This is a genomic window from Mesorhizobium sp. M8A.F.Ca.ET.181.01.1.1, from assembly GCF_004792025.1.
Lineage (GTDB): Bacteria > Pseudomonadota > Alphaproteobacteria > Rhizobiales > Rhizobiaceae > Mesorhizobium.
On the sequence record NZ_SRTV01000010.1, the window covers coordinates 57,672 to 115,342 of the forward strand.

The following is a 57,671-nucleotide window of genomic DNA, read 5'->3' on the forward strand; positions in this document are numbered from 1 at the left end:
GGCCTCCAGCACCGCCTTTGAAACGATGTTTTCCGAAGCGATCAGTTCGATCTCGTCCCGCTGCCTTTGCAGTTCACGATTCATCGCGGCGTCGACGGCCGGATCGGATTCTGCAACGCCTGTGCGAAAGAACTGGCCGAGGCTGCCAAGGTCCGGTCTTGTCGGAATATTCATTTGTGTCCTCCTTATTCAGTACAATAGCGAGCTCTGATGCTAGCCGCTCCATCCAAGGCCAGCGGATATGCAGTTGATCGACAACAGAAGCGCATTGATTGCCCGCTTAGGACTTGGCTTCGAACCATCATGCGTTCGGACCTCATGCAGTAACTTCACCTGAAGCTTGTGGATGTCGTCCATCTGCGGTCGGGTTCGGTCGAAGTGGCGCTTAAACGCAGGAAAGCGTCGCGACAGGTCGACCGGGCCGGTGATCTCCCCGATTATGCGGCGCGTCAGCTGATATTCGGCAGCAATCTTCTTATGGATGCGCTCGCCTGTCTCAGGATCAGTGACAAGCCCGGCATATAGGCGGCCAATTTCCATGTCAGCCTGGTATAGCGTCTTGTCCACCTCATCGACGATCAGGCGGAAGAAACGCGAACGCTCGAACATCTGCTTCAGCAGATTAATGCCATGATCGCCTCGCACGGAGACGAACGAATTCAATGCGCTGCCGATACCGTACCATCCCGTCAGAAGATGACGGTTCTGGCTCCAGGCAAAGACCCACGGTATGGCTCGAAGATCAGCAAGGCTGCTTGCACCAAAACGACGCGGAGGTCTCGACCCGATCTTCAGGAGGGCGAGCTCTTCGACGGGACTCGCCTGGTTGAAATAGTCGATGAATCCCGGCTCGTTGATCAGGCTGGCATAGGAGGCCTGCGACATGCCGGTCAGGGCATCGAGCGCTTCTTCGAATTCCGGATTGTCCTTAAGTTCGGCCTCGTCGGCCGACTTGACGCTGTGGGCCAATACACTCGCGGCGAGGATTTCGAGCTGATAGAGCCCTGTTCCGCGATTGGCGAATTTCGAAGACACCACCTCGCCTTGTTCAGTCACGCGCATCACGCCACCAACTGTTTGCGCGGGCTGGGCCGCGATCGCCCTTCCAGTCGGCGCACCGCCACGGCTGACCGATCCACCACGACCATGGAAGAAGCTGATCTTGATCTTGTTTTTCTGACCCGTCCGCGTGAGTCGTTTCTGGGCTTTGCTCAATTCCCAGTTAGAGGCGAGGAACCCGCCATCCTTGTTGGAGTCAGAATAGCCGAGCATGATCTCCTGACGGTTGGCGAAGTCACGTATCGATCGACGAACAATCGACGTCGCCAGCAATTGATCCATGATCTCTGGTGCTGAGCGCAGATCGCCAATCGTTTCGAACAGGGGCACGACCTTGAGCCTGATCGTGCCAGATCCATCGAGAGCGGTCGCCAGACCGCAATACTGGGCAAGGAGGTATACCGCCAGAATGTCCTCGGGAGACTGTGTCATGGACAGGATGAAGGTGCCGATCGACGTGTTACCACTTTCAAGCGCAGCGTCGCGAATGACATCAAACAGATCGAGGAGTTCACGGGCTTCCTCACCAAGATTGTCTCGTTTGATCTCGAGCCGTTCGCCGGCGTGAAGGCTTTCGCGTATGCGCGCCGACCACTGTGGGCTTCCAGGTTGACACGCCGGAACATGCGGCGAGGCTGCTGCGAACAGTTCCGCCAGGACGCGATTGACCACCGTCGAATTCTGTCGGATATCCAGCGACACGGTGCGAAAACCAAAAGTATCGAGCTGCCTCACCAGCGGATGGACGAAGCGTTTGGCAATCAGATTGCCTCCGATGGCGTCAAGCACCTTCGAAAGCGATAGCAGGTCCTTCCTGAAACCCTCTTCATTCTGATAGGCAACACCACTTCCCCTGCCATGCAGCGCATCAAGCCGACACAGCATGGCTGCAGCGAACTGCCGAAGAGGTTCATTCGAATTCCTCGTCGCGATCTGCTGTCCATCACCGCTTTTATCAAGCGCCACCGTCAGCGCAGATCCAAAGAACTCCGGCATATCGACAACATTGGAACTGGCACTCAAAACTGTGACCAGCCGCCGTACCTTTTCCCGATACCATTCGATGGCCGCGTTGCGACACTCAGACAAGGCAAATGCAGTGATCTTTGCCGTCACATAGGGGTTGCCATCGCGATCGCCCCCAATCCAGGAACCATAGCGCATGAACGACGGCGTCTTGAGATCATGCTGCGGATAGTGCCGGCGCAATGCTCCCTCCAAGGTCTCATAGAGCTGCGTCGTCGCCTCAAAAATCACCTCACGAAAAAAATGCAATCCCCAGGCAATCTCTCGCTCGACGGAAGGGCGCTCCAGCCTTAGCTCGCCGGTCATCCACAGGATTTCGATCTCACTCTTCAGATCGCGGACCAGAGTATCGCGCTCACGTGGCGCCCATCGCTGCTGCTCCAGTTCCGTCAATTTGCGGTAGATGCGCCGGTGAATCTCAAGCACCGTCACGCGCTTTGCTTCGGTAGGGTGCGCCGTCATCGTCGGTCCGACACAGAGCCCGTTCAGGACCTCCTGTACAGTCGCGGCCGAGTAGCCTTGCGCTGCGATCTGGCCAACCACATTGGAGAATGACCCGATCACCTCGTCGGCCCCGCCGGCCTGCTCAAGCTCCCGGCGTGAGCGCATTGCAGCCAGTTCTCTGGCAATGGCCAGGAGCTGAAACCAGATGCCAGCGGCCTGCAGAGCGGCGATGCGCCGTTCCTTTGGCAATGTGTCGAGATCGACTTGCCCATTCAGCACTTCGGCTATGTCTGGCTCGCGTTCGGCCACAACCGACAAGAGCAGTCGGAACAGCAAGCTGCGGGCATCTTCACGGAAATTCATTGGCCGATTTTCTTCCAAAACATCGCCCTGCTCGTCTCTTGGGCGATGGTCCTGTTCCGGGAGCATGATCATCTTCGTGACCCTTCGGCCCCTGGGGCATACTTGAGGGGTTTCTGATATTCCTGCAATGAATTTTATATTCATATCAGTGTAAAAGCAACGCTTCAAGTAGCATATTGTCGGCGGCGTAGGATATAATTAAATGTAATTTTTTCAGATGCTTACAGCCTATGTCCCGCTCAGCAGCACCAGCCATCCTCCGGATGGAGTCCCCGACAGGAGCGACACAGGGATCCAGCAGATCAGCTGCGGGTCTGACGCGGTTCGCCGCGCATTTGGCACATCGCCAAGCAGTTGTGTCGACGCGAACGACGAACTTTTCGCCGGACCATCGCCATTTCCCCTTTTTCAGATGACAGAGGTGGCAAGCCCCTTGGCTGTTTGCGAAGCTCCCGTTGAGGCCAGACAGATGCATCCCACTTGGCCAGAACGGTTCTTGTCGACTCTAGCTCAAAGGGGGGCGCGTCCATCCTGCTGGGGAAGGACGCCAACGAACTCATTCGCCATCATCAGGATCGTTTCCCGCACGCGAGTTTTCTAGCAATCCACAGGGAATACGAAGGCCTCGTCAACTGCCTGGCGGACATGATTGAGGGCTCGCGGCGGTGCCCCGCAGCCGCGCGCTTCCACTTTCAAGACCTTGAATTTAATGGCTTTCATAGTCGTCACAGGAACTACGAGGTCACTCCAACCATCTCGACGCTCTAGCCTCATTTCTGAAAGCGCATAACTGTTCCTTTAGGGCAGGCATTCTTTACGAGTTCGGCGGTAGGCTCGCAAACCGAAAAGTTGCCTTACAGTAAACTTTATTGCATATGGGTATTGCACTGCGCTCGAATTTCAGTTCAGTATGGCTTACTTGGCGCCAGCCTTAGGCAAAGCGCGGACGCGATTGGGACAGTTTCGGAGGAGGACTACTGATGACGGCATCCTGGAGATTTTCGACCCTGGCGGATCGCCACCGGGCGCTGGGTTCGAAACTCGAAGACTGGAGCGGCATGGGAACCGCCTGGACCTACGACAAGGATGCCGACGAGGAGTACATCGCCATCCGCACCAAGGCCGGACTTATGGATGTGTCGGGCCTGAAGAAGGTGCATATCACAGGGCCGCACGCCTCGCATCTCATCGATCTCGCAACCACCCGTGATGTCGAAAAGATCTATCCCGGCAAATCTGTCTATGCGTGCATGCTGAATGACCAAGGCAAATTCACCGATGATTGTGTCATCTACCGGATATCCACCAATTCCTGGATGGTCGTCCATGGCTCAGGGTCTGGTCATGAAGAACTGACCCGGGCGTCGATCGGCCGCGATGTTTCCGTTCGCTTCGACGACAATCTGCACGATTTGTCGCTGCAGGGTCCGACAGCGGTCGACTATCTGGCCAAGCATGTGCCTGGCATTCGCGATCTCAACTATTTCCATCACATGCAAACGCAGCTGTTCGGCTTGCCCGTGATGATCTCGCGCACCGGCTATACAGGCGAGCGCGGCTACGAAATCTTCTGCCGTGGTCAGGATGCCGGCACGATCTGGGACAGGATCCTGGACGAGGGCAAGAGCGCCGGCATCATTCCTTGCCGCTTCACCACGCTCGATATGCTGCGCGTCGAAAGCTACCTCTTGTTCTACCCCTACGATAATTCGCAAAAGTATCCGTTCGAGAATGAAGGCCCCGGTGACACGCTGTGGGAGCTCGGCCTCGACTTCACCGTCAGCCCAGGCAAGACTGGCTTCCGCGGCGCCGAAGAGCATTACCGCCTCAAGGGCAAGGAACGCTTCAAGATCTATGGCGTTCTGCTCGACGGCAAGGAGCCGGCCGACGAGGGCGCGCCGGTCTATCGCGACGACAAAAAGGTAGGCGTGGTGACCTGCGCCATGTATTCGCCGCTGGTCGAGAAATCGATGGGCATCGCCCGGCTCGACGTCGACTGTGCAGTCAAGGACACCAAGCTCGAAATCCGCAACAAGAGCGGCTCGATCAAGGCGACGGCGCAGCCGCTGCCCTTCGACGACCCCAAGAAGATCAAGCGCACTGCGAAGGGATGAGGCGTTGGACACCACGCCGGTAAAGACGATTCTCAGTCGGCCGGTCTTCGGAACATTGTCCCCGCAGACCGGAAGCCACCACCTTTTTGTTGCTGACGCGGAAGGAGCTCTTGCTATTTCAGATATGGCCGCAAGAGCGCCGGCCGGATTTTTCGAAGGCGCCGAAATCGTCTATATCCCGGATCCGGACGGCAAACACGTCGCCGCTCTCGAAGCGCTGAAGCCGGGGCAGTTTCATCAGGCGCCGTCCTTCGCCAGCCTGCTGCCGCGACTGAAACAGACGCTGAGCAACGCCCATATGGGCCTGCGCCTCTACCTCGCCGGCACCGAAGGGCTGATCGGCCAGGCCATGCAGGTGGCGCTCGAAGCCGGCATCGATCACACCTCGATGCAAACAGAGCATCGCGGCTCGTTGGCGCGGCGCATGCAGTGCGTGCACTGCAAGGGCATCACCGAGAATGTCACGACGCAGCCGGCGACCTGCGCACATTGCGGCTTGCTGCTTCTGGTGCGCGATCATTATTCGCGGCGTCTCGCGGCGTTCCAGGGCGTGTGCATCAATGCCGAGGATCGCTCGGAAATTCCTCCAATGGAGGAGGCCTTCCCATGAGCACCGGCACCACCAAGCTCGATGTTGTCGTCAGCGATGTCGTTCCGGTCAACGACCTCGTCACCCGCTTCCATTTTCGCCGCCGCGATGGCGAGCTATTGCCGACCTTTTCCGGCGGCGCCCATGTCGTGGTCGAGATGCGCGACGGCGACCTCACAAGGCTCAATCCTTATTCACTGATGGGCTCGCCGCTCGACACGCGCGAATACACCATCTCGGTGCGCCGCGACGATGTCGGCCGCGGCGGCTCGCTGTTCATGCACCGGTCGGTCAAGCCCGGCCTGGAGATGGTGGTCAGCTACCCCGTCAATCTGTTCTCGCTCGACCTCAGGGCGAAGAAGCATCTGATGCTGGCCGGCGGCATCGGCATCACGCCGTTCATGGCGCAGACCGCGCAGCTCGCCGGGTCCGGCGGCAATTTCGAACTGCACTACACCTGCCGCACCGTCTCGCTCGGCACCTATGCCGACGTGCTGCAGGAGCGCTATGGCAACCGCATCAGGCTCTATCACGACGATCGCGACGAGCGCATCGAGCTGGACCGGCTGTTGTCGTCGCAGCCGCTGGGCACGCATCTCTATGTCTGCGGCCCGGCCGGCATGATCAACTGGGTCCGCGCCCGCGCTGCAGAGCTGGGCTGGCCCTCGGAGACCGTACACTACGAGCATTTCGCGGCGCCCCAGCCCGGCCTGCCTTTCGACGTGACACTTGCCGTCAGCGGCAAGACCATCCGCATCGGCGAGCAGCAAAGCCTGCTTGAAGCCATCGAAGCCGCCGGTGTCGATCCGCCATATCTCTGCCGCGGCGGCGTCTGCGGCCAGTGCGAGACCAACGTCATCTCGTATGACGGCAAGTTCATCCACAACGACCATTGGCTGAGCGAGGAAGACCACCGTTCAGGCTGCAAGATCATGCCATGCGTCTCCCGCTTCGAGGGCAAATCGTTGGTGCTTGAACGCTGAGGCATATCGGCGCGTTCGTCGGTCAGGAGGAGGATGTTATGGGAATTGACTTTAGAAAAGAGACGTTCCGGGGCGACTTTACCTTCAGGAACAGCCCGGAGCAGATCAAGCGCTTCCCGTTTCCGTTCCACGAAGACAGCTACATGTATGCGGTCAATATCGAGCCGCATGTTGTTGGTCCCAAGGGCAGCGTGTTGGAAAACCTGATCGACGTCGACGAGCACTATGTCGCCGAGATGCAGGACCGCGCTTTGGTGCTGGCCGAGGACCCGCTGCGCTGCCAGTCGCTGCCGCACATGACGCTGGCCGGCTGGGACCTGCTTGAGCTTCTGATGGAACAGCAGGCGCTGGGTTACCCCGAGCATTTCACCCTGGAGCGAAACGGCGATCGCTGGCGCTGGATCAACCGGCCGCTCGGCATCGATGACACCTTCACCTTCGGCGACACCTCGACGCTGCCTTACGGGCCGATGGAATACATCACCCGCCAGAGCCAGGGCGATTTCTGCATCCTCGACCAGCGCGACGGCAATCTGTGGATGGATGCCGGCATGGTCACCACCCAGGCCGACTGGTCGCTCGATTTCGACATCGGCATGAACTTCTTCGAGTGGCACGCGCCAGTGCCGCTGGCGCACGAGAAGGGGATTTTCGTCAGGGCGCTGAAATTCCTCACCAATATCCAGCAGGGCAAACCGGCCAGGCGACTGAACTGGACGATGACCGTCAATCCGCGCCTCGACACCAGCCCGGAGAATTACCACAAATGGGGACCGGACCGCACCACGGTGACGCCCGAGAATGTCGGCGACAAGGTGCATCTGCGCGTCGAATTGCAGAGTTTTTGGCGGCTGCCGCGCTCCAACGGCATCGTCTTCCCGATCCGCTGCTACCTCATCAAGATGGACGAACTGGTGACGCAGCCGAAATGGGCGCGGCGCCTGCACCGCGTCATCCGCGACCTGCCCGAAGAACTTGCAACCTACAAGGGCCTTACACGCTACCGCCCGGCCCTGATCGATTGGCTGTCTAAACTCGACGACGGGAGCCCGACTTCGCCCGGGTTTGGGCCGAACTGACCCTACCGACGCAGTCGCAGCAAGACATCAGCCGGAAAGGTATCGAACTCTTGTCGATGCACTGGGTCCTGTCGGAACTTGCTTTGGAATAACGCCAAACGGACGGTTTTGATCATCTGATTTGTCTCCCCAGCTGGGGCCGCTCCAACAAAGAGTGGCCCATTTTTTACGGATTCGATCTTGCCACGATCTGACCTAGACCATTTTGTGAACACAAACACGGGCCGCAGCGGGATGATTGGCCAGAGCTAAGGTGGGATCGCAAAGCGTCATGCCAGCCCGGATGGGCGCTAACTAGGTCTTCGTCGAGGAGGTGACGGCGGCATCGGTCATCCGCTGTTTAGCGCGCCCTGTTTCTTGTTAGTCTCGAAAACCTCGGTCCCGATTGCCGGGCGCGAGATATTCTCTCACCATCAGCTCATTTGGCACAAAGCGCACTCGCATAGCGGCACGCAAGTCGAGTGGCATCTTCGCCCGCCACGCCCGGAGCCGCCGCGCATGCTCGAATTCGACACCTCCGACGCACTCGCCGCCAGAGTGGCGACCGGCGTCTGTGTCGCCATTACGCCCCCTCTCTGCCTGCACCAGGGCGCTGCCCGTATCGAGAGCGTCGAGTTGATGCCGCTGCTGGGACCCGGGTTCTCGCGCGAGCTGACCTTTCACCCGCCGCGAGAGCGGGTTACCACGGCTTCTGAAGCTTGCTGCCTAGCTCGAGCACAAGGTGGAATGCATAATGTTGAACCCTGTAGGCGAAGGTTGATTCGAAACATCGCCCGAGGCAGTGCTCCAGTTTATGAACAAGACCTCCGCCCTATTCACGAGTTGCCGGCATGGCTCCTGCCTTTAAGGCGATGGCGAAGCTCCGCATTCAAGCCATTCAAGCCAACCGCCACGTGCAGCGCGAGACGTCCCTGGGAGATAGCTCGTTGTGCGCGCAGGGAAGCCGTTACCTACAACGATGTTCTATCATGAAATGTTATTCGCTCACATGTCTTGACTTCTGCGGTCTGGATGTTAGCGTGACGGTGGACAGCGAGGAGCATATACCGCCCCGCCATTGGATTGGCTGCATTTAACGGTCGTCTAAGCGTCGTCCCCAATCTTCGTTGAGCGATCTCCTGAAGCAACCGCGGTTCAAGCAACGTTTAAGATGGACCGCGACTTTGCACCTGCTCAGGCGATGCACCCCTTGATATGTTTTGCAGTTCGTCGAGGATAGGTTGGTTGATTTTTGGAGGTAGCATTTGACCGGATCGTCGAAACGCCTGATTGTGGGAATTAGCGGAGCTTCGGGCATTATCTACGGGATACGGGCGCTTGAGATCGCACGCCGTCTGAATCTTGAAACTCACCTTGTTATGAGTAAATCAGCGAAGCTGACGGCCACGCATGAGGTCTCACTCAAGATCAAAGAGATTGAGGAACTAGCTAGCGTTGTTCATCGCAACGAAAATGTTGCCGCTTCGATTTCAAGTGGCTCATTCGAAACAATTGGCATGATTGTGGCGCCCTGCTCCATCAGGAGCCTCTCGGAGATAGCGCATGGCACTACTTCGAGCTTATTGACGCGCGCGGCAGACGTCGTCCTGAAGGAACGGCGACGGCTGGTCCTGTTGGTGAGAGAGACCCCGCTTCATCTTGGGCATCTTAAAAGCATGGTGCAGGTGACTGAAGCTGGTGCTATCGTTATGCCACCGGTTCCCGCCTTCTATATTCGCCCTCAGACGATTGATGACATTGTTGATCATACCGTGGGCAGGGCGCTCGATCTCTTTGGAATGAGGCCTCCGGATCTCGTCAGGTGGTCCGGAGCATAGGTTCCAGCACTATACGCACCCCTCGCGCACAAATGACAGCGTGAACAGTCCTGCCCGCGGCTTGCCCACTGCTGGTTTAACTCGCACCCGATCGAACTTGGGAGGACGAAATGCCCCACGTCGCAGAGAAGGACTTGTGGAGTTTTTCTCTAGAACTCTACGCCCGCCCAGGAGTGAAGGAGCGTTGTATCAATCTGCAGGATGCGCTTGGGCTTGATGTAAATATCGCATTTTTCTGCCTCTGGTGGTCCGATCCTTCAGCAACCTACCTCGACCAAAATGCGTTCGACGCAATAATTGCTCCGGCTGTGCGGTGGCACCGCACGGTGGTTCTCCCAACGCGCGCGGCCCGCAAGGCGTCAAAAGGCGGCATGGCAAACCTGCCGGCTGGACAAACAGGCGACCTCTACCGTGCACTTCTGAAGGTCGAGATTGACACCGAGCATGCCGAGCAAACGATTCTAGTTGGAGGTGCCGTCGAACATACTGGCACCCTACCGTCTGGGCTCCGGGTTTCCGCGTCAAGGGCTGCCTTGAACATCGCGCTCTACAGCTCGCATCTTGGCCGCAAGATGGATGTTCAGGACTTTGACGACATGGCCGCAATTATCGCCCTCTGTTGCGGCGTGCCGCCACTGACCGCTCTTTCACACTTGTCCGCTTCGGTATCCTCGATCGGATGATTTTATGCCTCACCGGCCACTACAACGATGGCTTACCGATAGCAGTGGCCGCTGTGAGGCTCCAGTGGGCGACCCAAGCGCGTTAGCGCCAAAGCTCTAGGTTCGGGCGGAATACCATCTAGAACGCCTCGATCGCGATGACATAGTGCGAACGAGCTGCTTCAACAAATTCGCGATTCCACGCACCGATCGGCACTGCAAATTCTTTGCCCAGCCCTGGTACTGTGCTGTGATGCCGAATCTCGCGATCGAAAAATTAATTGCACGTCGAGGCCGATCTGGAACTAGCGATTTATCGCTTTTACAGCTCGTGCCAAAATCTGGTTTCGACCGATGAGCTACAAAAGTTTGACCGTCGATGGCCAGGATGAAGTAGTCGCATCCCGTCGAGTCGTCGTGCACCTGGATGAGACCTTTGCCAAACATCTAATAGGCACCGCTAGTTATACAACCACAGACCTTTCGATAAATGTATATGATGTAGCTATCTAGCGCAAGATCGAAGTGCGGGAAGGGTGCCGTAGCCCGCTGTGCAAGGCACCTGTCATTTCGTTGAGCGGCTTCGGTTTCGACGGAAAGGTGTGGATGGCAATGAGCAGGCATTCAGTTGGACCGAGGAGAAGCGACGAGACAATGAACGCTATTTTAAAGGCGGCTGAAAGCCTGGTGTTGGAGGCTGGTCACGCAGGCTTTTCCTTTGAGGCGGTGGCACGACGAGCACATGCGGGCAAGCCAACGATCTATCGATGGTGGCCAAACAAGTTTGCTTTGCTAAAAGATATCTACGAGAGGAGAAATCATGGCGCCGCCCCAATTTTTAAAGATTCCTTTGAAGAGGACATAGCCGCCTGCCTGACGCAGGTATTTAACAGCTGGTCTCGTGGATCAGGCCAGATATTGCAGTGTATGTTCGCAGAGGCTGTGTCAGCCCCTTTAGTGAAATCGTCGCTTCGACAGGTGGTCTTTCAAACTTTTCGCCAAATGGAGACTGCCTTCACAGCAGCGATTTCCCGAGGTGAGGTGCACAGCGCTATCGATGTGCAGCATGCTATCGAAATAATAGCATCCTATTCAGTGGCGCATCTGCTCGTAGCCGATGCGGTCAGGCCAAATCTCAATCAGGTCGCATCATGGTTCGCCCACGGCATGACCGCTGGCGGCGTCGACTTGATTCAAAAACAGGTTCGCTAGCTCCTTCAGACATGTCGGGATATCGCGGGCGCGGGAAGCGGTTCTTACGCGCCAGGCCACGGCGTTCGGGTTGCCCTCATGGCTGGCATCGACAGGTGCCTTCAAGCGCATCGTTCGATCGCGGTAAATGGTGGTGCTGGACGTCAGCGTCACCAACAACAAGAGGTGAACGCAAATTCGGCTAGATGCGGCAATGTCGAATGCTGGAATTATCAGGTCGACTGGTTGGGAATTTTGAAACGCTTGCAGGCTCAAATGTGCTGAGGGCGCACTGGCGCTGTATCCCCCTTACCGGCCCATGCCCCACCTACTATCACCTTCAGCGCTCTCACGCTCGGCCACTCTAAGCTCGGCTATGGCGAACTCGCTGTTGCGCGACAGACGGTTGAAAACGCCCTCCGCGCGCTCCAGATCCTCTGCGGACACACCTTCAAACAAGACGTCGTTTACGCGGCGGACGAAGTGGTTGACAGTTACGACCGTCTCCTCGCCAACCGCAGTCAAACTGACAAGCACACTTCTGCGGTCATCGTCAGCAGCGAATTTTTGCAGGAGGCCCATACGGATAAGCCGGCCGACCTCCGTCGTTACGTGCGTCGGCGCGAGATGAATGTATTGAGCTAAACGCTTTATCGTGACGCCCTGCTCACCTTGGCGGTATGCAACGCCGGCGAGGACGGCGAACTGCGAACCGGTCAGACCGATCGAGCGACCAAACGCATCTCGGCAGACCGAAAAGCGTCCCAGCACCTCAACGAAAAGGTAAATCACCTGTCGAAAGCGGTCGTCGCTACCTTTGTACAAGAGCTCGCGGTGTGAAACGGTTAACGGGGGAGAAAAGGGCGCTGGCTGCGACTTGCGTTTTCGTACTCTCCCTTGAGCGACTTCCTTGGTCGTTGTCACTTTCGCCATCCATATACCTCTATCTGCGCAGCCGTAGGGGATAAGCGTACAATCCCAAGGAGCACTAGTTACATCACAAAGCTAACTCAATCAAAGAGGGGATTGGGGATTTCCGCAGGACACTCATATCCGCGACATTTGTGTTCCCCCTTGCGATCCTTCCGTTCTCGTTCCAAAAAAAGCTTGATAAGAAACGTACATTTTGTAGTTATAGCCTCTAGATTGAACGCTCGCCACGAGGACCCTCATGCAATCCAATATCCAGGCTGCCCTCCCCTCGCACCGCAAGCTTTATTATGGTGGCGGATGGCACGAGTCTCTGACGGGTTTGAGCGAAGAGGTTTTCGATCCTGCTACCGGAGCAAGTCTTGGCATCACCGCGATTGCAGGTAAGGCGGATGTTGACGCCGCTGTAGACGCCGCACAGGCAGGCTTCCGAGAGTGGCGACAAACAAAGTTGCAAGATCGGGTCGCACTTTTGCGCAAGGCGGCAGCAATCATCAGAGCCAATGCCGAGCGGATAACTCTGACAGATTCTGTCGATTCTGGTGGCCCATACAAGCGGATGATTAAGGACGCCGAATCCGGAGCCGCCACCTTCGAGTTCTTCGCAGGACTTGCGACGGAAGCAAAGGGAACCACTATCCCCTTCAGTGCAGATTCAATCAACTACACGGTGAGGGAGCCCCTCGGCGTGGTCGTGCGTATCAATGCGTATAACCATCCATTTCTGTTTGCCGCCCAACGCGCAGCCGCCCCGCTCGTTTCGGGTAACGCAATTATTATGAAACCGCCCGCCCAGGCGCCACTGTCCACGCTGCTGTTTGCAGAACTGGTTGGCGACCTGTTTCCACCCGGGGTATTCACGGTTTTGCCGGGAGGACTCGAATGCGGCCAAGCGCTTGTCGAGCACCCGAAAGTCGCCATGGTTGGCTTGATCGGGTCGGTCGCCACAGGAAAGGCCATCGCTCGCTCCGCGGCCGGGACGTTAAAGAAACTCAGTCTCGAACTAGGGGGCAAAAATGCTTTGATAGCCTTTCCCGATGCAGACCCCGCGAAGGTCGCAGCTGGCGCGGTCCAGGGCATGAATTTTACATGGTGTGGCCAGTCCTGCGGTTCGACGTCTCGTGTTTTCCTGCATGAGAGTATTTACGACGAGGTCATTGGGCACATCGTGGCATCCGTGTCGAAACTCACGGCCGGCATTCCATCCGACCCGGACACGGACATGGGATGCCTCGTCAGTGCAGAGCAATTGGCAAAGACAGAGCGTTACGTTGAGTACGGCAAGGAGGACGGAGCGACGCTGATCTTCGGTGGTAAGAGGCCAGAGGATCCCCGGCTTTCTGGAGGCTTCTTCTACCTTCCGACAATTTTCAAAGATGTCTCGCCGTCCATGCGAATTGCGCGCGAAGAGATTTTTGGTCCGGTAATGTCCATCATTCGCTGGTCTGACGAAGAGAGCCTGTTCCAGGCTGTAAACGAATCAGAGCTGGGGTTGACCGCCTCGATCTGGACCGAAAACCTGAGTACCGCCCACCGTGCGGCCGCAAGGGTCGAGGCTGGGTATATTTGGGTCAACGGCTCGAGCACGCATTTCCTTGGCGCGCCATTCGGTGGTTACAAGCAGTCCGGCCTCGGACGGGAGGAATCCATCGAGGAACTTCTTGCATGCACTCAGCTCAAGAATGTCAACATTGCTTTCTGATGGGTTCGGGGGCGACCCGCAATATGGATGCGGGTCTTCCTACGAACGCCGACAAATCAACGCACGTTCACTTCCACGGTGATTTGATGGTGCTCGACAATGGGTCCAAATCGCGACGACATGTCAGCGTCCTTGGTTGAATGTCCGTCGCCAGTCGACCTGGATAAGTTTCGGATACAAACTGACATTGTTGTCCGCAGCGACTCGGCCCTATTTGCTCACTCGGTCTCGCCAGGGGACGCCAGAGAGCCGCACTGTTCAAGGCGACGCCGACCGGGATCCGGTGCCTCCGGTGAGAGCGAAGGCGCCAAGATGGATGTAGGATGTAGGCACCCTAACGGCAGTGCAAATCCTCCGAGTTCAGAAGCTGGCGTACTGTGCAATTTGCCGATGCCACGGTCGACTGCTTTGCTGGTCAGCTGGAGCCGTGCAGGCGCGACCGAGGAAAATGACGAGGAATGTGAACAGTTCGCGAAGTTGGCAGTGAGCCTCCAACAGCGCCGATCACCAGCACGATGACCAATCCGCAACTACCGCTACGGAAAGGGCACGTCGGCTCAGGGTCTGTGCGAATAAATTATACCCAGACCTCACTCCGGTTATCGGCGCCGGCATTCGCATGAGATTGGAGGCCGCCCTTCTACTTGAATACCTGCGGCCACTTCTGCCGGATTCCTTGGGCCTCTTGGATGCCAAGCGCTGTGGTGGGCGCGTAGGTGCCCAGCTGCTGAAACGGAATGCAGGCATCGATGATCATTTTCGAATGTGAGGTCAAACCAATATCCCGATGCGCTGGGGGGATGCGAGGATCGAGCGAAGAGCTCCAAGCGTTCCGGATAATGTCCACATCCTCAGACGGTTCGGCTCTCGTGGTTATGGCCCACATTACGTCATTGAGACTTGTGGGATCGATATCTTCATCGACCACGACCACTAGACGCCCCATATAGCTATGCGCGGCCGCAATGAGCGCTGCGCGCTTAGCATGACCGGCGTAGCGCTGCCGGATTGCGACGACTGTCATCAGTTGCGAAACGTGCTGCCAAGCTCCTACTACGTCGGTGACACCAGCTGCTTCCAGGTTGCTCCAGATGCTGGCAGCACGGAACGACAATCCGAAATGGAAGCGTGGTGGCTTCAAAGGCGGAGAGCCGAAAAGTATTGGATCGTTGCGAAAGTAAGTGGCGTCCACCTCCATCACCGGGCCTGGTCGAGAATCGGCCGCGTAGTAGCCGGTGAACTCCCCGAACGGCCCTTCTGGAAGGCTTTCAACAGCCATCGGCAGTAATCGCCCTTCAAGGACTATCTCCGCCCGTGCGGGGATCGGAAGGCCAGTAAGCGGCCCCTTGAACACCTCTACCGGCGCTCCGCGGATGGCGCCCGCAAAGTCAAGTTCCGATGCTCCCTCCGGGAGATACTCAAAGCCAGCGATAAACAGTGATGGGTCCTGGCCATTGACGACGGCCACGGGGCAGGCCTGGCCGCGATCCCAATATTTCTTCGAAATGATCGCACCATGACGTCCGTTGTGATCGAATTGAATAGTGACGCGATTTCGACTGTGGACTTGGACGCGGTAGATCGAGCAGTTGACCCAGCCAGTATCGGGGTCTTGCGTCAGGACGACGCTGCCAGACCCGATATAGGGGCCCCCGTCCAGCTTGTGCCAGACTGGGCTTGGGAAACGAGAGAGGTCAACATCCTGGCCACGCGCTTCGTTTTCCAGAACTGGGATGTCTTTAGTCTCTACAGGCGCGATCGGCTTCAAGCTCGTGCGTCGAGTTTTCCAAAGCTTCAGTGCTTCCAGTGCTGGCAGGTTGTAATCTATGCCAAGGGCCAGCGCTGCTCTCCGCGCACTGACCGTTGCGTTGGTGAAAACGCGGTTGCCAGTCGCCTGGCCGGGAATGTCGTTGAACAAAAGGGCTGGACAGCTTGCGTCGCCGGCAGCGACTTCGGTGATAGCGCCTATCTCATGCATAAGGGATGCGCCTGAAACGCGCCGGAGATCGCCTATGTCGTCCACCAACCCAATGAATTCGCGAAGATCTCGGTAGGCAACATTCATGGCGAGCCCCTATCAGACAAATGATGCATGTGCAGTGGTTCAGATGCCCTATTTGGCAGGGTCAACCTGCAACGGCGACGCGTCGACTCCCCAAGCCGCATTGAAAGACAATGATGTGGCAGTCCCGTTGGCGGGGCACAGCAGACACCGCGTTGGCGGCTATGGTGGGCAGCGTGTCGCGTACCTACCATCCGTGCGGCCACATCGCGTTGTCTGGAATTGTTTCCGAACCCACTGGGGGCGCGAGATGCCGATAAGTACCGCCGTGGAAAAGGAGGGGATCGGTCCCGGCTTCGGAGTTGCGAGTTGCGGCAAGAACACGCCCGAGAAGGATAATATGGTCCCCTCCATCGTAGCGCGCGTAGACTTCGCATTCAAACCACATCAGCGCTCCCCCGATCAGGGGAACGTTGATCACATTAGCCTCACGGATTTCGACTCCGCTCCATTTATCCGCCATGCTCCTGGCAAACCGGCTAGAAAGCTCGGACTGCGCCCGCGCCAAGATGCTTACGCCGAACCGGTCAGTCGCGTTCCAGGCTTCCAATGCCCGAGCCGTCCGCGCAATGCTGAACGACACAAGCGGAGGGACAAGCGAAACCGAGTTGAACGAACTAACAGTCGCACCGATCATCTCGTCGCCGACGCAGGTGGTAACGATCGCAACACCCGTCGCGAACGTCGCGAAAGCATTCCGAAGTTCCCGGCCGTCCTCTAACGTGACGGGCTGGCCGCTTCGTTTGTGCGAAGGCCCTGAGGCCTGGAGTGAACTAATCGAGGGCAAGAGCTTTGTCCACCAAGTTAGTTGCGCGGCGCATGTCGTAGCTTCGCAGCATATTCTGCTTAACAATGAACGACGCGCCGCCGTAGAACTTCTCGTACTGTTGATGCCGGTTACCAAACTCAGAGCCGACGAAGTCCCACGCCAGCCGCATTAGCCGAATGCGATCGCGAGCAGACGTTATTCCGGACGCCATGTAGCGCTCAATATCGGAGGCAGTCTCCGGGCTGTCGAGATCTTTCACCGAGGAAGGCATGGTGATCATCGCTGCACCGGTCAGCTCTTTCACCACCTCTATCATGCGGGGGTTGATCTCAGATTGAAGCGCCATCACCGAATAAAGCGCCGCTGGATCAGGCCACATGAAACCGCGCTCATCATAGGTCGCTGTGGTCTCCTGCGCTTCCAGCATCTTCTCCACGATCGACACCAGGGCTGTCAGTTCTCCCATCTGTACCATCACAGGCGGAAGCCCTGAGTTACCGGTAGTTTCGTTCATTCGCTGCAGCAAGCCGACCATAAAGCGGAGCTTGGTCGCGTAGCGAGCCTGCGCCTGAAGGTTGCCATAAAGATGCGAGGGTGTCTTCCACCACTGGTCGCGACACACCTCAATGTTGCGATAGATGAACACTTCTTCCCACGGCACGAACACGTTGTCCAACACCACAAAACAATCAGATTCATCGAACCGGCTCGTAAGCGGATAGTCGAAGGTATTGGTAGCTTGCAGAGCGAAGGGACGCCGAGGATAGAGCTTCAGACCTGGAGCGTTCATGGGTATGGCGACGCCAATGGCGTAGTTCTCGTCACCCGCCTGAAGTGGGTGAATGCAGCTTAGGTAAAGGTAGTCAGAATAAACCCCGGCAGTAGCCAATTGCTGGGCGCCGGAAATCACGATCCCGCCATCCTTCTCCTTCACGACACCTGCGTAGAGAGTGGGATCACTTTGTTTGTGCGCCGGCTTAGACCGGTCGATCTGCGGCGGCACAATGGCGTAGGTCGCCCAAAGGTGATTTTCGCGCAGCTTTTCGTAGAAAGAAACCACGCGCTCGCCGTATTCCTTGCCGCCGGCTGCGAAAACTTCCGGAAGTGCCGCATAGCCGCAGAAGAAACCAGATACGTGGTCGGGTGACCTGCCGATCATCCCAAACGAGGCCTCAGACCACGTTTCAGACGCCAATCGCCGTGCCTTAAGATCCGCGTGGCTCTTAGGAATTTGATAAGCGCGCAACACGCGGTTGCCAGAGGTCGGCGACACGAAAGTCATCCGCTCCTCCATCGCAGGGTCAGAGGCGATGTCGAATAGCCGAGCAGCCGACCTTGCCCCTTCCGCGAAAGCAGGATGCGTCGTGACGTCACGAACACGTTCGCCATCAACGAAGACGGCGCGACCGTCCCGAAGCGAGTTTAGATACTCCTCACCCGTTCGCATGCTCCTTGAAGACTGAGCCTTTGCGGCGTCGATGGCATGGAGACCAGGATTCATCGAATGCACTCCTACTTGATTGATCTAATTAGATACATACATATTGTAGCTATTTTGGTCAAGCAGAATTTTTGGCGACCCGCTTTCCTATCTCTCGGTCTGCGGGGTGCCCTGATTGCAAATAGGACCCGCCTGTCAGGTTCGCCCGGAATCCCGCTCTTTGAAGACATTGAGCTTGCGATACTCAGTAAGGCACTCCACCACGACGCATTTACCATCGCGAACCATTGGGATCGCCTCACTCAGCGCTGCCAGATACTCGTCGTAGCTAGTAATGGGTCCAATACCTATTGCTCCGAAGCCTTTCGCAACAGAAACAATCTCGCATGACGGGTCCACCAGGCTCATTGCCACGCCGGCGTTCTCCGTGGGACGATTACGAAGTTCCGCCATTCGGACTTGATGATGCTCATCGCTGAGGAAACTTCTGTTGTTGTTGACCACAATCAGGCTTGGAATGCGGTATTTGGCGGCCGTCCAAATCGCCGAGGAGCCTGCAAGAAATTCTCCGTCACCTATGACTGCGACGGGGAGCTGGCCATTTTTGCTGACAACGATCGCACTGCCGATCGCTACGGGAACCATCATGCCGACGGCGCCGCCAGCTTCTCCGGACAGGTCGAGGCTCAAACCCGTCCCGAGTTTCATCACACCAGGCGCTTGGCGACGCGAATTGCCGACAGTGATACAGTACGGTTCATTCGCCAGCTGTTCCGCCAAGCCCGTCCAAAGTGATGTCTCGGTCAGCCGTTGCCCTGCACGGTTCGAGGCTATTAGCGCCGCTTGTCGTGCAGATAGCTCGGCCTTGAACGCCCTTAGTTGAGTACGCCGGCCCTCTACCCGAGCTCCCGACGACGTATCGGCTTCAATTTTGGCTTTACAGCATCGCAGGAGCTCTGGGAGGGCCGTTGCCGGAGAAGCGAGGATAGGTAGGTCTACAGCTGGCAGGGCTTGATATTCGGCGGTAAAGCCGCGATGTAGCAGCTCATCGCTCGAGATGTTGATGATCTTAACACCTGCGGGCAGGTCGGCCGTTTCGCCGGCCAAATCCGTACAATCGAGCGCAAGAACGACGTCCGCCTTCGACAAAATCGCCTTCTCGTCTCCGGTGAAATCAAGGTCGTGCGGACTAGGAAAGCTCCTCCATGCCCAGCCCTGGTCAAGGACAGGCATGGCGAGCATCTCCGCAAGATCCACCAACGCCTTGCTCGAAGTCTCGTCTCGTCCGGACCGGTCGGCAATAGCGACGGGAAATCGACTCTTGCAGAGCCAAGAGGCTGCTTGTTCAACCAGTTCAGGAGGTGGAAACGGCGATGCAGCGGGCGCGAAACGGGTCTGATCCGGCAGAACAAAATCACTTGGGACCGGTGCCTCCTGAATATCAGTGGAAACACAGACATAGACAGGGCCTGGCGGTTCCTGCCGCGCAATGCGATTTGCCCTGAGAAGAGCTTCTGTAAGAGCTGCGAACGAGGCGGGCTGATCATCCCATTTCGTGAAGTCGCGGACCAGATTGCCCTGAACGTTTGCCGTATGCATGCCGTCAATCAGCGGCCGTCGCTTCGCGGCGTCTACGGGTCCCGTGCTGCCGATGATGAGCATAGGGCTCCGGTCGATCCAACTGTCGAAAATTCCCATGGAGCCGGCCAAGAGACCGACGACATTATGCAAGATGACCCCCATGGGCTTGCCGGAGGCCCTGGCGTAACCGCGGGCGATGCCCACGGCGGAATTCTCATGAATGCACAGAAGAAGACCTGGATCCTTATTCCCTATGTGGTTGACGAACGAGTCTTGCATTCCCCGGAAGGATGCACCGGGCATTACAGCAACGTATTCGATGTCCATTCGGTGCAGCATTGCAGCGACGACATCCGACCCCCACTCCGGCCCGTCTTTCGACGGGCCGGACTTGATGACGGACTCAAGCATTATAGTTTTTTGCACGTTAAAACCTATCTACATACCTAAAAAGCAATGACTAACTAAAGCTCGAGTTTGCCAGATCAACCTGGGTTTCCAGCGACACACGAAGGTCGAATGCCGACTGAGCCACCCACAGCTTGTCGATAAAGAACGGCACGATCAGTCCGGATTCTTCGGCGACGAGGCGCAAAGCCTCCTGAAAAAGGCTTTTTTGCTTCGCTTCATCCAGCGTAGCCAGGGCCCCGGCAACCAGATCATGCAACTTGGGGCTTTTGAACCGAGATTCGTTCACATGGGAGTCCTCGCCGTAGGTGATCGGAAGCCGGTCTGCTGCGTGGCGGGTTGTCCAGTAGGTCACATACATCGCCCCATGCAGCCAGACTTGATCCCAATAAGTCGAAGGCGGGTGCTGCTTGACGGTTACTCTAATTCCAGCCGGGGCAACGATGCCCGCAAAGGCAACGGCAAGATCAACCATTCCTCCGAACGATTCCGACGTTCCCAATTCGATATCGATACCGTTGGGATATCCGGCTTCCGCGAGCAGCCTTTTCGACAGTTCAATATCCTGCGAGTGATCTACGTCTGAAGGATATAAGGGATCCGTTGGAGGCACGGGAATGTCGTTGCTGACTTCGCCATAGCCTAGATAGGAAAGGTCTAGTAGCTTCTTGCGGTCTATAGCGCGCTTGATTGCCATTTGAACACGCGGATCATTGAACGGCTTCTGAGTCGAATCCATGGCAATGCACATCATTCGATCAGCGGTGAGCCGTGCCAGCTTTACCTTGCTGTTGCCCTCAATCGTCCGAGCGAGCGAAGGTTGTATCGCATCACACGCGTCGAAATCGCCGGCAACCACTGCCTGCAACTTAGTCGCCTGCTCCGGGATTACAGAAACGCGAATACGCTCAATCTTCGACGCTCCACCATAATACTCGTCATTCCTTACAGCTTCCCAGCCCTTGCCAGGCGAATAACTGACAAGCTTAAATGGACCGCATCCGATGGCTTTGCTCAGGTCCGTTGTCCGCGTTTCGAAGCCGGTCGGAACGATCGCTGACTGCCTCGTGCCGAAAGTAAGCGGAAGGAACGCGTCGGGTCGCAACAGGCCGATCGAGATCTCGTGATCGTTTTTCACCACGATACGCTTGGGATCAATCGAGGGCGCAAGCCGCGCAAAAAGATCTGAGCCGACATTTTTATCAATCAGGCGGCGGATCGTATACTCGACATCCGCAGCGGTGAACGGGCGGCCGTCATGCCACTTGACGTCCTTTCGAAGATAGAATGTCCATTCGGTCGCGTCGCTGTTGGGCTCCCAGCGCTCCGCAAGATGTGGCGTTAGCTTATATGTCGCATCATAACGAACCAGATGATCGTAAACCACGCCGACGACGACATGTGAATTGGTTATTTCAGACAGCGCTGGATCAAGCGTTTCTTTGACCTGGGCATCGCCAATGGCGAGTTTGATCTCTGTTTTGCCGGCAGCGTGCGCCTGAGAGATTAGTGAATCTACGATGCTCAAAGGCGCTAGAGCACCTAGCGCAAGCATCATAGCGTGGCGTCGACTGATGTTCCAGCCGACAGCTTCCTGCTGCTTCTTCATGACCAGTTCCCCTGTTTTAGGACGGCCGAAACGCCGCCAATATTAATCTACCAGATTAACATATCTCTGTCATCTAAAATAGCACCTAAAATCGTACATATTCTGTCGGGAAACGCGTTGGCCGCGCGGGGGCCACAAGCGTCAGATGACAAGCTCTGTCACAACATCGACAAGAGCGGGGCGTCCGCTACGAACGATATCCATTGCTTTTCTCAAAGTGCTCTCTAGATCCTCCAGCCGTTCTATCGGGCCGAACGCCTCCAACCCGTATGATCGCGCCATAGCAGCGAAATCGATTTTCGGATCGGTGAAAACATTGCCCAGCAACGCATTTGCTTCAGCGCGGCCTCGTCGGGTCGCAACGCGCTGTCCGTGGGCCAGCGTATTTTTGTAAGCTCGGTTGTTGTCCATGATAATCAGCATGGGAAGATTTTGATTTGCGATTGTCCATAAAGCCGACGGGCAGAAAAGAAGGTCACCGTCGGAGATAACTGCAACTGGGACACTGCCGTCGCTAAGTCCAATAGCGCCGCCTATCGCGGCTCCTGGCATATAGCCACAGCCCCCTCCGCCCTCGCCGCCCAGATGCGCGCGGTGCTTGGTCATGTCGATCAGCTTTTTGTCCCACCCGTACATTGACCCAGTAACCAGGGTCCAATCGAGTTCAGAGAGGACCGTTTTCATAGTTGCGGCCAGAGTCGACAGTGAGATGCCCGTCTGTGTAGACACATCCTGGCGCCATTGCGCCCTCGCCTGATCGACTACGCCCTCGATCTGCGCGCGCCGGCGCCCGGATTGCTCGGCGACATCAGGAAAGTGAACGATCTCTTGGAGGATGGCCTTCAAGGCAGGCGCAGCCGCGGAGGTGACCTGCTCGCTGGCGCGCGGGAGCTTTAGGTAGTCCTGCGACCAAGAACGGATGCGTAAGTGCGCCGGGCTTATCCAGATCACTTCCGTCTCGGGACGGATATGGGGGAGAACGCGGCCGTCGCGATCTTCGACGTCGATCGCCAAGATCAGATCAGCTTGCGGCACTACTTTTTCTTCCAGATAGCTGAAATTGAGCCGGTGATTGGTCGGGAAGTTGAACCTCGCTCCGCAGTCGACTACCGGACACTCCAGTAACTCAGAAAGCTCACGAATCGAGTTGAAACCTTCAAGTGTCTCGCCAGCGAAATCGGTAACGATTACAGGTAGCGTAGCGCTTGCAAGACGGCTCGCAACAGATTGCGCATGCTCCCGACTGAGGGCCGGCGACGTCGGTGCGTTGTTTAGCTTGCGCCAGTGGGTAGACGCCGAACTTCCGATTGGGGCGTCCTGAACGGAAGTGTCGAAGCACACGTAGACCGGACCTTGCGGGACGGCTACCGAGGTCTGCCACGCCCGCCAAAAGCTCTCCGGCACCGACTCAACGTCGAGGGGCTGATCATCCCATTTTGTGTATTCTCTGATTTGCGCACCCTGATCATGCGCTGAATGGATCCAGTCGATCCATGGTCTACGTTCCTCCTTCGAGAGCGGGCCGGTACCACCAAGCACGATCATCGGCACTCGGTCGCACCAGGCGTCGAAGATGGCCATGGTCCCGTTCTGTAGACCGACGATGTTATGCAGAATGACGGCCATCGGCTTGCCCGTCGCTTTCGCATAAGCGTGTGCGGCAGCAACCGCGACGCCCTCCTGGGGACACATGATTGCCCTGAATTCGGACCCGAAATGGGCGAGCGAGTCGGTGATCCCTTTTACACTGAACCCGGGATTGAAGGTAATTGTATCGATGCCCGCCTCAAGAAGAAGCGACATCACCAAATCCGACCCATATTCAACAGATGTTCCCGTCAATTTATTTCCCCTTTGACCGATACACGCATTGGCGAGAACGCATTCTCATTATCTCCACACTGCAGATCAGGAATAGCCCGCAATAGCTCTCGCGAGTATTCCTGCAATGGGGAATTGAACAGCTGTTCTGTCGGCTGCTGTTCAACATCTTTTCCCAAATGCATCACCATGCACTTGTCAGCGAGAGATCTGATAACAGCCAAGTTGTGACTGACAAAAACAATGGCGGTGCCGCTTTTGTCCGAGAGATCTCTCAGAAGCTGCAAGACGTGGGCCTGAACCGATACGTCCAGGGCAGACGTGATTTCATCGCACAAGACGACCTTGGGCTTCGGTGCGAAGGCCCTAGCGATTGCAACACGTTGCTTCTGCCCACCGGAAAGCTCCGAGGGGTATCGATCCAGGATGCTAGTTGGGAGGGAGACCGATCGCATTGTCTCCACCACGATGTCATGCTGGTCAGATCGGCTGATCTTGCCTTCTCGGGCGAGGACCAGCGGACGCCGGATTAAGTCAAAAATGGTGTGCCTTGGGTTCAACGAAGTATCAGGATTCTGAAAGATGACCTGAATGCCGAACTTGGCAATCTTCGAACGCTTGCGGGCGGAGGCCGCAAGAACCTCTCCATCAAACTCGATCGAGCCGGAAAAAGGTTGAAGACCTGCGATTGCCCGCAGCAGTGTCGATTTTCCGCTCCCGCTCTCTCCAACGATGCCAATGATTTCCTTTGGCCGTAGCGTAAGCGAGACGTTGTTTACTGCTGGTTCTTTTTTGAAGAGATAATGGCACGAAATGTTACTCACCTTCAGGACCGGTGCAAGTGCGCTCAGGCCTGTTGCGCGTCCAGTATCGATCCGCGCCCTAGCCTGCTGGCCTTTCAGCGGGAACAGGCATTTAACAACGCCGCCGTCATTGCGCAAAAGATCGGGAATGTCTGTCTGTTCGCAAGCCTCGCGTTTGTAGGCGCAGCGATCAGAGAATGAGCACCGACCCAGTACAACGCTGGGGGGTGTCTGACCTGAGATCCCTTCGATCTTTGCGGGTATGCGAACGCTTGGAACTGCTCGGATCAAAGCGCTCGTATATGGGTGTTGCGGACGGTCAACGATCGCTGCAGTCGGACCATATTCAACCACACGCCCGTTGTACATTACCGCCAACTCGTCAGAGCATTCGCGCAGCAAAGCTAAATCATGGCTGACGTAGAGAGTGGCGACGTTATTCTCCGAGACCAACTCTCGGATGAGCGCCGAAATCCGAGCCTGGGTCGTAACATCCAGACCCGACGTTGGCTCATCAAGGAGCAGCAGGCGTGGTTTGCAGGCCATGGCCATCGCAATGCAGATGCGCTGGAGTTGTCCGCCGCTGAATTCATAAGAATAGCGACCAACAGCGCTCTCGGGATCTGGGATAGCAACAGATCTCAACAACTCAATGCATCGAGCGACAGCGTCGGCCTGGGAGATCGCGAAGTGCCGCCGGATCGTTTGAATGAATTGGTGACCGATGGTTGTAGCCGGGCTGAGGGCGCCATATGAGTCTTGGGAGACGTAAGCGATCTCCTTGCCCCAGATACCGCGCAGATCCTCTCGAGGCAGCACGAGAAGGTCGCGATCGCCCAGGAGTGCCTCTCCAGACGTGATTGCCACGTTGCTGCTTTTATAACCTATAGCAGCGAGTGCAGTGGTTGATTTGCCCGAACCTGATTCTCCAGCGAGACCAAGAACTTGACCCGCAAATAGCTTCAGGTCGACCTTCTCGACGACGTGGTTCAGTGTCCCCGACGATTGCCGGTAGGCAACAGACAAATTTCGGACGTCAAGGACCGCTGTCAAATCACTACTCTTCCGTTTTCGGAGGCTCCGACGACGCTCGCCAGTGCATCCGCGACAAGGTTGAACCCGACCGAGAGGATGGCGATAGCCAAACTGGGGGCCAAGGTTGCCCATGGATTGATGGAGATGAACCCTCTGGATTCGGCGACCATCAATCCCCAATCAGAGCTCGGCGGTTGAGCGCCGAGGCCCAGAAAACTCAGGGTAGCCACGAACAGAATTGAATAGGTAAGTCTGAGAGCGTACTCTGCTGAGGCAAGACCCATAACATTTGGGAAGACCTCACGAAGTAGAATCGCGAGAGTAGATTCGCCGCGCGCCTCGGCCGCCGCAACGTAGTCGTTCGTAATGATGCCCTGTGTGGCTCCGCGTATCACTCGGCCAATGCGAGGGATATAGACAATCGTCACCACAGCCACGAGGACCATTGGCGAAGTTCCCAGGGCACTAATTATAACAAGTGCTAGCAGCAGGGGCGGAACAGCGAGAAACAGATCAAATGTGCGAGTTATGAGCAGATCTGTTTTGCCCCCTTTGTAGGCGCCGTAGGTGCCGACACCGCCTCCAATGCAAAACGCCAGGGTGACGGCAACCAAAGGCACGAGCACAACTGTCCCGCCGCCGAAGAGGAGCCGGCTCAGGATATCCCGACCTAACTGATCAGTCCCAAAGAGATGAGCCAACGACGCGCGCTCAAGCGGCGCACCGACGCCGAGTTCGCTGTACGAATAGGGAGCGAACAGCGGGCCAAGCAGAATAACCAGGAAGATCAATGTGAGCGATGCTATTCCAACACGCCCCTGCACCGTGTGGAGCAGCGCGTGTTTGAAAATGGAAGACGGCTTGGCTGGTGCGTCCAGGGAACCCGTGACAGCGCCGCCCACTATAATCGTGCTCATGCACTACCCTTCCGCCTGCGCAGTTTCGGATTGAAATAGATCACCAGAAGATCGCAAACGAAGCTGATGGCGAGGAAAAGCGTGCCCATGACGACTGCTATCGCCTGCACCACGTTGGTGTCGCCGGAAGCCACAGCCTGGACGAGCAGCCGCCCAATGCCAGGAAATGCGAACACATTCTCGATGACGACTACCCCGCTAAGCAGATAGACGACATTGATGCCCACGGCGTTGACGAAGGGCACAGCCGCGCTGCGCATCGCATAGTCCCACAAGACAATGCTGCGACTCATGCCGCGCAGGATTGCGGCCTTGATAAAAGGCGCGCGTAGAGCTTCGGCAGCGGATGCGCGCGCGATACGACTCATATGCGGCACCATCACAACGACCAAGGTCAAAGTCGGCAAAACATAGGCTTGGATACGCTCCAGAACAGTCCCGTGGTCTGCGAGCGTGCTGTCGACCGGCACCAGGCCTAGGCACAGAGCAAATACGAACATCAATATAATGGCCACGACGAATTCTGGGATGCCGGCCAGGATCACTGTCAGGGAGAGAAGACCCACGTCCGTGGCAGTACCCCATTTCTTAGCCATCAAGAGCCCCAGCCAAACGGATATGGGCAGGGCGAGAGCGAGTGCGACAACTGAAAGCGCAAGGGTGTTGCTGATCCAAGGGATGACAACCTCGCTCACCGGCCGGTTGTTCACCGCGGACATTCCCCAGTCGAGGCGGACGAAGTGCCAGAGCCACGTCAGGAACCTGAATACCAATGGCTGGTCAAGCCCGTTCTGGATGATGAAATTGTTGATTGCGTCGGTGCTCGCTTCGCGGCCCAGCGCATTCATTGCCACTGCTTCAGGCGAACGAATACTGGTCGCGGCAAATGTCACGATACTGATTATAAGTAGCGCAAGCAAAGCCGAACCGACCTGCTTCAATGTTTCGCTTAATGCTCGCATCTGCATCCTCTGTCCGGTAGTCCCGATTGCCCAGAGCGGAACGTCAATGCTTTGGCGCAAGACGACTCAGAAGAGACACAAACTTAGTGGGCTTCTTCTGTGAATCGTCCGATTTCTCTTTAGCCGTCACCGCCGCCTGTACGAGCTTGCCCCCGAGATAGCGGAAAGGTTCGGGTGGAAATTTCTCAGCCGGCCGGTCTACAAGGCCGCATTCCGACCACTCGTTCTTTAGCTCCAAGGCCATCGAAGATAGGATGCGTCCGCCAATATGGGACAATGCGACTCCATAGCCGCTCCAGCCAACGCCATAGGATACATTCTTGTACTTCCCAAAGCGGCCGAAGAAGGGAAGCCCCGTCGGCGTCATGTCTATCGGCGCGGTCCAATTGTGAGAGATCTTTACGTCAGCCAACATCGGGAATATTTTTTGGAAGGCTTCCGCGGTTTCACGAGAATGTTTTGGGGACGAGTCGTAGCGGTCGCCGAACCAACCTCCGAATGCAAGTCCTCCCCCGCCGCGACCGAAGTAAATTCGGCCGTCCGGGGTAGTGCGATAAACCTGGATGCGCTGGCGCGCGTTAATAACGCCGGTGCCGTTAGTCCATCCCAACTGAGCCAACCTTTGCGGAATCGGGCTGGTAGCAAGCAGGTCAGCCGCAATAACTACGATTCTTCCCTTGACTGCGGGGTGGTTTGCTGACCAGGCATTGTTGGCCAACACAACCTGGGGTGCCGAGATCGTGCCGTTTTTCGTGACGACCACAGCCGGGTTAGCGTCTCTGATCTCGAGCATGGGCGAATTTTCATATACCCTCACTCCCAATTCGATTGCCCGTCTACGGAGTCCGCGAACCAGATAACCGGGGTGAAGAGTAGCTGCGTTCGGATCATAGACGCCAGAAAGGTGGGTATTGGTCCCGATCCGCTCCTGAATCTCTTTCGCGCCTAAGAGTGTAAACCTCTGCTTGCCGAGCTCTTCAAGCTTGCGGACCGTTGCCTCCCAACGTCCTACATGTGCTGGCGTGGACGCAGCCCACATCCAGCCATCTTTCCGCGGTTGTGCCTCCGGGCAATGCGTTTCACAGAAACTTATGACCTGCGCCACCGCATCTTCGCTCGCTATGCAAAGCTTTAACGCCTCCTCCCGACCAAGGACCTCTTCCAGCGTTAAGATCTTGAGCCACCATGGCATGGCAAACCCGGCATTGCGCCCCGAGGCGCCGGAGCCGCACGTCTTGCGCTCCACAAGCGCTACGTCGAGCGACGGTTGAAGCCGCTTCAGCTCTAAAGCTGTCCACAAGCCGACATAACCGCCGCCTACGATTACAACGTCAGCTTTATGATTGCCGCTAAGAGGGGCATTGCCAGGAAAATCGTCGCCAAAAGCTTGGTCAAGCCAAAGCGGGCGGCGCTTTCCCAGATCGATAACACTAGGGGCGCGCAGCGTCAATGGTGTTACAGCTTGACCGTTTGGACTTGCCATTTGTACTAACTTTCCAATCTTATCGAACTGACGATCACAGTAGTAGTAACTGTCGGGCGCCTATCTAACTCAACTTCATCTTTCGCCTGCAGAGGCGACATCTGGGCTCGCTCGATCCAGCCGGGAGAGGACTCAAGTCGCCCCTTCAAACATCAAGCGAAGAAGCCTTCATGGTCTCAACCTCTCCGCTCGTCGTATGCCAAGGTGCAATATCTACCTACCGTCTCGCCGCATGCTCATCCCTTCCGACGAGATAATTAACATACAATATTAATATGAATTTCGTAGCTGTCAAGCATTTACTCGCGTCAATTCACTTTGCCCCGACTGCCGCAGTCGCTTCCAATTCCAACCGGATAGCGGGGTCTGCAAGGGTGGTGATAAGGAGAGTTGACGCAAAAGCCCGGCGTTCCGGGTACTTGTCTACTTTACTCCTTAGAAAGGCCTCCCGCCGGCCCACGTAAGGTTCTCGCTCAGAGGCGTTGGTGATATATTGGTTCAGCCGAACCAGATTATCGAACGAGCTTCCAGCCCTTTCGAGTTCCGAGATTAGACGGGCGAAGGCGAGTTCCGTCTGCTCTTCGAGTCCGGGAACTGGATTGCCATCGTCGTCGACGTGCCCGACGATGCCTGAGAGAAAAACGAAGCCGCCAGATACGCACCCGCTGCTCCAAGGCATCGTATCGCGGCCTATGCGGAACGGTCCAAGCCCTTTGGGCAAAATACCAACTTCAGTCACGATCTATCCTCCGATACGAACGTTGAGCGCCTTGAGCTGCGCATAGCTAAACAGCTCCTCCAATCCATCCTCGTGTCCGATGCCGGAGTTTTTGTAGCCGCCGAACGGAACGCCTTCGAATTGCGAGGAGGAATCGTTGATCCACACGTAACCGGCCTGTAATGCGTGCGCGAGCCGATGAGCGGTCCCGATATCGCGACTCCAGACGGAACCCGTGAGCCCGAAGGTGACGGAGTTGGCGATCTGGACTGCCTCATCGAGGGTGTCGTAACCTATTATCGATAGAACTGGTCCAAAGACCTCTTCGCGCGCCAGGCGACTTTCGGGACGAACGTTGGTGAAAACGGTCGGCTTGTGATAGAGGCCAGGCCCGCAGCCCGTGTGAGGCTCACCACCGGTCACGAGTTCGGCGCCCTCGCTTTTGGCGATGTCCACGTACATCCGTGTTTTCTCGAACTGCGCCTGAGAGGCGAGCGTTCCCATCCTGGTGGTGGGCTCAAATGGATCCCCGATCACAATAGATTCAACCTCCGCCTTAACCAGAGAGGCGAACCGCTCCTGCTCGGAACGGGGCACGATTGCACGGGTCGTCGACATGCAGGACTGGCTCTGCCAGCCCACGAAATTCATTCCTTTTACGACGCCGACTGCAGCGGCTTCGAAGTCGGCGTCAGGAGCAACGATCAGTGCATTCTTGCCGCCAAGTTCCAACGTGATATTCTTTACTGCAACAGCGGCGGCGTCGCGCTGAATGGCCATCCCGACTTGTGAGCTGCCGATGAAGCCAATTCTCTTGACTGCCGGATGTCGGACAATCGCTTGCGGACACTCCGCCCCCTTCCCGACGATCACATTGAGCAATCCCGGCGGAAGATGTTCTGCAAACAATTCGCCCATACGCAAAGCCGAAAGAGCGGCGTTCTCAGAAGGCTTCATGATAAGGGCGTTGCCCGCGACCAGAGGCGCGCCGATCTTTTGACCCGCGAACAACACTGGATGATTGAACGCGTTGATGCGTGCGACCACACCGTAGGGCTCATACCGGGAATAGCAAAGGTGCGTATCCGCGACCGGGTAAGTCCGTCCAGTCAGGCTCAGGCCGAAATTCGCCATCATCTCTAGCGTGTCGGCTGCGGCATCCACGTCCGCAAGCATAAAGGAATACACGTTTCCGACATCAATGGCGTCGAGCGCAGCGAGCTCCTTGCGGTGCTCCCGGAGTACCGTCGCAAGCTTCCTTACAATGGAAGAGCGCTCCTTGACGGGCATGCGGCCCCAATCAACCTGAGCTTTGGCCGCGCTCGCAACCGCAGCTTCGACATCGCGCTCACGCGCATCGGGCAGTTGGCATATCATGGCGCCGGTGACGGGACTGAAGTTCTCAAACTCCTGCCCTTCCAACGCGCCAGTGATCTTACCGTCTATCACCAACCCCCACTTTCGTGCACCGACCATCGATGTGGTTGACGACAGCGTTGGTTCTGACGCTTCAAAAGCTGCGGAATCGCGAACCATCTGAATGAAATCTCCTCCAAAACACCAACTGTTATATCCATAACTAACATATCATTTTGATGTTTTGTCAACTAGCAATTTCCCTGGCTGATGCCGCTCGTTGAAACAGGTGAAGCGCTTAACCTCTGCGTCACGTCTGGCACCGCGTCATGACATTGCGACCGACTTGCACACCACGTGACATGAGATGGCATCGAGCTTTGGAAGGGCACAGTGTGATCATAATCGGACTGCGCTGGGACATTCACGAGCCCACAACGGGGCTTTGGCTCAACACTATGCCTGGGAGGCATCAGTTCATCAGATCAAGCCAATCGGGCAGATCCCCAGCGTGACAGATCGAAGAAACCAATGCCGATGCTATCAATGCAGGAGATCTGACCGCATAAAGGGGGCGGAACCTCCCCCCTTCGACGCCAAGCTCGTTGTCACTAAATTCCACTGACGCAACTGCTTGCCGCAGCCCTCGCCGCCGCTGACGGTGCGTCTGCCCGATTCCCTCTTGACCAGGACTTCAATACCTTTCTAATTTGGAGAATGTTTAACATTAATTCAGAAGCTTTACGAAAGCTCTGGGAATGGGGAGTTGGATACAGGGCGCATTGTTGCGTTGTCCGTTGTTGCCACAGCAGAAAGCCACGCACCGGATACCGTTGAATAGCTGCCAGAAAACTTTCCAGATTTGATATCAAGATACCTTTCAGGTACCAGTTCCTAGAACCTGACTCGCTCTGGTCTGCCGTCGTTGGCGCTTGGGCAAGAAGGTTCGGGGTGGTTTATCCGGAGGACATGAGTGCCAGAGATCAAGCAGAAGTTGGCTACAACCGGGGTTGCGGCAAAGACGAAGACCGTTGCCAGCATCAAGCAGACTGAATTTTCTGCGCCGTTGACAGTCTCCAATCCCACTTTACTCGTTGACGGCAGCGACGACAGCTTCCGTCATGTCGTATACCTGTTTGCCGAAGTTCTCGGAAAATTGACTGTTTGCCGAGAGGCGTTCGGTCGGCAGATCGGGCTGACCGGTTCCCAGTTTGCCGTCTTGTTCGGAGTGGCCTATCGACAAGGTGAGCAGGGCGTCACCATAAAGCGGCTGGCGCAGTATGTTCATCTGGCACCAACGCACGTGACGACCGAGGTGGGCCGCTTGATTCGCGGTGGCCTGCTCGTGAAGCGCTCGTCGGATGACGACAGGCGCAGCGTGCTTGTCAGTCTGACCGCGGAAGGCGAAAAGACGGTTAAATCTGTCGCACCTTTCGTCACCAAAGTTAACGACGTTCTGTTTGAAGGAATGACGGCGGCCGATCTTGCTTCGGCCGAATCGCTCTTCACTCGTCTTTCTCGCAACAGCGAGTTGGCGCTGGCGCAACTCAAGGTCGCGGAGCGGGAAAACCCGATCGACTGAGCAGCCATCCGCCAGCGGTCAGACGTCGCTGAAGGCGCTTGTCCGGCTCGCCACCACATCCTCGTAGGCGAGATCCTGCGAAGCCAGATTCATGTGCCGTGCGAACCTGCTCATTCCCGCGACGGTCTTGCGGGAGATGCGGTGATCGTAGAATGGCAGATCGCGCTTGATCAGCGTTGTAATGAGGCCGGCTTCGTTTGCCGGGAACAGCGCTGCGCCGACCTGGGCCGCCACATCCGGATTTTTATGCAGATGGGCGTGGGTATCGACGATCGCCTGCACGATCGCCTGTGCGCGTTTCGGGTCTTCCGCGACGAACTCGTCGCGAACCGCGATCGAGGCGAAAGTATAATCGAAGGCCTCGGAAGGACCGTCACCCCGCCTCACGTCAAGAATGACCTTGCCGATGCCCCTGGTTGTAGCGATCTCGGCTGCCATGCCATTAGCCCAGAATCCGTCGATCAGGCGAGCCTCGAGCGCCTTGGCGGCATTGAGACCGAAGTTGACGGTTTGGCCGGGCTGCGATGGAACCGGAGCGATCGTTACCCCGTCGCGTTCGATGTCGATACCCGCTTCAGCGAGCAACCCACGCAATCCGGTTTCCACCCACGGCGCCGCGCCGATCCTTTTGCCTTTCAATACCGAAAGGTCGCCGCGTTGCGCGGCATAGTCGGCGTGCATGACCAGGAACCAGTACATGCCTTGCGCTTGCGCGCAGAGGAGTTTCACCCCCTTGAAGTTCGGAAAGGCGGCCAGCGCCGAATGTGCGGATCCGGCGACTATGTCGATCTCACCGTCCCGCAGCGCCTTGTAGGAACGGTCTACTGGGAACATCAGGTCCAGGGAAACATCCAACCCGTTATCGCGGAAATGGCCAAGCTCTATCGCGGCTTCCGCCGGAAAGTAGGAGTTCGACACCATGTCGGGCACGGCAAGCTTAAGCATGGCAAACTCCTTATTGGAACCAGTGCGTTTCAAGCAGGAGACAGCCGCCATCCGACTTGAAGGGGCCGTGATAGACGCCGGGCGGCCGAACTGCGTAAGTATAGCCCTCGAATTTCTCCCCCCCCTTCCCGTCCGTGTCGTTACCGACAATGAGATCCCCTGAAACGAGGAAGACTTCCTCCCAGTAAATGTGGACGAATGGCGAGGTCGTATAGACGCCCGGGTCGAAACGCAGCAGCCGGGTCCGATTACCCTTGCGCGCCACCTCGTCAAGTCCGCCGGAGAGAATCTTCTGCTTGATGCCCGATGGGTAGCCATCCGGGGTGTGCCAACCCTCTTCAAGGTCGACGATGGCAAATTCCTCGTGAAGCTTTTCTGTCATCTCATCCTCGCACAGGCAGCGTGATTACGTCGTAGGCAGCGGTGATTGTCTCACCGGTTAATGGATCGCGCATCTCCATCTCGAACCGCTGGGACGGCTGCAAGCCGCCACGAACAGGGAGCGTGCCGCAGAACATGGCAGACCCTTCGCTCAGACCCTTACCGCCGAACCCAAGCACCACCAGTTCCCCAGGTGGGCGCATGGTGCTAAGCGTACCCTCCTGGTAGAGACGCCGTTCGCCGTCGACATTGATATGCGAGCGGATTTCGATGTCATCCCATCTGTCTTTGATGTCCGCGAAGCGCCAGAGTGTCGAACTTACTGGTTTCGCGCAAAGTTGCTTCGAGAGCGTCACGCCGATTGTTTCTGCCTTGCGGTCGGTATGATCGGAACCGACGCCTACCCAAAGCTGGCCACCGAGTGTGACCAGCACCGGCTCCACCTCCCCGCTCGAGGCATCACCCATCACTTCGATCGAGTGACTGACGGTCAAGAGCGAGGCAGAAACCCGGTAGAAAATCGGCGTGGAGGTGGGCCTGGCAACGCCGATCGCCTCTAGTTCGTGGATGTGTTTTTCGACGGCATCACGGTTTCTGCCAGTCCATCCGGCGATCGTCAGATCTTTGACATCCCTCGGATCGAGCGTTCTCGTTTGGATCAAGTGACCCCCTCCTTCTGTTTCAACGCGGTCATTATTCGCCCAGACATGCCTCGACCGATCGGGCCATGGCCAGCAGTCGCCTGTCCCGGCCAGATTGCCCGATCATCATGAGAGCAGCGCCAGGCAGGCCTTCGACAGGCAACGAAATGGCGGGCAGATCGAAGAAATTCGCGATCGCCGTGTTGCGCAACAGGAGTGCATTGCGCTCCGTGAAACCTGCCGCACTTGCTACTTGCTCCAGCGTCGGTGCCACGATCGGAACAGTTGGCATGACGAGCACATCGCAGTCGGCCGCGCTCCGGCCGACTGAAGCGGCAAGCGCGCCACGTCCACGGATCATATCGATGTAATCGGCGGCGCCGATCGTCTTGCCGCGTTCGATCCGCACCAATATGTTCGGATCTATGCGGGAAGCCTGGCTCAGCCTGTGGCGGTGCAACGCGAAGGCTTCGGCGGTTGCAATTCCGCCCTTGGCATTGACCTCGCGCATGCCGTCGAGTTCAGTCAGTATGACATCTGTCACGCGACAACCAGCGGCCGCCAACGCCTGCAAGGCGCGATCGAACGACTCGGCAATCGCCGCATCTATGCCCTCGAAGGGCAAACCTTGGACGACGCCGACGCGCAGCCCCGCCAGCGGCACCGCAGCCTGGTCGTCTTCGACGCCGGCCAGAACCGCGTCCGCCGAAGCGCATGCGTCGACCGTGCGGGCGATCGGACCCACACAGTCCAGACTTTCCGACAAAGGAAAAGCACCTCCGGTGGAAATCCGGTTGCTGGTCGGCTTGAAGCCGACCAGGCGGCATAGGGCGGCCGGTATCCGTGTCGAGCCTCCGGTATCAGTGCCAATCCCGATCTCGCAGAAATCGCGGGCTACCGCCACGGCGGCGCCTGACGATGAGCCCCCCGGGACCCGGCTGGTGTCGAGTGGATTGCGTGGCGTTCCCAGATGCGGATTGGTGCCGACGCCCGAGAATGCGAACTCGCTCATATTCGTCTTCGCGACGATGATCACGCCCGCTGCCCGCATTCGGTTCACAGCAACCGCATCACGGGTCGCAACCTTGCCTTCGCCGGCGAGAACCACAGAACCTGCGCGGGTCACCTCGCCGGCGACATCAAAAAGATCCTTGATTGTGACGATCGCCCCGTCGAGCGGCCCGAGACTGATACCAGCCTTTGCACGCGCATCCGCTGCCGTTGCCGCGGCGCGCGCAGCCTCAAAGTACACGGTGGGGCAAGCCACCATGCCGTCTAGATTTGGGTCCCCGATGGCGGCAATCGCCCGGTCTAGCCGCTCGACCGCAGCGCACTTCCGATCCATTGGAGACCTCGATATCTCTAAATTTTACATAGGAACATACATACCTAATGAACATAATCCTGTTGCCGGCAGTCTGTCTAGCTTTTTCCGGCGGCGACAATCTAACCGTCGGTCCTAGGCTCAGATAAAGAAGGCACGCTGGCAGGATTTGGCCGACACGCATTAGGCAGATAATCAAGGCCGTCGGCGCCAACCTTTGGTACCTGCTGCCCTATTCCCGGTGATGCGCTGGCGATCCGACAGTCTGGCACGGCTGAGACATAACCGACCACACGTCACGTCGCTCGGACTGAAGCTCGAGGCCGTTCGAGTGGGAATACCACAGATTGACGATGGCAAAGTGCGCGCATACGTCGAGCTACACATCGAGGAGGGACCAATCTTAATCAAAGGAAGGAACTCTCGAGTGCGCTCGTTACAGGCATTCGGGGAAGCGTCCGCTATCGGAACCCACACATCCTAGGCGAATATGCACATGGAGCCTTTCCTCCTGAAATGCCTCCGCCTCCTGTCGCTCGGAACAGAGTTCCGCTGGGTCGCGGTGTCACTTCTAACGTACGAAAGAATAGCGAAACCGGTCGCCGTCCGCCTCGATTCGTCCGACCGTCGGATTTGGGAAATGGATCGGCAGAACCAAGGTGCCGGTTCCGGCAACCGATGCCAGGAAGTTTCGGCGCGAGCGGATGCCAGCCTTTGGGTCCCAGTCGAAGTTTGTCGACCATTCCGGTTCGCGGCATTGCAGGGCGTGGTGGAACAGGTCGCCGGTGACTACGGCACTTTGGCCCCTCGAGCGGATATTGACGCAGCAATGGCAAGGAGAATGGCCGGGTGTCAGCGTCAGAGACACGGTATTGTCGAGCTCATAGTTTTCGTCCACCAGAAGTGCCTGCCCCGCCTCAACGATCGGCTCACAGTTGAAACGCCAGACGTTGTCGAGCGTATTGTCGCCTTGCCGGGTCTCAGCTTCCCTGGCGGCGTACTCGCCCTTGTGGAAGACGTATTTGGCATTCGGAAACGTCGGTACCCAGCGCCCGTCCTTGAGGACGGTGTTCCAGCCGCAGTGATCGATGTCGAGATGAGTGCAAAAAACGTAGTCGATGTCCTCGAAGCGCAGGCCCGCGGCACGGAACCCGTCCAGCCAGGGCTGTTTCGGAAAGTCCATTGGAGCCGAGTAGCCCTTGTGGTCGCCGGTGCAGGTGTCCACCAAAATGGTGTGCTTCGGCGTGCGCACGACGAAGCTCTGATACGTGATAACCATTCGGCCAGATGCCTTGTCGAAAACGACCGGGTCTAGTTCGGCGATGTGACGCCGCCCGATCTCCGGATCATAAGCTGGGAACATGTCCTCGGGTCGGCGCCAAGGGCCGTCCCGTTCTATTATGCTGGTAATTGTTACGTCCCCTATTCGAAGCGTCTGCATGCTACCTTCCTCCGAGATATGGCCTTTTGTCCGTTGCCCCGAATGTCACCGTGTCGCCGGGTGCTACCCTCAGGAACTCCGGCTCGAAGTGCTGAGCCCGCCCGGTGGTTCCCTTGTTCAGCATCTGCACTTGATGCTTGCCCGACATGTCGCCACCACATGCGGCTGCCACGGTGAGATCGAAAGTGCTCTGTTCATCGGATCTGTCCCTCAGTCTTTCTTGAGCCAGCCCTATCGGTTCCAGAGGACCGACAGCGTGCTTCGCGGGGCGCTCTCTGCGCTGGCACAACCTCGTTTCACATCGCTTGACGTTGCGTTGGCGCAAAGAACCAACGAGCTTCGATCCGCTACTCGGGATCTTCCAGGAAAGCAGCGCGCGTATGGCAGCTCCGCATACAGACAATAGGCCGGGTGATTGGCGCGGAGAGCGTTGTGCGACGCTGGCCGGCCCATATCCGGGTGTTCATTCACCACGAGATGCGACGCTACCGATGCTGGTCCTGGCCCGTAGAGAGGGCATTCCGCAATGCGTTATCTGCAAAAATGAATTTATCCACCTCAGCCGGCGTACGACATCCAAGATAGGCCAAAGTTTTTTCAAACTCGTCAGCCAAGAGCCTGAAGACTTTTGCGACGCCGGGCTGCCCAGCAACGGCAGCGCCGTAAAGCGGAGCGCGACCAATAAGAACCATAGCCGCGCCAAGGCCCAAAGCCTTTGCAATATCACTTCCACGCCGCACTCCGCCGTCAACAAGTATAGGTATACGCTTGCCCACTTCAGCAGCGATTTCCGGCAGCATCTCGACTGAGGAGACGGCTGAATCGAGAGCTCGCCCTCCATGATTGGAGACCACAATCGCGTCGGCGCCACAGGCAATCGCTTTTTGAGCGTCCTTGCGACTGAGAACGCTTTTAACAATTAGTCTTCCCGGCCATACATCTCTAATTTTAGCAATCTCATCCCAGGTCATCGCCTCATGTCGGTCTGGTATCGCTGCATTGCCTAAAATTGATTGATACCGTTGCGGATGATTGGCGTGATACCAAATTCCTTTCTTTGCTAATTGCTGTGCCGCAACGCCCAACAACCAGCGCGGCCGGCGAACAGCATCAATGCTGGTGCGGGTGCTCAATCGGAACGGTATTGAGAATTTGTTTCGTTCATTATGTTCTCTCGATCGCCCCAGCGCCTGATCGATAGTGACCACCAATGCCTCGAATCCGAGGTCACGCGCGCGCGCGATCATCTCGTAACAATAGTGTGTCTCCCTCCACATATATATTTGAAACCAAAGTCGGCCGCCGGCTTCTCTCGCGACGGTCTCCATACTGGCATCAGACGTCGACGCGAGCGTGAACGGAATCCCAGCCTCTGCCGCAGCTTTCGCAATAGCAACCTCGCCGCTGTACCAACAAAAACCTCCCATACCGGTTGGAGCAGTGGCGAGGGGTAGCGAAAGTGGCATCCCAAACAACTGGGTGCTCATATCGCGCTTGGAGAGGTCGACCAGAAACCTAGTCTGCAGCTTGATCTTTCTGAAAGATTCGATGTTGTCGTTAAGCGCAACCCCGTCTTCGGACCCTAAGTCAATGAATTCAAACAGAAATCTTGGCAATCGGCGCTTCGCGGCTAGCCTGAAATCCGAAACGGAGAGGCATTCCGTCAAACGCATATCGGTTTCCTCTCACCCTTATGCACCCTTATGGCAACTTCGAGCATAACAATAATGCCCCCCCGCAAGGGCAGCCGACATTGGCTAATTACCTACTTAACTATGCTATTTCGCAACATGTCAACGGCAGATAAATACCAGCCAATAGGTGGAGCAGACCAGGCCACGTGTGACGCCAGCATGTGACCGGGGGAGTGCGGTGCTGAGGTCGTCGGCACCGCTGCTATGGACGGAGCCCCGCGACGATGAAGACAGCGCCGATGCCGAATATAGCGTCGGCGGATCGGAGTGTTCGACAGTTGGATCGACAGGTCTCCGATGCTGCTTATCCGTAGCACGAGTCCTGTCGATGCAACCAAACGGCGGCCGCGGATCGATGGAATGCACACCGCTATTGCACATTAGGACGATAGAAAGCTATCATAATGCATATGAAATTTAGCTTCATAAATAAGCTTTTTTGGGAGGGCACTAGGTGCGCCAGTCGGAGTTGCAAGCGGGGATCGTTTCCGAGCCGAGCCCCGAGTGGGGAAGCGATGTCGCCGCTGCCATGCTGCGACATCTCGGGATTGAGTATGTGACCATGAACCCGGGGGCCAGCTATCGGGGGTTGCACGACAGCCTTGTCAATTTCCTCGGTGATGAGCGGCCGAAAATGTTGCTTTGCCTGCATGAGGATCATGTAATCTCAATCGCTCACGGCTACGCGAAAGTGCGCGATAGGCCTATGGGGGCTATTCTCCATAGCAACGTCGGCCTGATGCACGGTCTCATGGGCATTTTCAACGCCTATTGCGACCGCATGCCCATGATCGTCGTGGGCGCTACCGGCCCCATTGAACCCGAGAAACGGCGACCCTGGATCGACTGGATCCATACGGCGAAGGATCAGGGAGCACTCCTACGGGATTATGTGAAATGGGACGACGAGCCGCGGTCTACGCACGGCACAATCGAGGCATTTCTCCGTGGCATGCAGTTAACGCAGACTGAACCAAAAGCGCCGGTCTACATCTGCCTCGATGCGGGTATGCAGGAAAGCCGTCTGACAAAGCAGGTGGAGCTTCCTCCGGCGCGTTACGGTACGGCGCCAGCTGCCGTTGCGGATGCGGCTACGGTGAGCAGGATCGCGAATCTTCTGAACGCCGCGACACACCCCCTCTTCCTTATCGGACGTGGATCGCGATCTCAAGCGGACTGGGACCGCCGTGTCGAACTCGCCGAATTCTTTGGCGCAACGGTGGTGACGTCGGTTCTCGAGCGTGCTGTTTTCCCGACATCGCATCCGCTTCATGTTTTGCCGCCAATCTCCATTTTGGGTGGAAATTTCAAGGATGAGGTTGCGGCCGCGGATGTGATCTTGAGCTTGGACTGGCCGGACCTCAACGGCCTGTTGCGCGGCGTAAGTTCTGAAACCCACAAGATACAGGCGACGATCATTAACGTATCACTGGATAGCCATCTACATCGGGGCTGGAGCATGGATTATTTCGGGCTTCCCCCAGTCGATGCGCCGGTGCTGGCAAACTCTGACAGATTTGTCGAGCAACTGCTCGACGCCACGCGCTCCCTGACCCGAGGAAGCTCCGTCAGTTATCCCGCGTCCACGTCGCCATCAGGGGACTACTCCCCCGGCCCGGGAATACATCCCCACGATATCGAAGTTGCCCTGCAACGTGCTCGAGGTGATCGCGAATTGACGCTGGCCCACTCAAATCTGAGCTGGGTTGGAGACGTTTTCGATCTTCGTGGGCCGCTGGATTTTCTTGGTCACGACGGAGGCGGCGGCCTGGCTGCAGGCCCCGGCCTGACGGTTGGAGCCGCGCTCGCGTTGAAAGATACGAGCAGACTGGTTGTGGGCGTCCTGGGCGATGGCGATTTTCTCCAAGGTGTTACGGCTCTTTGGACCGCTGCACATTATCAGCTGCCGGCGCTCTTTATCGTCAGCAACAATCGATCGAATTTCAATGATGAGCTGCACCAGGAGGCGGTTGCGAAGGTTAGGTCACGTGAAACCGCAAACCGCTGGATTGGTCAGCGCATCGATGATCCTGCCGTTGACCTCAGTGCAATGGCGCGCAGCCAAGGTGTGCAGGCAGAAGGCCCAGTTGAAACCATCGAAGATCTCGAGAGTGCGATCGCGCGAGGGCTCGATGCAGTGAGAGAAGGACGGCCTTATCTCATCGATGTGCTCGTTGGCGCGACCTACGCCCCTCCCTCGATGATGTCGCGCGGCTGAACGTTCGACCAATCGTCATTCACATTATCTCCGATAAGTTTAACGGGTGAGTCTCCTAACATGTCGACTATCAAAGTTCTGGTGCCCGATATGGACGTCGAAGAGGTTGCCGCCGACGTGGCCGGCCCAAACTTGTCTTTCGACGTTCGTGGCGTGCAACATGTGAGCGCCATAAGTGCGGAAGATTGGGGCGACTGCGATGCCGTCCTGATGCGGAATCGCATCGTCCTTGATCGTTCTACAATCGGCAAGCTTTCGAGGTGTCGGATCATCGTCAGAGCAGGTGTTGGCTATGACAACATCGACATAGGTGCATGTTCCGAAGCCGGCATTCCGGTTTGCAACGTGCCGAACTACGGTACGTCCGAAATAGCAGACCACGCGATTGGACTGCTGCTCTACTTAGCGAGGGGCCTTGGCTCGTATGACGAACGCTTGAGGACGGATCTAACCGGTAACTTCAACGGTGAAAATGTGCCAGTCGTGCGGCGTCTCCGCGGCGGCATCTTCGGTGCCGTTGGCTTGGGCCGGATAGGAACCGCAGTGGCCAGGAGAGCTTCCGCTCTAGACATGAGCGTCCTGTATTTTGATCCACTCTTGCCCGAAGGGCATGAGCTGGGGATGGGTTTTCGGCGTGCCAAGTCCCTTTCGGAAGTGCTTTCCGTATCAGATGTGGTCAGTCTCCACATGCCCCTCAATGATACCACGCTTCGACTACTGGACGCCAACCGGCTTGGTGAAATGAAGCCAGGCGCCATTCTCATAAACATTGCTCGTGGCAAGCTGGTCGATATCGACGCGGTTTACGACGCGCTGCTAAGCGGCCGTCTGGGAGCTGCGGGATTCGACGTCCTGCCATCGGAGCCTCCGGACCCTTCACAGCCTTTGTTCAAGGCATGGTTGGACCGTGAGCCCTGGATTGCCGGGCGCCTGGCGTTGACGCCCCATGCCGCGTCCTATTCTGACGCCTCGACGAGTGACCGCCGTAGGCTGTCAGCCGGCATGCTCAAAGACTTTTTTGAGCATGGCCTGGTGCGGAACAACGTAAATCCAGATTGGGAAAAATTTTCTAAGGAAAACCTGCTAGCTTCTTGAACGAGGCGCAGCACTTTTCAAGCAAACTCGATCTTGGAGTCTGTCTTCCGCCACGTAGTGGAGCGACAAACGATCAGCTCGGCGCACAATCGACAGAATTGCGTACGCAAGGGCGCATCCGACAACCGCTTAGAGCGTTTCGCGATGAATTGGCCTCATTAGATGGCAGGGCAAACAGAAGGATGCTGGCCAGCAGGTTTAGCGAGCGTTTCCAACACGCCCTAACAAAAACGCGACGCTCGACAATTATTGCGAGCGCGTGTCTGGCGCCTGACGCGCCATAGATGAGCCTCCGTCGGAAGTGCGGCTGGAGCCATCGCGATCCGGCAATCCATAAGACAGGCACATTCATTGTTGTTGGATTAGACCGTAAGAATTCGGTGGCACCCGGAAAATATATGTTGATAAGATAGGTTTAACATGTAGCAATATCGACCGAGGGAAACGTCGATCACCGCTGGATCTGCCCGCAGCGACGGCGGCGCAATGGAGGTCTTTATGGACAACAATCTTAGATTCTACATAGACGGGAAGTGGGTTGACCCGGTCGCCCGCAACGCAGTTGACGTGATCGACCCAGCGACAGAAGAGCCAGTTGCGCGCATCAATCTGGGCACGGCCGAAGATGTCGATCGAGCCGTCAAGGCGGCGCAAAAGGCATTTCCAGCGTTTTCGCGGTGGAGCAAGGCCGAGCGCATCGATCTCCTTAATGCGATAACCGATGAATATCGGCGCCGGTTCGAGGACGTCTCGCAGGCTATGATGCTGGAGATGGGCTCTCCGATCAATTTCTCACGCGAGCTCCAGGCAGCCTCTTCGCTCAGCCATCTAAAATCGGCAGTCAAAGTGCTGAAAACCTACGAGTTCGAGCAGATGCTGGACAAGGCGCTGATCGTGCGCGAGCCGATCGGTGTGTGCGGTTTCATCACCCCATGGAACTGGCCGCTCAACCAAATCATGGCGAAGCTCGCGAGCGCACTTGCTGCAGGGTGCACCTCGGTGGTAAAGCCGAGCGAGTTTTCGCCTTTGAGCGCGATCATTCTCGCCGAAATCCTTCACGAAGCAGGCACTCCGGCCGGCGTCTTCAATCTTGTCAACGGTGACGGCCCTACCGTCGGGCATGCTATTTCCACGCATCCAGACGTCGATATGGTGTCGTTCACGGGCTCGACGCGCGCGGGGATCCAAGTGGCCATCGACGCTGCTGCAACCGTCAAGAGGGTGCACCAGGAGTTGGGCGGCAAGTCTGCCAACATCCTGCTTCCCGGCAATCACCTCGGCAGGTCGGTGCCTGCTGGTGTCATACGTGCTTTCCGTAACAGCGGACAGTCGTGCCAGGCGCCGACCCGCATGCTGGTTCACGAGAACCAACTTGATGAGTGCCTTGAACTCGCCAAGTCCACGGTGGCTGCAATGGTCGTGGGCGACCCGCGCGCGGACAGGACCACGCATGGGCCGCTGGTCAACAAACAGCAGTTCGATCGCGTGCAGTCGTTTATCGAGACCGGCATAAAAGAAGGCGCTCGCCTCGTCGTGGGTGGTCTTGGTCGGCCGGAAGGCCTCAACCGGGGCTATTTTGTGCGGCCGACCGTGTTCGCCGGCGTCACACGCGAAATGACCATCGCCCAGCAGGAGATCTTCGGACCGGTCCTTTCGGTGATGACCTATCGGGACGAAGACGAAGCGATCGACATCGCCAACGATTCGATCTTCGGCCTTGCGGGTCATGTCTTTGCCGATGACGTCGGTGAAGCCAGGAGAGTTGGCCGACGGATTCGTGCCGGCCGCATATATCTTAACAATGGACCGAGCGAAGACGACACAGAGTACGAAGCGCCTTTTGGCGGCTATAGGCAATCGGGCAACGGCCGAGAGGTTGGTGTTTTTGGTCTCGAGGAATTCCTGGAGACAAAGGCAATCATGGACTAAGGCTTGTTGAGATTCAGAACTCCACTTTTGGCTCGATTGTGATTCAAGCTTTGGATGGAACGGTTGTGCTAACGGACGCCCAATGGGCGAAGATGGAACCGCATTGTCTGGGCAAGCCAGCCGATCCGTGACGAAGTGGTGGCGACAATCGCCGCTTCATCGAAGCGTTGCTTTGGATCGTGCGGACAGGAAGCCGTGGTGCGACCTTCCAGCCTTTTTCGGGAGCTGGAACACAGTTTTCCAAAGATACCGCGATAGGGTCAAAGCCGATGTTTTCATTCGGCTTTTGAGGCGTGCCCCGATGAGCCAGATTATGGTCGATGTCACCACCCACCAAGGTCCATCGATACGGCCAGGGCGCAAAAGGGTGGCTGAAACCCGGGCATAGGCCGCTCCATCGCGGAACGATACATCATCACGTCATTTGCTATTCTGAAAGGTCCGGTTCAGCAGCGTCACTAGACTAGGCCACGAAGTATGCTTTCTTGAATTTCTAACGGTTCATACCCTGCCCGTAAGGTCGGGTTCCAACCCAAGGCAACGTGGTTCAGGTAAGGATTGTGGGGCCAGTAATCTACAGCGAAGGGCCATTTGGCATACTCCGCGAAGAAGCCGGCCTTAGATGGTGCAGCCTGGCGGCCCCGCACGACTGTATGCTGGCTCAACCAACGGTGCTGGCAGCTCTTCTCAGCGAGTTCGCCAGTCCAGGCGGACAGAGATTACGTTGGCAAACGGAACAGTCGCTCGGCGTTGCCATGCAGCAGAAGATCCTTGTCCGGATCTGAAAGGTCGAGTTTGGCAGCCCAACTGCAGGCGACTTCATTGGACGCGAAGGGCCAGTCGACTGAGAACATGACACGTTCGATGCCCATCTCGGCGATGCAAAATTTCAACGGAGCGTCGGAAAAGAACCCGCTTGTCGTGACATAGAAGTGCTCAAGGAATTGCTTCTTGAAGTGCAGATCCGGTGCGTCCCGCGACAGAGCCTCGTCCATGCGATCCATTACATAGGGCAGGGTTTCGCCAAGGTGTCCGAGGACAATCTTTAGGCTAGGGAACCGGTCAAAAACATTATTCAGGATCAGCCGGACCGCCTGGGTGGCGGTCTCTATCGTGTATCCCCATGCCGCCCGCAGGTACATTGGGTGCTTCTCGGCGAGCGGGCCGAAGTAAGCATCGCGAACCGCCGGCAGAGGATCAGCTGGGTGAAGATACAACGGTACATCAAGACGTTGCGCTGCGTCGAACAGAGGGTCGAAGCGTGGATCGTCTAAAAAGACACCGTCTGTTGGGCCGTGGATCATGGCGCCGACGAAACCAAGGTCTCCGACCGTGCGCGCGAGCTCGCGCGCCGCAGCTTCCGGATTGGAAGTCGGCACTGACGCGAACGCCGCAAAGCGATGCGGTGCGGCATCGACGATCTTCTTCAGTCGATCGTTAACAGCAATGGCAACTTCGGCTGCATCATTGGTGAGCAGGCCCTGCAACGCAGGAGGCAAGTGTGACAGGATCTGAAAGTCTACCCCGGCACTATCCATTGAGCCGATACGCGCCTCGGCGAAATCAGTAAGCAAGGGATCAATTTTCGGCATGGGAAAAGCCTTGATGGCCTGGGCCAACTGGCTGTCAAGATAATGTTCTTCCAGGGCGATGACGCGGTGGTTCTTGATCATGGTCATTTCCGATCAATGGGTTACGGGAAAGGCGCTTCGTGAGCCGGACGGCAAGCCGCCCCACAGCCGGCGAGCGACTAAGTCAGCGCTTCGACGAGGCGAACTCGGTTGAAGGGGAGCCGGCGAACACGCTGACCCAGAGCCATTGCGACGGCATTGCCAATGGCTGCCGCTGTCGGGCCCAAGGCAACTTCCCCCACCCCGAGCGGAGGCTCATCAATCGCGTCAATTATCATAGTGTCCACGGCGGGAGCTTCCGAGAACCGCAATATTGGGTACTGCTCCCAGCTCTTGGCGGCGATCTCACCTTCGCTAAAGCGGACTTCTTCGTGCAGTGCCCAGCTCGTCGCCTGCACGATACCGCCCTCGATTTGATTGCGGGCGCCGTCAGGACTGACGACGAGGCCCGCATCAACCACACACCAGATTCGGTGCACCTGAACTGTCTCGCCGACGCTGACCTCAGCGACCGTAGCCATGTAGGCGGCATAATTCTTGTAGCGGCTGAACGCGACTCCGACGCCGCCGGCATTGTTTGTGCGTAGTGTGTTCCACTGGGACGTTTCAGCTACGGCCTCCAGCACTCGCCTGGCTCGCCTATCCTTAAGCAAGGAAAGTCGGAATGCGATTGGATCCTGGCCAGCATTGTCGGCCAGTTCGTCAATGAAGCTCTCGATCGCAAAGACGTTGCCTAGCGCGCCAAGCCCACGGAGAGCGGACGTGCGGACCGGGACGTCAGGCACAAAATGGCTGATGAGCTTCTGCGGAAAATCGTAAAGCGCGACAGCGTTGCGCATAGCGCCGGCGCCAATCGCATCCGGCAGATCAAGCGGCGTCACCAATGGCGGTCCGTTTGGTATGGCCTCGGCCCCGAGCAAATTGACGCCACCGCTGGTCCCCGGCCGTTGCGCGTGCGGGGTACTCCAAACCGATATGGTCCAGCCCGACGGCCGACCGTCGACATCAAGTTCGGCGGCCAGGTCGATGGACATGGCAGCGCCTACTGGTGACGCTGAGAGCTCATCACGTCGTGTCCACAGGACCCTGACGGGCCGGCCATGAGTGCGTACCGCCAAAAAGGCCGCATCGAAAGCCGCATCATCCGCTCCATTGTGGCCGTAGCAGCCAGCGCCATGTTTATGGCGCACATCAATGTCTGCGGGGTCTAGGGCAAGTGCCTTGGCTAACGCAGCACGTAGCGGAAAGACGCCTTGAGAATGAGTGTAAACCGTAAGTGTGCGCGCGCCGACGACCTGAGCCAGGGCACAAGAGGGTCCGATCGATCCATGCGCTAGGTAGGGGCGCCAGTAAGTCGCCTCGAACCTGGATGTGCGCAAAGCATTGCCCACGGTTCCCACATCCCGCGTGGTGTCGACGGAAGCCTGGCGTCTGAGCCACTCAGGCTCGCCCGCCTCGTCCGGGACAGGCTGGCCGTCTTCCCATATGAGCCGGTCCGCAACCAATGGTGCACACTCTTGGACGACAAACTCATCGTCGGACAGCAAGGCCACAAAATCGCCCTCGCGAACGATCTCCACCATCCCTGCAAAACGACCAGGTAGAAGAGGCTCGTTTGCGAGACGTGCTCCTCGCCGCGGACGCCGCAGCACCCGGGCGTGGAGCATGTCGGGGAGTCTGATATCGTGAATGAACGAAGCGGATCCTAACACCTTCGCAGGAAGATCTACCCGTGGTAGGTCATGGCCAACAATCCGGTAGTTGGATCGCTGCCGAACATTGAGTGACCCCCTCGCCTCGCAGTCGAGATCGACGACGCTGGCCTCGCTCCAATATGTTCCGACAACGCCCCCGTCGCAATGGAATTCACCGTCTTCAATTTTGAGGCTTTCGGGCGACACCTTGGCCATGCGTGCGATGTGCTCGATGAACAATTGACGGACTTCAGCAGAGACCTGCCTTATAGCTGCGCCACCCATCTCAATGGAGAGGCTGCCCGCCGTAACGCCTTCGTCAGGACCGCAGCTGGTCTCACCCGATTGCATCAGGATACGGGAGGGTCTGACCTCCAGCTCCTCAGCGGCGATCTGGGAAAGTGCAGTCAGAATACCTTGTCCGAGTTCAACTTTGCCGGTTGAGACAATGACCTTGTCGTCGGTGAAGCCAATCCACTGATTCAGGCGTGGATTATCCAAAATGCTCTGCGGAAGCGCGTTAGGTATCATGCGCGCATCGCCTCTGCTGCCCGTTCGACCGCCCGGACGATACGCTGGTGGGACCCGCAGCGGCACAGATGCTTGTCGAGGGCCGCTACGATATCCTCCCGGGTCGGAGCGGCGTTGCGCTCCAGCAGCGACTGAGCCGACATCAGTATTCCAGACAGGCAATAGCCGCATTGACCGGCTTGCTCATCGAGAAAGGCCTGTTGCAGAGGACCGGCCCTCCCTTCGACCGACAAGCCCTCTACCGTTCGCACGTGCCGACCTGCTGCGGCGGCAACCTCCAAGGTGCAAGCATACGCAGGCTGGTCATCAACGAGAACGACGCAAGCCCCGCAGGCCTCCAGACCGCAGCCGAAGCGTGTGCCCATCAGATTGAGTTCATTTCGCAAGACGTAAAGTAGCGGGACCGTCGGCGCAGCCCCTGAAATCCTGGACGTTCCATTGACTGTCAGATGGATCGGGCCGCTCATGAAAATACCTGCACTTCCATGCCACTGATCAAAGTGACATTTGGTTCGACAATTCAGGACCCTCGCCTTTTCGGAAGTTCCGGACTGTCATTTCAGTAAGAGGCTTCCCGGCCCATCAGCTGCTGGCGCTTCAAGGGGCGAAGCAACGATGTCGCCGATCATACGGCGAGGGTTGAACGATCGGAATGGCGCAGACGGCACCGGCAGGTTTGCCGGTGCAGCAGCAACGTCCTCTGTGCTCATCGCGGAACGATACAGCATCACGTCATTCCTATTCTGGTCGGCCTCGCCAGCGTCACTAGGCGACGAAGTATGCTTTCTTGAACTTGTAACGGTTCAGACCCCACCCCGTAAGGTCGGGTTCCAAGCCGCCAATCTGGGCCGAGTGAGCATCGATAGTGTCGGGGTAGCCCCAGATGATCAGCCCGCCCCGCTCAAAGGAAATCCGCTGCATCTGATGCACAAGCTCGCACCGGCGGTTCTGATCAAGTTCGGCGCGGGCAAGGTCGTTAAGACGCGTGAACTCTTCGTCGGAGAACCGGGTCGGGTTGAGTGGTGAAGTGGCGAGTTCCCCCAAGGCAACCTGGTTCAGGTAAGGATTGTTGGTCCAGTAATCTACCGCGAAGGGCCAGTTGGTATACTCCGCGAAGAAGCCGCCCTGGTCGAGCCGCTTGACGTTGATTGTCACATCCCCTTCCCGCGCCTGTTCGGCAAAGATCTGTGAAGCTTCGAGCAGACCCGGTGCGGCCGCGGTCGTGGCTAATTCCAACTGCAGATTGGAATGACCCGCGCGGGCAAGCAGCGACCGAGCCTCTTTGACGTCGCGCTCCCGAACCAGAGACGTGTCGAAACAGGGATCATTGGGCGAGTACGCATCGTATGCCACGCGTCCGTGGCCGAAGAAGGCCAGTTTTACGAGCTGCTCGCGATCGACCAGCAACCGCAGAGCCTGCCGCACCCTGACGTCGTCGAAAGGAGGCTTGTCGACCCGCATCGTGAATGGCCGAAACGACCCCGCTTTGCTCGTCAGGACCTTGAAGCTACTGTTGGCACTCACCACCGGTATCTGGGAGTAGGGAAGACCCTCGATCGCGTGAACCTGCCCTCCGAGAAGAGCATTCACCCGCGCAACATCGTCGGGGAGATCGATGAGGACCAGTTCGTCTACGTAAGGCGCTTGTCCATGATAGTTCTCGAAGCGCTTGAAAGTCGATTGCTCACCCGGAACGAATTGGTCGAGCTTGAACGGGCCTGAACCAACGGGGCTCTTAGGGTCGAAATCGACAGGCACGACACCGGTGCTTAGTACGCGGAAAGCGTCCCGCAGTGCCGCATCGGGACGGCGAAGCTTAAGACGGATCGTACGGTCGTCCAGCTTGACGATCTGCGTTGGATCGATGGAGCGCATAAGCGGCGCTACATTGCGAGGGTTCTTCGGATCGATGATCCGTCGAATCGTATAGGCGACGTCATCCGCGCCGATCGTCTTGCCGTTGTGAAATTCAGCTCCCTGCTTGATCCGAATCGTCCACTCGGTTGCCGAGGGATTTACCTCGAACTCCTCTGCCAGAAGCGGTCGATACTCGGCCTGTTCGTTATCATCCCCCAAACCGTCGTAGAGATTGAGAACACGGGCGATGTCAGCCGGAGTAATCGCGGAATGCGGGTCAAGTGAGTCGGTGGGGCCGCCGCCGGCGATGCCAACGCGCAGAGACCCACCCTTCTGGGGTTTTGGGCTGCTCTGCCCAAGTGCGGAGCCCGCATAACCAAGAGCCATCGCGGCAATCGCGCCACCCATCAACTGACGGCGGTCCAGTGTGTTCCGAAGCATGCGTATTTTCGACATGTGCGTTCCTCCCTACACATAGAATATTGCTATAGACAATAGGTAGTCAAGTGTGTTTAATTCACTCAATGATTGCTCCCGGGCGAAGCGCATCGATGAGCGCGAGCCGCGGGGAACTGCGCACAGAGGAGACGTTTCTCGTGAGTTACGCAGACCTGAGAGGGTTCATCGAGGCGCTCGACAACCAGGGCATGCTCAGAAGAGTTCCCGGTGCTGATCCGCATCTAGAGGTTGGAGCTGTTACCGAGGTCGCGGCCAACCTACCCGAATGCCCTGCCCTTCTGTTTGACAAGTTCGACGGCTATCCCGCGGGCTTTCGCGTCTTCACCAACGCGACAAACAGTTCCGTCAAAGCGGCCATTGCACTCGGCCTTGATCCATCGCTCGCCCCTCTGGAAGCTCTCAAGCGATGGAAAGAGAAACGGTCCGCCTTCCAGCGGAGTGGCCCCTTGCCGCAGCGCCTCACCGAACCTCTGTTTCTAGAGAACACGATGGCGGGCCACGAAGTCGACCTCGCATGCTTTCCTGTACCGCAGTGGCATGCGGACGACGGCGGCCGCTATATCGGATCGGGCAGCCTCGTCGTCATGGGCGATCCTGACAGCGACTGGGTGAACGCATCGATCTACCGAGTCCAGGTTCAAACAGCGAATACGGTCACGATTCAGTTCGATCACTTGGGACGGCACGGAGCCATCCTTGCAAAGAAGTTCTGGGACCAGGGTAAAAGCTGTCCGGTCGCCATCGTCAACGGCCAGGATCCGTCACTCTTCTTAGCAGGTTTCGAAGCTCTCCCAGCCGGTTATTCGGAGTATGATTTTGCCGGAGCCGTCAAGGGCGAAGCGATTCCGCTGGCAAGAGCGCCGCTGACACAACTGTTGGTTCCGGCACTAGCCGAAAGTATTCTGGAAGGTTACCTGCTTGATCCGAAGACGGTGATGGCGGAGGAAGGTCCATTCGGAGAGTTCACCGGATACTATGCGGCAGATCGCCGACCGCAACCGGTAATGCAGGTCGACGCGGTGCATTTCAGGCACAATCCGATCCTGTTTGCCTCGCCTCCGTTGAAGCCTCCGCTCCACCATTTTGGGCTGCCATTGAAGGCTGCAACCCTTTGGACACTGTTCGAAAACGCCGGTGTCACCGATGTCACCGGTGTTTGGCAGCATGTCTCGTCACTCGTTACGGTTGTCGCTGTCAAGCAACGCTATGATGGGCATGCGAAGCGAGCTGGCCTGATAGCGGCCGCCAATAGCTACATGGGACGCCTGATCATTCTCGTCGATGACGATATCGATCCGTCCAACATGGACGATGTTCTGTGGGCGGTCGCTACGCGCTGCGAGCCCTCGGACTCGATCGATATCATCAGAAATGGCTGGAGTTCCGCCCTCGACCCGCGCATCCCGCCCGAGGCGAAGGAGCTTGGTGTGACAGCGCATTCCAAAGCCATCATCGATGCTTGTCGGCCTTATGCCTGGTCCTCGCGCTTTCCGCCCAGCACCGCGCTTCATCCAGCAGAGGCTAAGGCCGTCAGCGATAAGTGGGCCACGGTCTTGCGCGCTCAGACCACACGCACCGAGGAAGAAGGTCCAGCGATCAATCGGGCAGGAACCACCAGCACGGCAGGGCGCGCACCGAAGAACGGGCTCTGAGAGAAACTTTCAACGGAGGAACACTCATGAAAAATGATAGACACCTGTTTTACTTGAATCGCAGACAGATCTTGCCAGCTCTTGCCGGAGCCGCGGTGCTGGCGGGCGCCCAGGGCGCGCGCAGCGCTGACCAGCCGACACAATCTCGGCCGGCACCAACTCGGGACGACATTCTGATCCGCGGCGCCTCAATCCTGACAATGGATCCGCAAAACCCGATTTTTGAGCGTGGTGACATCCTTATCCGCTCCGGTCGAATCGCAGCCGTCGATCACTCCATCGACGCGCCAGATGCCGAAGTCATAGATGCAAGCGACTTGATAGCTCTGCCAGGCTTCGTGAATGCTCATATCCATCTTTGGCAAAGCGCTATGGCTGGTATCGCAGGCGATTGGAGCCTGGACCAGTATGTTCAGCGTATTCTGGGTGGAATCGGACCCCACATCAGCGCCGAAGACTTGTACCTGGCGAACTTGGCGGGTTGTTTCGAGCAAGTGAGCGCCGGGACCACCACTGTGTTCGATTACTGTCATGCGATCAATACGCCGGCTCATGCGGACCGTGCCGTTGACGCTCTCCTTGAGTCGGGCGTCCGTAGCGTTTTCGGATACGGCCCGCCTGGCGATTGGGACTGGTATGCCGACCCTAACCGGGACCATCCCGAAGATGCGGCCCGGCTGCGGAAGGAGCGTCTATCGTCTGACAGCGGGCTTGTACGAATGGCTCTTGCTATCCGTGGGCCGGATGAATCAACTCTGCCGGCCACGACGCGCGATATCGCCATGGCGCGCCGCCTTGGCGTTATGGTTACGATGCACACAGGATGGGGCACGGTCGGACCGAAGAACAAAGCGGCTCGCCAGCTGGCGGACGCGGGGCTGCTTGGCCCTGACATCAACCTCGTTCACGCAAACTCCTTCACGGCCAGCGAGTATAAGGCCGTCGTCGACTCGGGTGCGACGATCACGGTGACACCGGAGGTCGAAATGCAGATGGGGATGGGCTTCCCAGCCACCGGACATGTTCGGCTGGCCGGGGGACGACCTGCGGTTGGGACGGACATCCCCACCAACGTCGGTCCGGAAATGGCTACCCAGATCAGGATCGCGCTGCAGATGCAGCGCGCGCTCGACAACGATCGCCTTCTTCGAGAGGGTCAGGATCCAAAGGAGCTCACCATCACCGCACACGAAGCTCTCGAATGGGCGACCATAGAGGGCGCCAGAGTTTTGGGTATGGATCGGGAGATCGGCTCGATCACAAAAGGAAAGGCTGCCGATATTCAGCTGATCAGGAAATCACCCCGCGATCTTGGGCAGGCACAGAACCCTGCTGAAAGCGTTGTCTTCTATTCGACGGCAGCGCAAGTCGAATCGGTGTTCGTGAACGGCAAAGCACAGAAATGGCAAGGGCGTCTCGTCAACTCTGCAGCCCACGGCCTGCGCGACCGTCTCTTGCAATCAGGTCAGAGACTCATCGAGCAAGGGCAGGGGAATAAATGAGAGGCACCCTGAACCTGCAAAACCCAGATTTTACATTCTGAAACATCCGGCGTCTCAACACGAGCGCCATCTGCGAGGGAAGAGATGCATCATCACAAATTCTATATCTCGGGCGAATGGGTTGACCCCGTCGCCCCGCAAACGATGGACGTGATCAATCCGTCGACGGAGGAGCCTTTCGCGCAGATCAGTTTGGGGGCGGCTGCGGATGTTGATAAGGCCGTGCTCGCTGCTCGACGGGCTTTTCCAGCCTACAGTGCAACCTCGGTAGCTGAACGCGTAGAACTCCTCGACCAGATTGCAAACATCTACGAGCAGCGTCTTGATGAGTTTGCCAAGATCATCACCTTGGAAATGGGAGCGCCGGCTTGGTTCTCACGCCAAGTGCAGGTGACGATGGCGTTATCCCACTTCCGGGAAGCCCGACGCGTCTTGCAGGCCTACGATTTCGAGGCCCCGCTTGGGACGAGTCGGATTGTGAGGGAGTCGATCGGCGTCTGCGGGTTGATCACCGCCTGGAACTGGCCGCTGGGACTTGTTGCCTCGAAGCTTGCCTACGCATTGGCCGCGGGGTGCTGCGTCGTGCTCAAGCCGAGCGAGATAGCCCCCTTGAGCTCGGTACTGCTCGCCGAGGTGTTACATGACGCCGGCGTCCCGGCGGGCGTTTTCAATCTCGTGAACGGGACTGGGCCGGTGGTCGGTCACGCAATCTGCTCCCACCCGGATGTCGACATGGTGTCCTTCACGGGATCCACCGGTGCTGGCATTCAAATCGCCAAAACGGCGGCCGATACGGTGAAGCGCGTTCATCAGGAGCTTGGTGGCAAGTCAGCCAACATCATCCTGCCTGACGCGGATCTCGACGAGGCAATTCCAGCTGGGGTGTTGCGGGCCTTCACAAATTCCGGACAGGCCTGCGTTGCGCCGACCCGCATGCTGGTACAACGTGATCAGATGCCTCGCGTTGTCGAAATCGCACGCCGTGCCCTCGACAAGGTTGTGGTCGGCCACCCGGATGACGCAGGCACCCGACTCGGGCCGCTTATCAGCCAGGCACAGTTCGACCGTGTGCAAACCTATATTCAGCTTGGGATCGACGAAGGCGCTCAATTGGTAGGCGGCGGTCTTGGTCGCCCTAACGGTCTCAATCGCGGTTATTATGTTCGTCCCACGATCTTCGCTGATGTGGCGCCCGGAATGAGGATCGCACAGGAGGAGATCTTTGGGCCTGTTCTGTCCATCATCGGCTATGAGGACGAGGACGAAGCCGTGGAGATCGCGAATGGAACGGTTTTCGGTCTAGCCGCGTACGTCCATTCAGCTAACCTCCTGCGCGCGCAGGCTGTTGCGCGAAAGCTCCGTGCCGGACGCGCTTACATCAACATGGCAACGTCAGATACCGTCGCGCCCTTTGGAGGGTACCGGCAGTCGGGCAACGGACGCGAGAACGGTGTGTTCGGACTGGAAGAGTATCTGGAAGTGAAGGCGATACTTGGTTGGGCGGCGGCATAGCTGCTTGAACGTCTGATCGAGCGCTTGAAGGCGTCGGCCAAGCTCTTTGCCGACGAGACCACGGCGCCGGTGCTCGATCCCGGTCGCGGCCGAACCAAGACCGGCCAGCTCTTCGCCTACGTTCGTGACGAACGACCTTGGGGGCGTCGATCCGCCGGGCGTCGCTTATCTCTACGCGCCTGATCGCAAGTCCGAGCAGGCGGTCCGGCACCTTCAAGGCTTCGTCGGCACGCTGCAGGTCGATGGCTACGCAGGCTATAAGGTTCTGGCCGACCGCAATACCGTGGGCGTGGCCTTCTGCGGGAGCCACGTGCGGCACAAGTTACACGATCTCGCGCCGAGCGGTCCGGCGCCGATCGCCACGGAAGCGCTCGCGCGGATCGCCGAACTCTACCGGATCGACAGTGAGATCCGCGGCGGTTCGGCCGAGGAACGCCGCGACATCCGCCTGGCGAGAAGCCGCATCATCGTCGACTCGCCCTCATCAGCCAGAAGAGCAAACTCGCCGAGGCCATCCGCCACGCACTCTCGCGATGGATAGGCCTCAGTCGCTTCATCGACGACGGCCGCGCCGAGATCGACTCCAACGTCATCGAACGCGCTATCCGACCAATCGCGCTCAATCGCAAAATGCGGCCTTTACCCGCAGCGACGGCGGCGGCGAGCGCTGGACGGTCATCGCTAGGTCATCGAAACTACAAGCTCAGCGGCGTTGACCCACAATCTTACCTCGCCGACCTCATCGCCCGCATCGTCGCCTGCCACCCGCAGAGCCAGATCAACGACCTGCTGCCTATGCGCCAAGCCGCTCAAGGCCGTGGGCCTTAGAACACCGCATGCGCTTCAGCCTCCATCTCGACAGCTAGGGCCAGGAGACGGCAGACTCCTGTGCGGAGCCTCTCAGTCAGGTGATCGTCGATCTTGTCGGACTAACGCAGTCGGACGATGCTGGTAGGTGTGTGCATGGCGTGTCGCTCTCTTTGAGAGGTTGACAGGCTTGGACACCCGCCTCGATACGCCGCCTTCACGCCTCCGTCGTCACCCATTCTCCGCAATAGCTCGAGCGCATTCCGGTCGGGCACGAGGTGCCCTGTGTCGAGGCCGGGAGCCAGGGGGCTGCTGACACGTTTGGGCTATTTGGGCCCAATACGACATCAATCTCCATCCGGCGGTTTAGCCGAAGCCAGATTCACAATGTCGATTGCAGGCCTTGCAAACGCCTGTTAAAAATAGCTATAGAAAATATGAATGTCTGCCAGCCTGCTTTTGTGGTGCTGTTATGCGGCAGTGCCCGAGGCCGACCACACTTAAGGAGAGCATGCGATGAGTACCTTCCGCGAGGCGGTACGCGCCAGCGAGCAGGAGAGCACCCAAGGCATGCTTGGGCTTCTGGTCTATGCCCTCCTTCTAGAGAAGACGCCCCTATGGAACGAAGATGCTGGCGGGCGCATCGCACGTATTGGTGAGCATATTGGGTACTATGCCGAGTTGGAGCGCCAGAACAAAGTCTTCTTGGCTGGGCCTTTCGTTGATGATCCAGACCACCCCGATGGAATGATCCTGCTAAAGGTTGTCTCAGAAGCGGAGGCGCACGAAATTGCACAAGGGGACATCTTTCATGTCTTGAAGTACCGGACCTACCGAGTCCGTCCCTGGCTGATCAATAAAGGAGCACTGGACCTCTCTGTGCATTTCTCCGACCGCTCGTTCAACCTGGCATGACAACGGGGGAGACGGAAATGCCGAACGAGGGTAACGACCTCAAACTCCTAACAGAGCGAATGATGGCAGCACCATTTGTCGTGATCCGCCATGTCAATGCCCGCGATCCCGACGCGATACGCCGGCTCCTGCCCGATCACTTCGCCTACCTCATTGAACTGGAGCGCCGCGGCGTGCTGTTTGGGTCTGGTCCTGTAGCGGGCCCGGAGGTGCCTCCCTATGAGGGTCTGACTATCCTTCAGGGTGTTGATCTCTCCGAAGCTCAAGCCCTCTGGTGCGATGAGCCCTTTTTTAAAGCTGGGCTTCGCGACGCGCACTTTGCCATCTGGACTCTCAACGAAGGCGCACTACGCATCCGATTGTCTCTGTCGACGGCGACAGCCTCCCTTCCGGGGGTCTCGTCGTGAGCGTTTCTGACAGACCTGCCCCAACCGAGCCGATCGCGCGATCTGTCCAGGTCGGCTTTGTCGGCCTTGGCAGTCTCGGTTTGGTACTGGCAGGCAACCTGATAGAACGTGGTCACCGCGTCGTCGGCTATCGGCGCGGGTCGCTTGAGCCGCTCTCAGGTATTGGTGGCACGCCTGCGGCTTCGCCGGCGGCGGCCGCCGCCGGATCGGACGTGCTCATGACCTGCCTGCCGACACCTGAAGCCCTGACCGAGGTCGTGGCCGGTCCGAATGGATTTCTGTCGCGCGGCGGCTTGCTCCCAGTGCTTGTCGAAATGAGCACACTTGACATCGACGTGAAAATGCATACGGCGCGCCAGTACGCCGCTCACGGCGGCGTCATGCTGGACTGCCCGATCTCAGGTATTCCGACTGCCGTCGCGGCTCGAAAGGGTTTGATGCTCGCGAGCGGGGAACTCGCTGTAGTCGAACGCTGGCGTTCCGTTCTCGAAGACATGCTCGACAGCGTTGTTTACTGTGGAGATTTTGGC

At 57.6% G+C, this 57,671-nt stretch carries 43 protein-coding genes and 2 pseudogenes (2 of these 45 cut by a window edge); 19 read left to right on the top strand and 26 right to left on the bottom strand.

The window, feature by feature from the left end; genetic code table 11:
• Both glyA and EN824_RS28205 read right to left on the bottom strand, forming a co-directional pair.
• A protein-coding gene (glyA, locus tag EN824_RS28200; RefSeq protein WP_135906890.1) for a serine hydroxymethyltransferase crosses the window boundary here: on the bottom strand, positions 1-174 show its 5' end (the start). 1,131 nt of this gene lie to the left of the window's left edge; 174 of the gene's 1,305 nt are visible here — the first part of the coding sequence; its start codon is at positions 172-174; its stop codon lies off the left edge, out of view.
• Between the two features lie 39 nt (positions 175-213).
• The gene (locus EN824_RS28205; protein WP_245521031.1) at positions 214-2,964 is read right to left on the bottom strand and encodes a phosphoenolpyruvate carboxylase; all 2,751 of its coding nucleotides are present in this window, start codon (positions 2,962-2,964) and stop codon (positions 214-216) included.
• A 908-nt stretch (positions 2,965-3,872) separates the two neighbouring features.
• Between EN824_RS28205 and EN824_RS28210 the strand changes: the two genes are divergently transcribed.
• The 7 genes from EN824_RS28210 (at position 3,873) to EN824_RS35390 (ending at position 11,348) form a co-directional block, all read left to right on the top strand.
• Positions 3,873-5,006: an aminomethyltransferase family protein gene (locus EN824_RS28210; RefSeq protein WP_135917446.1), complete on the top strand. Its 1,134-nt coding sequence runs from the start codon at positions 3,873-3,875 to the stop codon at positions 5,004-5,006.
• Between the two features lie 4 nt (positions 5,007-5,010).
• Positions 5,011-5,616, top strand: a complete 606-nt coding sequence (locus EN824_RS28215; protein ID WP_135917444.1) for a dimethylamine monooxygenase subunit DmmA family protein — start codon at positions 5,011-5,013, stop codon at positions 5,614-5,616.
• Positions 5,613-6,578 carry a PDR/VanB family oxidoreductase gene (locus EN824_RS28220; RefSeq protein ID WP_135932934.1) on the top strand — a complete coding sequence of 322 codons (966 nt, stop codon included), beginning with the start codon at positions 5,613-5,615 and terminating at the stop codon, positions 6,576-6,578. Before EN824_RS28215 ends, EN824_RS28220 begins: the two co-directional genes overlap by 4 nt.
• A gap of 38 nt (positions 6,579-6,616) precedes the next feature.
• Positions 6,617-7,657 carry a DUF3445 domain-containing protein gene (locus tag EN824_RS28225; protein WP_135917439.1) on the top strand — a complete coding sequence of 347 codons (1,041 nt, stop codon included), beginning with the start codon at positions 6,617-6,619 and terminating at the stop codon, positions 7,655-7,657.
• Positions 7,658-8,901: 1,244 nt separating this feature from the next.
• Complete coding sequence (locus tag EN824_RS28235) at positions 8,902-9,474, top strand: UbiX family flavin prenyltransferase (RefSeq protein ID WP_135880828.1); 573 nt, start codon at positions 8,902-8,904, stop codon at positions 9,472-9,474.
• A gap of 110 nt (positions 9,475-9,584) precedes the next feature.
• Positions 9,585-10,157: a TIGR02444 family protein gene (locus EN824_RS28240; protein WP_135917437.1), complete on the top strand. Its 573-nt coding sequence runs from the start codon at positions 9,585-9,587 to the stop codon at positions 10,155-10,157.
• A 633-nt stretch (positions 10,158-10,790) separates the two neighbouring features.
• Complete coding sequence (locus EN824_RS35390; protein WP_245521032.1) at positions 10,791-11,348, top strand: TetR/AcrR family transcriptional regulator; 558 nt, start codon at positions 10,791-10,793, stop codon at positions 11,346-11,348.
• A gap of 288 nt (positions 11,349-11,636) precedes the next feature.
• On the opposite strand, the gene EN824_RS28250 is transcribed toward EN824_RS35390, so the two are convergent.
• Complete coding sequence (locus EN824_RS28250; protein WP_135917433.1) at positions 11,637-12,260, bottom strand: MarR family winged helix-turn-helix transcriptional regulator; 624 nt, start codon at positions 12,258-12,260, stop codon at positions 11,637-11,639.
• Between the two features lie 238 nt (positions 12,261-12,498).
• Here EN824_RS28250 and EN824_RS28255 point away from each other — a divergent pair, with 238 nt between their 5' ends.
• Positions 12,499-13,959, top strand: coding sequence for an aldehyde dehydrogenase family protein (locus tag EN824_RS28255; RefSeq protein ID WP_135917431.1), 1,461 nt, complete (start codon positions 12,499-12,501; stop codon positions 13,957-13,959).
• A 640-nt stretch (positions 13,960-14,599) separates the two neighbouring features.
• Here the strand turns inward: EN824_RS28255 and EN824_RS28260 are convergent.
• The 12 genes from EN824_RS28260 to EN824_RS28315 form a co-directional block, all read right to left on the bottom strand.
• Positions 14,600-16,024, bottom strand: a complete 1,425-nt coding sequence (locus tag EN824_RS28260; protein ID WP_135917429.1) for a UbiD family decarboxylase — start codon at positions 16,022-16,024, stop codon at positions 14,600-14,602.
• Between the two features lie 184 nt (positions 16,025-16,208).
• Positions 16,209-16,874, bottom strand: coding sequence for a flavin reductase family protein (locus EN824_RS28265; protein WP_335930846.1), 666 nt, complete (start codon positions 16,872-16,874; stop codon positions 16,209-16,211).
• The gene (locus EN824_RS28270) at positions 16,795-18,291 is read right to left on the bottom strand and encodes a 4-hydroxyphenylacetate 3-hydroxylase N-terminal domain-containing protein (protein ID WP_135906878.1); all 1,497 of its coding nucleotides are present in this window, start codon (positions 18,289-18,291) and stop codon (positions 16,795-16,797) included. Before EN824_RS28270 ends, EN824_RS28265 begins: the two co-directional genes overlap by 80 nt.
• Positions 18,292-18,426: 135 nt before the next feature.
• Positions 18,427-20,223 (bottom strand): thiamine pyrophosphate-binding protein, encoded by a 1,797-nt coding sequence (locus EN824_RS28275; RefSeq protein WP_135932935.1) that lies wholly within the window; start codon positions 20,221-20,223, stop codon positions 18,427-18,429.
• Between the two features lie 49 nt (positions 20,224-20,272).
• Positions 20,273-21,829 (bottom strand): ABC transporter substrate-binding protein, encoded by a 1,557-nt coding sequence (locus EN824_RS28280; RefSeq protein ID WP_135917425.1) that lies wholly within the window; start codon positions 21,827-21,829, stop codon positions 20,273-20,275.
• Positions 21,830-21,970: 141 nt separating this feature from the next.
• Positions 21,971-23,671, bottom strand: a complete 1,701-nt coding sequence (locus EN824_RS28285) for a thiamine pyrophosphate-binding protein (RefSeq protein ID WP_135932936.1) — start codon at positions 23,669-23,671, stop codon at positions 21,971-21,973.
• Positions 23,668-25,506, bottom strand: coding sequence for an ABC transporter ATP-binding protein (locus tag EN824_RS28290; protein ID WP_189522236.1), 1,839 nt, complete (start codon positions 25,504-25,506; stop codon positions 23,668-23,670). Before EN824_RS28290 ends, EN824_RS28285 begins: the two co-directional genes overlap by 4 nt.
• Positions 25,503-26,405, bottom strand: a complete 903-nt coding sequence (locus EN824_RS28295; protein ID WP_135880840.1) for an ABC transporter permease — start codon at positions 26,403-26,405, stop codon at positions 25,503-25,505. The genes EN824_RS28290 and EN824_RS28295 overlap by 4 nt, the downstream gene beginning before the upstream one ends.
• Positions 26,402-27,373 (bottom strand): ABC transporter permease, encoded by a 972-nt coding sequence (locus EN824_RS28300; RefSeq protein ID WP_135880841.1) that lies wholly within the window; start codon positions 27,371-27,373, stop codon positions 26,402-26,404. Before EN824_RS28300 ends, EN824_RS28295 begins: the two co-directional genes overlap by 4 nt.
• Before the next feature lie 37 nt (positions 27,374-27,410).
• Positions 27,411-28,850 (bottom strand): FAD-dependent oxidoreductase, encoded by a 1,440-nt coding sequence (locus EN824_RS28305; RefSeq protein ID WP_135880842.1) that lies wholly within the window; start codon positions 28,848-28,850, stop codon positions 27,411-27,413.
• A gap of 313 nt (positions 28,851-29,163) precedes the next feature.
• Positions 29,164-29,589: a RidA family protein gene (locus tag EN824_RS28310; RefSeq protein ID WP_135880843.1), complete on the bottom strand. Its 426-nt coding sequence runs from the start codon at positions 29,587-29,589 to the stop codon at positions 29,164-29,166.
• Between the two features lie 3 nt (positions 29,590-29,592).
• A complete protein-coding gene (locus EN824_RS28315; RefSeq protein WP_135880844.1) occupies positions 29,593-31,104 on the bottom strand; it encodes an aldehyde dehydrogenase family protein in 1,512 nt (503 codons plus the stop codon).
• Positions 31,105-31,897: 793 nt separating this feature from the next.
• Between EN824_RS28315 and EN824_RS28320 the strand changes: the two genes are divergently transcribed.
• Positions 31,898-32,506, top strand: a complete 609-nt coding sequence (locus EN824_RS28320; RefSeq protein WP_135917421.1) for a MarR family transcriptional regulator — start codon at positions 31,898-31,900, stop codon at positions 32,504-32,506.
• Positions 32,507-32,524: 18 nt separating this feature from the next.
• Here the strand turns inward: EN824_RS28320 and EN824_RS28325 are convergent, their stop codons facing one another.
• The 7 genes and pseudogenes from EN824_RS28325 to EN824_RS28355 all read right to left on the bottom strand — a co-directional run bounded on the left by EN824_RS28325 (position 32,525) and on the right by EN824_RS28355 (position 38,911).
• Positions 32,525-33,451, bottom strand: a complete 927-nt coding sequence (locus tag EN824_RS28325) for an ABC transporter substrate-binding protein (protein ID WP_135880846.1) — start codon at positions 33,449-33,451, stop codon at positions 32,525-32,527.
• A 10-nt stretch (positions 33,452-33,461) separates the two neighbouring features.
• Complete coding sequence (locus EN824_RS28330) at positions 33,462-33,833, bottom strand: cupin (RefSeq protein WP_135880847.1); 372 nt, start codon at positions 33,831-33,833, stop codon at positions 33,462-33,464.
• A 1-nt stretch (position 33,834) separates the two neighbouring features.
• Entirely contained in the window at positions 33,835-34,494 is a 660-nt protein-coding gene (locus EN824_RS28335; protein WP_135917419.1) for a DUF2848 domain-containing protein, read from the bottom strand.
• 31 nt (positions 34,495-34,525) lie between these two features.
• Positions 34,526-35,818 carry an amidase gene (locus EN824_RS28340; RefSeq protein ID WP_135917417.1) on the bottom strand — a complete coding sequence of 431 codons (1,293 nt, stop codon included), beginning with the start codon at positions 35,816-35,818 and terminating at the stop codon, positions 34,526-34,528.
• A 550-nt stretch (positions 35,819-36,368) separates the two neighbouring features.
• Positions 36,369-37,238, bottom strand: a complete 870-nt coding sequence (locus EN824_RS28345) for an MBL fold metallo-hydrolase (RefSeq protein ID WP_135917415.1) — start codon at positions 37,236-37,238, stop codon at positions 36,369-36,371.
• A gap of 25 nt (positions 37,239-37,263) precedes the next feature.
• Positions 37,264-37,410: pseudogene (locus tag EN824_RS36205) on the bottom strand (pseudoazurin); the annotation flags it as partial.
• 313 nt (positions 37,411-37,723) lie between these two features.
• Positions 37,724-38,911, bottom strand: a complete 1,188-nt coding sequence (locus EN824_RS28355) for an alpha-hydroxy acid oxidase (protein WP_135917414.1) — start codon at positions 38,909-38,911, stop codon at positions 37,724-37,726.
• 475 nt (positions 38,912-39,386) lie between these two features.
• On the opposite strand from EN824_RS28355, the gene EN824_RS28360 reads away from it, so the two are divergent.
• The 3 genes from EN824_RS28360 to EN824_RS28370 all read left to right on the top strand — a co-directional run bounded on the left by EN824_RS28360 (position 39,387) and on the right by EN824_RS28370 (position 44,174).
• Positions 39,387-41,150, top strand: coding sequence for a thiamine pyrophosphate-binding protein (locus EN824_RS28360; RefSeq protein ID WP_210235465.1), 1,764 nt, complete (start codon positions 39,387-39,389; stop codon positions 41,148-41,150).
• A 60-nt stretch (positions 41,151-41,210) separates the two neighbouring features.
• Positions 41,211-42,245 (top strand): C-terminal binding protein, encoded by a 1,035-nt coding sequence (locus tag EN824_RS28365; protein WP_135917412.1) that lies wholly within the window; start codon positions 41,211-41,213, stop codon positions 42,243-42,245.
• A 498-nt stretch (positions 42,246-42,743) separates the two neighbouring features.
• Positions 42,744-44,174 (top strand): aldehyde dehydrogenase family protein, encoded by a 1,431-nt coding sequence (locus EN824_RS28370; protein WP_135917410.1) that lies wholly within the window; start codon positions 42,744-42,746, stop codon positions 44,172-44,174.
• Between the two features lie 719 nt (positions 44,175-44,893).
• Here the strand turns inward: EN824_RS28370 and EN824_RS28380 are convergent.
• The 4 genes from EN824_RS28380 to EN824_RS28395 all read right to left on the bottom strand — a co-directional run bounded on the left by EN824_RS28380 (position 44,894) and on the right by EN824_RS28395 (position 50,343).
• Positions 44,894-45,847: an amidohydrolase family protein gene (locus EN824_RS28380; protein ID WP_189522237.1), complete on the bottom strand. Its 954-nt coding sequence runs from the start codon at positions 45,845-45,847 to the stop codon at positions 44,894-44,896.
• 77 nt (positions 45,848-45,924) lie between these two features.
• A complete protein-coding gene (locus tag EN824_RS28385; RefSeq protein ID WP_135932937.1) occupies positions 45,925-48,030 on the bottom strand; it encodes a molybdopterin cofactor-binding domain-containing protein in 2,106 nt (701 codons plus the stop codon).
• Positions 48,027-48,497 (bottom strand): (2Fe-2S)-binding protein, encoded by a 471-nt coding sequence (locus EN824_RS28390; RefSeq protein ID WP_135917402.1) that lies wholly within the window; start codon positions 48,495-48,497, stop codon positions 48,027-48,029. Before EN824_RS28390 ends, EN824_RS28385 begins: the two co-directional genes overlap by 4 nt.
• Positions 48,498-48,795: 298 nt before the next feature.
• Complete coding sequence (locus EN824_RS28395; protein WP_135917400.1) at positions 48,796-50,343, bottom strand: ABC transporter substrate-binding protein; 1,548 nt, start codon at positions 50,341-50,343, stop codon at positions 48,796-48,798.
• A gap of 140 nt (positions 50,344-50,483) precedes the next feature.
• Here EN824_RS28395 and EN824_RS28400 point away from each other — a divergent pair, with 140 nt between their 5' ends.
• The 7 genes and pseudogenes from EN824_RS28400 to EN824_RS28445 form a co-directional block, all read left to right on the top strand.
• Positions 50,484-51,998, top strand: coding sequence for a UbiD family decarboxylase (locus EN824_RS28400; RefSeq protein ID WP_189522238.1), 1,515 nt, complete (start codon positions 50,484-50,486; stop codon positions 51,996-51,998).
• A 26-nt stretch (positions 51,999-52,024) separates the two neighbouring features.
• Positions 52,025-53,500 (top strand): amidohydrolase family protein, encoded by a 1,476-nt coding sequence (locus EN824_RS28405; RefSeq protein WP_135917395.1) that lies wholly within the window; start codon positions 52,025-52,027, stop codon positions 53,498-53,500.
• A gap of 84 nt (positions 53,501-53,584) precedes the next feature.
• The gene (locus EN824_RS28410; protein ID WP_135917393.1) at positions 53,585-55,012 is read left to right on the top strand and encodes an aldehyde dehydrogenase family protein; all 1,428 of its coding nucleotides are present in this window, start codon (positions 53,585-53,587) and stop codon (positions 55,010-55,012) included.
• Positions 55,013-55,018: 6 nt separating this feature from the next.
• Positions 55,019-55,840: pseudogene (locus tag EN824_RS36210) on the top strand (IS66 family transposase); the annotation flags it as partial.
• A 495-nt stretch (positions 55,841-56,335) separates the two neighbouring features.
• Positions 56,336-56,734, top strand: coding sequence for a hypothetical protein (locus tag EN824_RS28435; protein WP_135917387.1), 399 nt, complete (start codon positions 56,336-56,338; stop codon positions 56,732-56,734).
• A gap of 17 nt (positions 56,735-56,751) precedes the next feature.
• The gene (locus tag EN824_RS28440) at positions 56,752-57,141 is read left to right on the top strand and encodes a YciI family protein (protein WP_167531263.1); all 390 of its coding nucleotides are present in this window, start codon (positions 56,752-56,754) and stop codon (positions 57,139-57,141) included.
• A protein-coding gene (locus EN824_RS28445; RefSeq protein ID WP_135880861.1) for an NAD(P)-dependent oxidoreductase crosses the window boundary here: on the top strand, positions 57,138-57,671 show its 5' portion. 387 nt of this gene lie beyond the right edge of the window; the window shows 534 of its 921 coding nt (coding positions 1-534); it begins with the start codon at positions 57,138-57,140; its stop codon lies off the right edge, out of view. Before EN824_RS28440 ends, EN824_RS28445 begins: the two co-directional genes overlap by 4 nt.

Coding starts and splice junctions, on each gene's coding strand:
- EN824_RS28205 (WP_245521031.1), bottom strand. CDS start 2,964: ATGATCATGCTCCCGGAACAGGACCATCGCCCAAGAGACGAGCAGGGC.
- EN824_RS28210 (WP_135917446.1), top strand. CDS start 3,873: ATGACGGCATCCTGGAGATTTTCGACCCTGGCGGATCGCCACCGGGCG.
- EN824_RS28220 (WP_135932934.1), top strand. CDS start 5,613: ATGAGCACCGGCACCACCAAGCTCGATGTTGTCGTCAGCGATGTCGTT.
- EN824_RS28225 (WP_135917439.1), top strand. CDS start 6,617: ATGGGAATTGACTTTAGAAAAGAGACGTTCCGGGGCGACTTTACCTTC.
- EN824_RS28240 (WP_135917437.1), top strand. CDS start 9,585: ATGCCCCACGTCGCAGAGAAGGACTTGTGGAGTTTTTCTCTAGAACTC.
- EN824_RS35390 (WP_245521032.1), top strand. CDS start 10,791: ATGAACGCTATTTTAAAGGCGGCTGAAAGCCTGGTGTTGGAGGCTGGT.
- EN824_RS28250 (WP_135917433.1), bottom strand. CDS start 12,260: ATGGCGAAAGTGACAACGACCAAGGAAGTCGCTCAAGGGAGAGTACGA.
- EN824_RS28255 (WP_135917431.1), top strand. CDS start 12,499: ATGCAATCCAATATCCAGGCTGCCCTCCCCTCGCACCGCAAGCTTTAT.
- EN824_RS28260 (WP_135917429.1), bottom strand. CDS start 16,024: ATGAATGTTGCCTACCGAGATCTTCGCGAATTCATTGGGTTGGTGGAC.
- EN824_RS28270 (WP_135906878.1), bottom strand. CDS start 18,291: ATGAATCCTGGTCTCCATGCCATCGACGCCGCAAAGGCTCAGTCTTCA.
- EN824_RS28275 (WP_135932935.1), bottom strand. CDS start 20,223: ATGCTTGAGTCCGTCATCAAGTCCGGCCCGTCGAAAGACGGGCCGGAG.
- EN824_RS28280 (WP_135917425.1), bottom strand. CDS start 21,829: ATGAAGAAGCAGCAGGAAGCTGTCGGCTGGAACATCAGTCGACGCCAC.
- EN824_RS28295 (WP_135880840.1), bottom strand. CDS start 26,405: ATGAGCACGATTATAGTGGGCGGCGCTGTCACGGGTTCCCTGGACGCA.
- EN824_RS28300 (WP_135880841.1), bottom strand. CDS start 27,373: ATGCAGATGCGAGCATTAAGCGAAACATTGAAGCAGGTCGGTTCGGCT.
- EN824_RS28305 (WP_135880842.1), bottom strand. CDS start 28,850: ATGGCAAGTCCAAACGGTCAAGCTGTAACACCATTGACGCTGCGCGCC.
- EN824_RS28315 (WP_135880844.1), bottom strand. CDS start 31,104: ATGGTTCGCGATTCCGCAGCTTTTGAAGCGTCAGAACCAACGCTGTCG.
- EN824_RS28325 (WP_135880846.1), bottom strand. CDS start 33,451: ATGCTTAAGCTTGCCGTGCCCGACATGGTGTCGAACTCCTACTTTCCG.
- EN824_RS28330 (WP_135880847.1), bottom strand. CDS start 33,833: ATGACAGAAAAGCTTCACGAGGAATTTGCCATCGTCGACCTTGAAGAG.
- EN824_RS28340 (WP_135917417.1), bottom strand. CDS start 35,818: ATGGATCGGAAGTGCGCTGCGGTCGAGCGGCTAGACCGGGCGATTGCC.
- EN824_RS28345 (WP_135917415.1), bottom strand. CDS start 37,238: ATGCAGACGCTTCGAATAGGGGACGTAACAATTACCAGCATAATAGAA.
- EN824_RS28355 (WP_135917414.1), bottom strand. CDS start 38,911: ATGCGTTTGACGGAATGCCTCTCCGTTTCGGATTTCAGGCTAGCCGCG.
- EN824_RS28365 (WP_135917412.1), top strand. CDS start 41,211: ATGTCGACTATCAAAGTTCTGGTGCCCGATATGGACGTCGAAGAGGTT.
- EN824_RS28370 (WP_135917410.1), top strand. CDS start 42,744: ATGGACAACAATCTTAGATTCTACATAGACGGGAAGTGGGTTGACCCG.
- EN824_RS28380 (WP_189522237.1), bottom strand. CDS start 45,847: ATGATCAAGAACCACCGCGTCATCGCCCTGGAAGAACATTATCTTGAC.
- EN824_RS28385 (WP_135932937.1), bottom strand. CDS start 48,030: ATGATACCTAACGCGCTTCCGCAGAGCATTTTGGATAATCCACGCCTG.
- EN824_RS28390 (WP_135917402.1), bottom strand. CDS start 48,497: ATGAGCGGCCCGATCCATCTGACAGTCAATGGAACGTCCAGGATTTCA.
- EN824_RS28395 (WP_135917400.1), bottom strand. CDS start 50,343: ATGTCGAAAATACGCATGCTTCGGAACACACTGGACCGCCGTCAGTTG.
- EN824_RS28405 (WP_135917395.1), top strand. CDS start 52,025: ATGAAAAATGATAGACACCTGTTTTACTTGAATCGCAGACAGATCTTG.
- EN824_RS28410 (WP_135917393.1), top strand. CDS start 53,585: ATGCATCATCACAAATTCTATATCTCGGGCGAATGGGTTGACCCCGTC.
- EN824_RS28435 (WP_135917387.1), top strand. CDS start 56,336: ATGAGTACCTTCCGCGAGGCGGTACGCGCCAGCGAGCAGGAGAGCACC.
- EN824_RS28440 (WP_167531263.1), top strand. CDS start 56,752: ATGCCGAACGAGGGTAACGACCTCAAACTCCTAACAGAGCGAATGATG.